Origin of the sequence: Streptomyces sp. NPDC001027, from assembly GCF_040299045.1 — a bacterium.
In the GTDB taxonomy this organism is placed as follows: domain Bacteria; phylum Actinomycetota; class Actinomycetes; order Streptomycetales; family Streptomycetaceae; genus Streptomyces.
This window is the reverse complement of sequence record NZ_JBEPBI010000026.1, coordinates 1-56,437: the sequence shown is the minus strand read 5'-3', so window position 1 is coordinate 56,437 and position 56,437 is coordinate 1. Positions and strand designations below refer to the sequence as shown.

48 protein-coding genes and 5 pseudogenes (1 of these 53 cut by a window edge) are annotated in these 56,437 nt (G+C 71.9%); 26 read left to right on the top strand and 27 right to left on the bottom strand.

Going from position 1 to position 56,437, the window contains the following annotated elements:
* Both ABT300_RS11020 and ABT300_RS11015 read right to left on the bottom strand, forming a co-directional pair.
* Positions 1–1,336: the 5' portion of a hypothetical protein gene (locus tag ABT300_RS11020; protein ID WP_351673979.1), read on the bottom strand. It extends 266 nt beyond the left edge of the window; the window shows 1,336 of its 1,602 coding nt (coding positions 1–1,336); it begins with the start codon at positions 1,334–1,336; the stop codon falls past the left edge of the window.
* A 166-nt stretch (positions 1,337–1,502) separates the two neighbouring features.
* Positions 1,503–1,754 carry a helix-turn-helix domain-containing protein gene (locus ABT300_RS11015; protein ID WP_351673978.1) on the bottom strand — a complete coding sequence of 84 codons (252 nt, stop codon included), beginning with the start codon at positions 1,752–1,754 and terminating at the stop codon, positions 1,503–1,505.
* A 32-nt stretch (positions 1,755–1,786) separates the two neighbouring features.
* On the opposite strand from ABT300_RS11015, the gene map reads away from it, so the two are divergent.
* Positions 1,787–2,557 (top strand): type I methionyl aminopeptidase, encoded by a 771-nt coding sequence (gene map, locus ABT300_RS11010; RefSeq protein WP_351673976.1) that lies wholly within the window; start codon positions 1,787–1,789, stop codon positions 2,555–2,557.
* A gap of 757 nt (positions 2,558–3,314) precedes the next feature.
* Complete coding sequence (locus ABT300_RS11005) at positions 3,315–5,864, top strand: ATP-dependent Clp protease ATP-binding subunit (protein WP_351673974.1); 2,550 nt, start codon at positions 3,315–3,317, stop codon at positions 5,862–5,864.
* A gap of 3 nt (positions 5,865–5,867) precedes the next feature.
* Here the strand turns inward: ABT300_RS11005 and ggt are convergent, their stop codons facing one another.
* The gene (ggt, locus tag ABT300_RS11000; protein WP_351673972.1) at positions 5,868–7,679 is read right to left on the bottom strand and encodes a gamma-glutamyltransferase; all 1,812 of its coding nucleotides are present in this window, start codon (positions 7,677–7,679) and stop codon (positions 5,868–5,870) included.
* Positions 7,680–7,822: 143 nt separating this feature from the next.
* Here ggt and ABT300_RS10995 point away from each other — a divergent pair, with 143 nt between their 5' ends.
* Positions 7,823–8,569: a hypothetical protein gene (locus tag ABT300_RS10995; protein WP_351673971.1), complete on the top strand. Its 747-nt coding sequence runs from the start codon at positions 7,823–7,825 to the stop codon at positions 8,567–8,569.
* A 79-nt stretch (positions 8,570–8,648) separates the two neighbouring features.
* Entirely contained in the window at positions 8,649–10,217 is a 1,569-nt protein-coding gene (locus ABT300_RS10990; RefSeq protein WP_351673970.1) for an alpha/beta fold hydrolase, read from the top strand.
* 51 nt (positions 10,218–10,268) lie between these two features.
* Here ABT300_RS10990 and ABT300_RS10985 read toward each other — a convergent pair whose 3' ends face one another.
* From ABT300_RS10985 to ABT300_RS10960, 6 genes are all read right to left on the bottom strand, one after another.
* On the bottom strand, positions 10,269–11,012 hold the full coding sequence (locus ABT300_RS10985) for an amino acid ABC transporter ATP-binding protein (protein ID WP_351673968.1): 744 nt from the start codon (positions 11,010–11,012) through the stop codon (positions 10,269–10,271).
* Positions 11,013–11,240: 228 nt separating this feature from the next.
* Complete coding sequence (locus tag ABT300_RS10980) at positions 11,241–11,660, bottom strand: DUF6278 family protein (protein WP_351673966.1); 420 nt, start codon at positions 11,658–11,660, stop codon at positions 11,241–11,243.
* 75 nt (positions 11,661–11,735) lie between these two features.
* On the bottom strand, positions 11,736–12,515 hold the full coding sequence (locus ABT300_RS10975) for an exodeoxyribonuclease III (RefSeq protein WP_351673965.1): 780 nt from the start codon (positions 12,513–12,515) through the stop codon (positions 11,736–11,738).
* 30 nt (positions 12,516–12,545) lie between these two features.
* A complete protein-coding gene (locus tag ABT300_RS10970) occupies positions 12,546–13,181 on the bottom strand; it encodes an MBL fold metallo-hydrolase (RefSeq protein WP_351673994.1) in 636 nt (211 codons plus the stop codon).
* Between the two features lie 43 nt (positions 13,182–13,224).
* Entirely contained in the window at positions 13,225–14,544 is a 1,320-nt protein-coding gene (pcaDC, locus tag ABT300_RS10965) for a bifunctional 3-oxoadipate enol-lactonase/4-carboxymuconolactone decarboxylase PcaDC (RefSeq protein ID WP_351673964.1), read from the bottom strand.
* Positions 14,545–14,576: 32 nt separating this feature from the next.
* The gene (locus ABT300_RS10960; protein WP_351673963.1) at positions 14,577–15,683 is read right to left on the bottom strand and encodes an IS110 family RNA-guided transposase; all 1,107 of its coding nucleotides are present in this window, start codon (positions 15,681–15,683) and stop codon (positions 14,577–14,579) included.
* A 400-nt stretch (positions 15,684–16,083) separates the two neighbouring features.
* On the opposite strand from ABT300_RS10960, the pseudogene ABT300_RS10955 reads away from it, so the two are divergent.
* Positions 16,084–16,485: pseudogene (locus ABT300_RS10955) on the top strand (deferrochelatase/peroxidase EfeB); the annotation flags it as partial.
* A gap of 103 nt (positions 16,486–16,588) precedes the next feature.
* Here ABT300_RS10955 and ABT300_RS10950 read toward each other — a convergent pair.
* Entirely contained in the window at positions 16,589–17,857 is a 1,269-nt protein-coding gene (locus ABT300_RS10950) for an MFS transporter (protein WP_351673962.1), read from the bottom strand.
* Positions 17,858–18,057: 200 nt separating this feature from the next.
* A complete protein-coding gene (locus tag ABT300_RS10945) occupies positions 18,058–18,909 on the bottom strand; it encodes a COG4705 family protein (RefSeq protein WP_351673992.1) in 852 nt (283 codons plus the stop codon).
* A gap of 89 nt (positions 18,910–18,998) precedes the next feature.
* On the opposite strand from ABT300_RS10945, the gene ABT300_RS10940 reads away from it, so the two are divergent.
* Positions 18,999–19,815, top strand: a protein-coding gene (locus ABT300_RS10940) for an IS5 family transposase (protein WP_351673961.1) whose coding sequence is annotated in 2 segments (ribosomal slippage) — positions 18,999–19,342 and positions 19,341–19,815 — 819 coding nt in all. Because the reading frame shifts where the segments join, the coding sequence is not laid out codon by codon here.
* Between the two features lie 196 nt (positions 19,816–20,011).
* On the opposite strand, the gene ABT300_RS10935 is transcribed toward ABT300_RS10940, so the two are convergent.
* Positions 20,012–20,851 carry a COG4705 family protein gene (locus ABT300_RS10935; protein ID WP_351673960.1) on the bottom strand — a complete coding sequence of 280 codons (840 nt, stop codon included), beginning with the start codon at positions 20,849–20,851 and terminating at the stop codon, positions 20,012–20,014.
* Between the two features lie 127 nt (positions 20,852–20,978).
* Between ABT300_RS10935 and ABT300_RS10930 the strand changes: the two are divergent.
* The 3 genes and pseudogenes from ABT300_RS10930 to ABT300_RS10920 all read left to right on the top strand — a co-directional run.
* Positions 20,979–21,209 (top strand): annotated as a pseudogene (locus ABT300_RS10930) (bile acid:sodium symporter family protein); the annotation flags it as partial.
* A 36-nt stretch (positions 21,210–21,245) separates the two neighbouring features.
* Positions 21,246–21,466 (top strand): annotated as a pseudogene (locus tag ABT300_RS10925) (winged helix-turn-helix domain-containing protein); the annotation flags it as partial.
* 113 nt (positions 21,467–21,579) lie between these two features.
* Complete coding sequence (locus tag ABT300_RS10920) at positions 21,580–21,744, top strand: hypothetical protein (protein WP_351673959.1); 165 nt, start codon at positions 21,580–21,582, stop codon at positions 21,742–21,744.
* On the opposite strand, the gene ABT300_RS10915 is transcribed toward ABT300_RS10920, so the two are convergent.
* Genes ABT300_RS10915 through ABT300_RS10900 form a run of 4 tightly spaced genes read right to left on the bottom strand, consistent with a single transcriptional unit; the run spans position 21,708 to position 25,455 of the window.
* Positions 21,708–22,376, bottom strand: coding sequence for a response regulator (locus ABT300_RS10915; RefSeq protein WP_351673958.1), 669 nt, complete (start codon positions 22,374–22,376; stop codon positions 21,708–21,710). The two genes, ABT300_RS10920 and ABT300_RS10915, sit on opposite strands and share 37 nt — an antisense overlap.
* Positions 22,373–23,653 carry a sensor histidine kinase gene (locus ABT300_RS10910; protein ID WP_351673957.1) on the bottom strand — a complete coding sequence of 427 codons (1,281 nt, stop codon included), beginning with the start codon at positions 23,651–23,653 and terminating at the stop codon, positions 22,373–22,375. Before ABT300_RS10910 ends, ABT300_RS10915 begins: the two co-directional genes overlap by 4 nt.
* A gap of 27 nt (positions 23,654–23,680) precedes the next feature.
* The gene (locus tag ABT300_RS10905) at positions 23,681–24,520 is read right to left on the bottom strand and encodes an ABC transporter permease (protein ID WP_351673956.1); all 840 of its coding nucleotides are present in this window, start codon (positions 24,518–24,520) and stop codon (positions 23,681–23,683) included.
* Entirely contained in the window at positions 24,517–25,455 is a 939-nt protein-coding gene (locus tag ABT300_RS10900; protein WP_351673955.1) for an ABC transporter ATP-binding protein, read from the bottom strand. The genes ABT300_RS10905 and ABT300_RS10900 overlap by 4 nt, the downstream gene beginning before the upstream one ends.
* A 350-nt stretch (positions 25,456–25,805) precedes the next feature.
* Between ABT300_RS10900 and ABT300_RS10895 the strand changes: the two genes are divergently transcribed.
* Positions 25,806–26,120 carry a hypothetical protein gene (locus tag ABT300_RS10895; RefSeq protein WP_351673954.1) on the top strand — a complete coding sequence of 105 codons (315 nt, stop codon included), beginning with the start codon at positions 25,806–25,808 and terminating at the stop codon, positions 26,118–26,120.
* A 36-nt stretch (positions 26,121–26,156) separates the two neighbouring features.
* On the opposite strand, the gene ABT300_RS10890 is transcribed toward ABT300_RS10895, so the two are convergent.
* Genes ABT300_RS10890 through ABT300_RS10875 form a run of 4 tightly spaced genes read right to left on the bottom strand, consistent with a single transcriptional unit; the run spans position 26,157 to position 28,973 of the window.
* The gene (locus tag ABT300_RS10890) at positions 26,157–27,110 is read right to left on the bottom strand and encodes a lysylphosphatidylglycerol synthase transmembrane domain-containing protein (RefSeq protein ID WP_351673953.1); all 954 of its coding nucleotides are present in this window, start codon (positions 27,108–27,110) and stop codon (positions 26,157–26,159) included.
* Positions 27,107–27,625: a hypothetical protein gene (locus tag ABT300_RS10885; protein ID WP_351673952.1), complete on the bottom strand. Its 519-nt coding sequence runs from the start codon at positions 27,623–27,625 to the stop codon at positions 27,107–27,109. Before ABT300_RS10885 ends, ABT300_RS10890 begins: the two co-directional genes overlap by 4 nt.
* A 50-nt stretch (positions 27,626–27,675) precedes the next feature.
* Positions 27,676–28,605, bottom strand: a complete 930-nt coding sequence (locus ABT300_RS10880) for a M48 family metalloprotease (protein ID WP_351673951.1) — start codon at positions 28,603–28,605, stop codon at positions 27,676–27,678.
* On the bottom strand, positions 28,602–28,973 hold the full coding sequence (locus tag ABT300_RS10875; RefSeq protein WP_351673950.1) for a BlaI/MecI/CopY family transcriptional regulator: 372 nt from the start codon (positions 28,971–28,973) through the stop codon (positions 28,602–28,604). Before ABT300_RS10875 ends, ABT300_RS10880 begins: the two co-directional genes overlap by 4 nt.
* Positions 28,974–29,108: 135 nt before the next feature.
* Here ABT300_RS10875 and ABT300_RS10870 point away from each other — a divergent pair, with 135 nt between their 5' ends.
* From ABT300_RS10870 to ABT300_RS10850, 5 genes are read left to right on the top strand one after another with little or no spacing between them, the layout of a single operon-like run.
* Entirely contained in the window at positions 29,109–29,783 is a 675-nt protein-coding gene (locus ABT300_RS10870) for a DedA family protein (RefSeq protein WP_351673949.1), read from the top strand.
* Complete coding sequence (locus ABT300_RS10865; RefSeq protein ID WP_351673948.1) at positions 29,780–30,385, top strand: phosphatase PAP2 family protein; 606 nt, start codon at positions 29,780–29,782, stop codon at positions 30,383–30,385. Before ABT300_RS10870 ends, ABT300_RS10865 begins: the two co-directional genes overlap by 4 nt.
* Complete coding sequence (locus ABT300_RS10860) at positions 30,382–31,200, top strand: phosphatase PAP2 family protein (RefSeq protein ID WP_351673947.1); 819 nt, start codon at positions 30,382–30,384, stop codon at positions 31,198–31,200. Before ABT300_RS10865 ends, ABT300_RS10860 begins: the two co-directional genes overlap by 4 nt.
* Positions 31,154–31,816, top strand: coding sequence for a response regulator transcription factor (locus ABT300_RS10855; protein ID WP_351673946.1), 663 nt, complete (start codon positions 31,154–31,156; stop codon positions 31,814–31,816). The genes ABT300_RS10860 and ABT300_RS10855 overlap by 47 nt, the downstream gene beginning before the upstream one ends.
* Positions 31,813–33,192 carry a sensor histidine kinase gene (locus tag ABT300_RS10850; RefSeq protein ID WP_351673945.1) on the top strand — a complete coding sequence of 460 codons (1,380 nt, stop codon included), beginning with the start codon at positions 31,813–31,815 and terminating at the stop codon, positions 33,190–33,192. Before ABT300_RS10855 ends, ABT300_RS10850 begins: the two co-directional genes overlap by 4 nt.
* Positions 33,193–33,220: 28 nt before the next feature.
* Here ABT300_RS10850 and ABT300_RS10845 read toward each other — a convergent pair whose 3' ends face one another.
* The 3 genes from ABT300_RS10845 to ABT300_RS10835 form a co-directional block, all read right to left on the bottom strand.
* Entirely contained in the window at positions 33,221–34,012 is a 792-nt protein-coding gene (locus ABT300_RS10845; protein WP_351673944.1) for a COG4705 family protein, read from the bottom strand.
* 421 nt (positions 34,013–34,433) lie between these two features.
* The gene (locus tag ABT300_RS10840) at positions 34,434–35,777 is read right to left on the bottom strand and encodes an endonuclease domain-containing protein (RefSeq protein ID WP_351673943.1); all 1,344 of its coding nucleotides are present in this window, start codon (positions 35,775–35,777) and stop codon (positions 34,434–34,436) included.
* Positions 35,778–35,875: 98 nt separating this feature from the next.
* Positions 35,876–36,313 (bottom strand): cytidine/deoxycytidylate deaminase family protein, encoded by a 438-nt coding sequence (locus ABT300_RS10835; RefSeq protein ID WP_351673942.1) that lies wholly within the window; start codon positions 36,311–36,313, stop codon positions 35,876–35,878.
* Between the two features lie 55 nt (positions 36,314–36,368).
* On the opposite strand from ABT300_RS10835, the pseudogene ABT300_RS10830 reads away from it, so the two are divergent.
* From ABT300_RS10830 to ABT300_RS10815, 3 genes and pseudogenes are all read left to right on the top strand, one after another.
* Positions 36,369–36,672: pseudogene (locus ABT300_RS10830) on the top strand (IS5/IS1182 family transposase); the annotation flags it as partial.
* 33 nt (positions 36,673–36,705) lie between these two features.
* Positions 36,706–37,047 (top strand): hypothetical protein, encoded by a 342-nt coding sequence (locus ABT300_RS10825; RefSeq protein ID WP_351673941.1) that lies wholly within the window; start codon positions 36,706–36,708, stop codon positions 37,045–37,047.
* A gap of 762 nt (positions 37,048–37,809) precedes the next feature.
* Positions 37,810–38,892, top strand: a complete 1,083-nt coding sequence (locus tag ABT300_RS10815; protein ID WP_351673940.1) for a hypothetical protein — start codon at positions 37,810–37,812, stop codon at positions 38,890–38,892.
* A 3-nt stretch (positions 38,893–38,895) separates the two neighbouring features.
* Here the strand turns inward: ABT300_RS10815 and ABT300_RS10810 are convergent.
* A pseudogene (locus tag ABT300_RS10810) lies at positions 38,896–39,111 on the bottom strand (VapC toxin family PIN domain ribonuclease); the annotation flags it as partial.
* A 247-nt stretch (positions 39,112–39,358) separates the two neighbouring features.
* On the opposite strand from ABT300_RS10810, the gene ABT300_RS10805 reads away from it, so the two are divergent.
* The gene (locus ABT300_RS10805; protein ID WP_351673939.1) at positions 39,359–42,736 is read left to right on the top strand and encodes a type ISP restriction/modification enzyme; all 3,378 of its coding nucleotides are present in this window, start codon (positions 39,359–39,361) and stop codon (positions 42,734–42,736) included.
* 175 nt (positions 42,737–42,911) lie between these two features.
* On the opposite strand, the gene ABT300_RS10800 is transcribed toward ABT300_RS10805, so the two are convergent.
* Positions 42,912–43,397 carry a transposase gene (locus ABT300_RS10800; protein ID WP_351673938.1) on the bottom strand — a complete coding sequence of 162 codons (486 nt, stop codon included), beginning with the start codon at positions 43,395–43,397 and terminating at the stop codon, positions 42,912–42,914.
* 1,177 nt (positions 43,398–44,574) lie between these two features.
* On the opposite strand from ABT300_RS10800, the gene ABT300_RS10790 reads away from it, so the two are divergent.
* From ABT300_RS10790 to ABT300_RS10760, 7 genes are all read left to right on the top strand, one after another.
* Positions 44,575–44,757, top strand: coding sequence for a hypothetical protein (locus tag ABT300_RS10790; RefSeq protein WP_351673937.1), 183 nt, complete (start codon positions 44,575–44,577; stop codon positions 44,755–44,757).
* A gap of 31 nt (positions 44,758–44,788) precedes the next feature.
* Complete coding sequence (gene modA, locus ABT300_RS10785; protein WP_351673936.1) at positions 44,789–45,616, top strand: molybdate ABC transporter substrate-binding protein; 828 nt, start codon at positions 44,789–44,791, stop codon at positions 45,614–45,616.
* The gene (gene modB / locus ABT300_RS10780) at positions 45,613–46,509 is read left to right on the top strand and encodes a molybdate ABC transporter permease subunit (protein ID WP_351673935.1); all 897 of its coding nucleotides are present in this window, start codon (positions 45,613–45,615) and stop codon (positions 46,507–46,509) included. The genes modA and modB overlap by 4 nt, the downstream gene beginning before the upstream one ends.
* On the top strand, positions 46,506–47,600 hold the full coding sequence (locus ABT300_RS10775; protein WP_351673934.1) for an ABC transporter ATP-binding protein: 1,095 nt from the start codon (positions 46,506–46,508) through the stop codon (positions 47,598–47,600). The genes modB and ABT300_RS10775 overlap by 4 nt, the downstream gene beginning before the upstream one ends.
* A 250-nt stretch (positions 47,601–47,850) precedes the next feature.
* Positions 47,851–48,375 carry a PadR family transcriptional regulator gene (locus tag ABT300_RS10770; protein ID WP_351673933.1) on the top strand — a complete coding sequence of 175 codons (525 nt, stop codon included), beginning with the start codon at positions 47,851–47,853 and terminating at the stop codon, positions 48,373–48,375.
* A complete protein-coding gene (locus ABT300_RS10765) occupies positions 48,372–49,064 on the top strand; it encodes an ABC transporter ATP-binding protein (protein WP_351673932.1) in 693 nt (230 codons plus the stop codon). Before ABT300_RS10770 ends, ABT300_RS10765 begins: the two co-directional genes overlap by 4 nt.
* A 101-nt stretch (positions 49,065–49,165) precedes the next feature.
* A complete protein-coding gene (locus tag ABT300_RS10760; protein ID WP_351673991.1) occupies positions 49,166–51,478 on the top strand; it encodes an ABC transporter permease in 2,313 nt (770 codons plus the stop codon).
* 214 nt (positions 51,479–51,692) lie between these two features.
* Here ABT300_RS10760 and ABT300_RS10755 read toward each other — a convergent pair whose 3' ends face one another.
* Together ABT300_RS10755 and ABT300_RS10750 are read right to left on the bottom strand one after the other, a co-directional pair.
* Positions 51,693–53,642 (bottom strand): ABC transporter ATP-binding protein, encoded by a 1,950-nt coding sequence (locus tag ABT300_RS10755; protein WP_351673931.1) that lies wholly within the window; start codon positions 53,640–53,642, stop codon positions 51,693–51,695.
* Positions 53,643–53,884: 242 nt separating this feature from the next.
* Positions 53,885–56,353: an SWIM zinc finger family protein gene (locus ABT300_RS10750; protein WP_502977916.1), complete on the bottom strand. Its 2,469-nt coding sequence runs from the start codon at positions 56,351–56,353 to the stop codon at positions 53,885–53,887.
* Between the last annotated feature and the right edge of the window lie 84 nt (positions 56,354–56,437).

The following is a 56,437-nucleotide window of genomic DNA, read 5'->3' as shown; positions in this document are numbered from 1 at the left end:
CCCCGTCGGCCGTGCGCCCCACCGCGACCAGCGCGTCGGCCGCGGCGACCAGCCGGTCGGCGGGAAGGGAGGCGGCCTCCCAGAGCAGGGTCGTCCAGTCCGCGGTGAGCCCGGCGCTCCGGAGCTCGGCCGCGAGCAGCGGCATGCGGGCGGCGGGCAGCGCGGCGAGCTCGACGAGCAGGGCGTGCGCCTCGCCGCTGCGCCCTTCGGCGCGCAGTCGCACCAGCTGCCGGACCGCGTCGACGGTCTCCTTGCGGGCCGTCGCGTCCAGCGCCTCGCGCTGCGGTGCGCCCGACCGTCCGGACGGCCGGGCGGCCGACGCCTCGGCCGCGCCGGCGAAGCGGGCGCCGCGCAGCGTGCGACGGGCGGGGGCGGCGGGCGCGGGCGCGTCCGGACCGTCGGCGGAGACGGAAGCGGAGGCGGAAGAAGGGGAGGAGGCGGGGGGAACGGCGAGCGGGGCGTCGTCGGCCTCCTCGGCCATGCCCGCGAACCGCGCGCTGCCGCGGCGGCGTTTGCGCTGCTTGGGCACGGGGGCCGGATCGGAGGCGGGGGCGGAGTCCGGCGCGGGCTCCTGGGCGGGCGCGAGGCCGGCCGCCGGGTCTGCCGCCGGGTCGGGCGTGGCCCACTCCTCGGGCACTTGGGCAGCGCGCGCGTCGAACGCCGTCCCGGCGTCGTATGCGATCCGTGCGTCGTCGTCGGCGTGACCCGCCTCGTGGCCGCGGGCCGCCTCGTGGCCGCGGCCTGCGCGGTGCGCGTGCTGTGCGTGCTGTGCGTCGTGCGCGTCGGCCGTGGGCGGTCCGGCCCGGCGCGGGGGCGCGCCGGCTGCCGGGAGGCGGTCCGCCTCGGCCATCCGGCGACGGAGCTCGGCGCAGCGGGCGGTGGCCCGCTCATGGTCGTCGCGGGCCCAGGCGAGGTCCAGACGGAAGGCGTCGGCCTGCTCCCGGGTGGACGCCGAGGCGAGCCTGCGTCCCAGGTCGGCCTGGCGTTCGGCGGCATAGCGCTGTTCGCGGAGCATGACGTCGAGCCGGTCCCCGAGAGCGTCACGGCCACCGGGACGGGCGTCGTGCGCGGCGAGCGCGGCGGCGTGCAGGGACCGGGCCCGCGACGTCTCCTGCCCGGCGGCCACGGCGCCGTACGCGGCGGCCAGGTCCTGCAGCACCGCCTCCATGACGTCCCAGGGCGGCACCTCGTGTCCTTCGAGGCAGGCCCGCATACCGTCGGGATCGCGTTGCCAGAAGACCGCGCACCAGCCGGCGCCCTGGTCGAGGCGCGCCAGCAGCGCGTTCAGGTAGCTCGCGAACTCCCGCACCCTGCCCGGGAGTTGTTCCACAGCCATCGTTCGTCTCCCGCCCGACCGGAACACTCCGGTTCGTAGAAAACACCAGCCGTGTTACAGCGCGGCTACGACCAGTTTTCAAAGCGGACGCGGCGGCGACATGGCGCAATCCTGCACCAGGACCTCGGGATGGATCAGGCCCGCCCCCCGTCGACGACGCCGCCGCTCACACGACGGCCGGCGAGCACAGCCCGGCCAGCTCGTCCATCGACAGCCCGAGCACGCGGGCGAGCGCGGCGACGGTGAAGAAGGCCGGGGTGGGAGCGCGGCCGGTCTCGATCTTGCGCAGGGTCTCGGCGGAGATCCGGGCGCTCGCCGCGATCTCGGCCATGCTCCGCCCGCCGCGCGCCTCGCGCAGCAGCCGGCCGAGCCGCTCGCCGCGCTCGCGCTCTTCCGGGGTGAGGGGGGTACGCACCATGCCGCCATTCTAATACCGGTATAGTAATTGGCATGGTGGAACTGAAGACGGACACATCGATCGACGCCATGTACGAGGCGGGCCAGGTGGTGGCCCGGGCCCTGGCAGCCGTCCGGGAGGCGGCCGACGTGGGCGTCCGTCTGCTGGAGCTGGACGAGCTGGCCCACGACGTGCTGCGGGCCGAGGGCGCCACGTCGCCGTTCCTCGGCTACCGCCCGGAGTTCGCGCCCACGCCGTTCCCGGCGGTGCTCTGCGCGTCGGTGAACGAGGCGATCGTGCACGGCATCCCCACCCGCTACCGGCTGCGCGACGGCGACCTGGTCTCGCTCGACTTCGGCGCGCAGCTGGGCGGCTGGGCCGGCGACTCGGCCGTCAGCTTCACGGTGGGCACGGCGCGCCCGGCGGACGTACGGCTGATCGAGACGGCCGAACGGGCTCTGGCGGCCGGCATCGACGCGGCGGTCGTCGGCAACCGCATCGGCGACATCGCGCACGCCATCGGCACGGTGTGCCGGGCGGCGGGCTACGGCATCCCGGCCGGCTTCGGGGGCCACGGCATCGGCCGCCACATGCACGAGGACCCGGCGGTGCCCAACGAGGGCCGCCCGGGCCGGGGCCTGCCGCTCCGCCACGGCATGGTCATCGCCATCGAGCCGATGCTGATCGCGGGCGGCACGGACGGCTACCACGCGGCCCCCGACGGCTGGACCCTGCGCACGAACGACGGCTCGCGCGCGGCCCACGCCGAGCACACCGTGGCGATCACGACCAGCGGCCCAAGAATCCTGACCGAGCGAAAGTAGCCACACCGACGGCAATCGCTCCGCAGTCCCGCCCCCGCGGCCCGTCGGCCCGTCGACCCCCCACCCCACCCCCCAGCACGACGCGATCGGCGCCGACCCGGACGCGCGGGACACCGCACGGCCCGCCCCAGACCCGGGCACAGCCCGCCCACGACCAGGCCCCGACGGGGCAGCGCCGGGGGCCGTCGACCCGAGCCCACCAGTACGACACGGCCGACGCCGGCCCGGAGCGGGGCACAGCAAGGTTCGCCCCAGGCGCGGGAGCGCAGCACGGCACGTCCGGGGCAGGCCTGGCGCCGGCGACCCGGGCGGGCGTCGGCCCGGACGCCCGGGCAGGGCACGGTCGGTTCGTCGCCCGACCGCGGGGGCGCGGCGCGGGCTGCCCTCGGGCCGGTACCCGGGGCACGGCATCGTCGTCCCAGGCGCGGTCGCGGCCCGGCTCCGGGACACGGCCGCGGGCCCAGGAGCACGGCCGCGGGGGCCCGACAGCGGCCACGCCCCGGCGGCGTGGCACGGTCGGCGCCGGCCCGGGCGACGCCTGGGTGTGGTGCGGTTCGTCGCGGCCGGACGTCAGGGACGGCGTCTGTCCGTCCGCCGCCCGGGGTCCGGGTGCCGAGGGGTTTTCTGCGGGGTGGTGTCGGGCTCGGATCCGGGGGTTCGCTGGGCGTGCCCGCGGTCGGCGACCGTGCGAAGGTGGGGGTAGGGCCCCAGCCGAGGGCACCCGGCACCGCATCGCACGTCGATCGAACGGAACGCCATGACCAGCGGCTTCAACGGCCCGGAGGGCTACGGCGACCCCTTCGGCGAGTTCCTGGCCCGCTTCTTCGGCGGGCCCCGCCCGGGCCCCCGCCAGATCAACATCGGCCAGCTCCTCAGCAGGCCCGCGCGCGACCTGGTCCGCGGCGCCGCCCAGTACGCCGCCGAACACGGCAGCCGCGACCTCGACACCGAGCACCTGCTGCGGGCGGCCCTCTCCGCGGAGCCCACGCGCTCGCTGCTCAGCCGGGCGGGCGCCGACCCCGACTCCCTCGCGACGGAGATCGACGAGCGGTCGGGGCCGGCGCAGTATCCGCCGGGCGAGGCGCCGCCGCCCACCTCGCTGTCCCTGACGCCCGCCGCCAAGCGCGCCCTGCTGGACGCGCACGATCTGGCGCGCAGCCGCGGCGCGGGACACATCGGCCCGGAGCACGTGCTCGGCGCGCTCGCCTCCAACCCGGACTCCGCGGCCGGGCACATCCTGAACGCGGCCCGCTTCGCCGCCGCCGGCCTGCCCGCCGACGCCACGGACTCCGCCGGACCGGCCGGCGCCGCGGACGGGCCGCGGCCCACCGCCACGCCCACCCTGGACAAGTACGGCAGCGACCTCACCGAGCTGGCCCGGCAGGGGCGCATCGACCCGGTGATCGGCCGGGACGACGAGATCGAGCAGACCATCGAGGTCCTCTCCCGGCGCGGCAAGAACAACCCGGTGCTGATCGGCGACGCCGGCGTCGGCAAGACCGCCGTCGTGGAGGGACTCGCCCAGCGGATCGCCGAGGGGGACGTCCCGGACGTCCTCGCCTCCCGGCGCGTGGTCGCCCTCGACCTGACGGGCGTGGTCGCGGGCACCCGCTACCGCGGCGACTTCGAGGAGCGGCTGAACACCGTCGTCGACGAGATCCGCGCGCACTCCGACCGGCTGATCGTCTTCATCGACGAGCTGCACACCGTCGTCGGCGCGGGCGGCGGCGGCGAGAGCGGGGCGATGGACGCCGCCAACATCCTCAAGCCGCCCCTGGCCCGCGGCGAGCTGCACATCGTGGGCGCGACGACGCTGGAGGAGTTCCGGCGCGTCGAGAAGGACGCGGCGCTCGCCCGCCGTTTCCAGCCCATCCTCGTCCCGGAGCCGTCCGTCGCGGACGCGCTGGAGATCCTGCGCGGGCTGCGCGACCGCTACGAGGCCCACCACCAGGTCCGTTACGCCGACGAGGCGCTGGTCGCGGCCGTGGAGCTGTCCGACCGCCACCTCACCGACCGCCGGCTCCCCGACAAGGCCATCGATCTCATCGACCAGGCCGGCGCCCGGGTGCGGCTCGGCGCCCGCACCAAGGGCAGCGACGTGCGGGCGATGGAGCGCGAGATCGAGGACCTAGCCCGCGACAAGGACCGGGCTGTCGCTGACGAGCAGTACGAGGAGGCGACCCGCCTGCGGGACCGCATCGTCGAGCTGAGGCAGCGCGTCGCGAACACCGGCGGCGAGGACGCCTCCGACGACGGCCGGCATCTGGAGGTCACCGCGGAGGCCGTCGCCGAGGTCGTGTCCCGGCAGACCGGCATCCCCGTCGCCCGTCTCACCCAGGAGGAGAAGGACCGGCTGCTCGCGCTCGAAGAGCATCTGCACGAACGGGTGGTCGGCCAGGAGGAGGCCGTACGGGTCGTCTCCGACGCGGTGCTGCGCTCGCGCGCCGGCCTCGCGAGCCCCGCCCGGCCGATCGGCAGCTTCCTGTTCCTCGGCCCGACCGGCGTCGGCAAGACGGAGCTGGCCCGGGCGCTCGCCGAGGCGCTGTTCGGCAGCGAGGAGCGGATGGTCCGGCTCGACATGAGCGAGTACCAGGAACGGCACACCGTCAGCCGGCTGGTGGGCGCCCCGCCCGGCTACGTCGGCCACGAGGAGGCCGGGCAGCTCACCGAGGTCGTGCGCCGGCACCCGTACTCGCTGCTGCTGCTCGACGAGGTGGAGAAGGCGCACCCGGACGTCTTCAACGTCCTGCTGCAGGTCCTCGACGACGGCCGCCTCACCGACTCCCAGGGCCGCAGGGTCGACTTCACCCACACGGTCGTCGTGATGACCAGCAACCTGGGCTCGGAGGAGATCACCCGCCGCGGCGCCGGCATCGGCTTCGGGCCGGGCGGCGGCGAGGCCGACGAGGAGGCGCGGCGGGAGCGGATCCTGCGGCCGCTGCGCGAGCACTTCCGACCGGAGTTCCTGAACCGGATCGACGAGGTGGTGGTGTTCCGGCAGCTCACCGACGGTCAACTGCGGCAGATCACCGACCTGTTGCTGGAGGGCACCCGCCGGCTGGCGCGGGCGCAGGGCGTCACGGTGGAGTTCGCCGCGGGGGCCGTCGACTGGCTCGCCGAGCGCGGCTATCAGCCCGAGTACGGGGCACGTCCGCTGCGGCGCACCATCCAGCGCGAGGTCGACAACCAGCTCTCGCGGCTGCTGCTCGACGGCCGGGTCGGCCAGGGCGACCGGGTGCGGGTGGAGATCGAGGACGGGCGGCTCGCGTTCCGCACCCCGCCGCCCGTCCCGGCCGCCGAGCTGTGACCCCTACCGCGTGGGGCGCACCACCTGCGCCGATCCGCCGCCGCGCCGCACGGTCTCGGCGGCGGCCAGCCATCTGCCGTCGGGCAGCCGCTGCACGGCCGTCGCCGCGCCGATCTCGGGGTTGAGCTTGAAGGAGTGGCCGATGGCCTCGAGCCGGGCCCGCACCCCGCCCGGGGAGGTGTCGTCGAAGAGGGCCGGCTCCAGCTCCGTCTGGGCGGCGTTGCGCTGGCTGGCGCGCGGCGCCGCGATCGCGTCGACGAGCGGCAGCCGCCGGTCGAGGAACTCGGTGAGGGTCTGCAGCACGGTGGTGATGATGGTCGCGCCGCCGGGCGACCCCAGTGCCACGACGGGCCGGGAGTGCTTGTCCAGGACGATCGTCGGCGAGATCGACGAACGCGGCCGCTTGCCGGGGCCGGGCAGGTTCGGGTCGTGCACGGCCGGGTTGGCCGGGGCGAAGGAGAAGTCGGTCAGCTCGTTGTTGAGGAGGAAGCCGCGGCCGGGGACGGTGATGCCGCTGCCGCCGGTCTGCTCGATGGTGAGCGTGTAGGAGACGACGTTGCCCCACCTGTCGGCGACGGTGAGGTGGGTGGTGTTCTCGCCCTCGTACGTCGTCAGGGCGGCCGTGCCGCCGGTGGGGCAGGCGGCCGGACGGCGCGGGTCCCCGGGCGCGAGGGGGCTGGTGAGGACGGCGTCGTCCTTGATGAGGCAGCCGCGCGAGTCGGCGTACCGCTGCGACAGCAGCTGTTTCGTCGGGACGTCCTCGAAGGCGGGGTCGCCGACCCAGCGCCCGCGGTCCGCGAAGGCGATCCTGCTGGCCTCGATGTAGCGGTGCAGGTACTGCGCCTCGCTCGCCTTCGACAGGTTGGTCCGCTCGAGGATGTTGAGGGCCTCGCCGACGGTCGTGCCGCCCGAGGAGGAGGGGGCGATGGAGTAGACGCCGAGGCCGCGGTACGACGTCCTGGTGGGCGCCTGCAGCTTGGCCCGGTAGGCCGTGAGGTCCTTGACGGACAGGTCGCCCGGCCGTGCGTTCCAGCCGGAGGCCGGGTCCACGGGCGGGTGGTTCACCGTGGCGACGATGTCCTTTCCGAGGTCGCCGCGGTAGATCGCGTCGACGCCCTTCCTGCCCAACTCCTGGTAGGTGCGCGCGAGATCGGGGTTCTTGAACGTGGAGCCGACGACCGGCAGCCGTCCGCCGGGCAGGAACAGCTCCGCGGTGTCCGGGAAGTAGCGAAAGCGCGTCTCGTTGGCCGCGGTCTGGGAGCGGAAGGTGTCGTCGACGGTGAAGCCGTCGCGGGCCAGTCGCTCGGCGGGCTCGAGGACCGTGCCGAGCCGTTCGCTGCCCCAGCGGGACAGGGCCGTCGCCCAGGTGGCGGGCGTGCCCGGCGTGCCGACGCCGAGGCCGCTGGTGACGGCGTCGGCGAAGGCGAGCGGCTTGCCGTTCTCCAGGAAGAGGCCGGAGTCCGCGGTCAGCGGAGCCGTCTCGCGGCCGTCGATGGTGTGCACGGCACGGGACTTGGCGTCGTAGTAGACGAAGTAGCCGCCTCCGCCGACACCGGAGGAGTAGGGCTCGGTGACGCCGAGGGCGGCGGCGGTGGCGACGGCCGCGTCGACGGCGTTGCCGCCCTTGCGCAGCACCTCGATGCCGGCCGCCGAGGCGTCCGCGTCGACGCTGGCGACGGCTCCGCCGTAGCCGACGGCGACCGGGACCTTGGCGACAGGGGCTCTTTGGGGGGCGGGTGGCGCGGCGGCCCCCACCGTGACCACGGCGGCCGAGACCGCCAGGACCGACAGTTTCCGCGCGACAGGGCGACGCATCCGTACCTCCAGTGCGGGACCGTCCGCGCAGCGTAACCACAATTCGCGGGGCTCGACAGACGCCTTCCGGGCACTGTCATACGACTGCCGCACCTCGAACACGGGTACGTCTCAAGCGTGCTCGACCGCTAGCATGCGCGCCCATGAACGACGACGTGCGCAATATCGTCCTCGGCGTCATCGCGGCCGGCGTCAGCGCCGCGCTCGGCTGGGTCGCCCGGACCTTTCTGTGGCGCCGCAGACTGCGGCGCAAGCAGGCGTTCTTCGGGCTGCCGGAGAACTCGGAGTGCCTGCTCGTCGTCAACCGCGACGCGGGCAGCGCCGACCTCGCGGTGCACCGGTACGACGTGTTCGCGCTCCTGGAGCTCGCCGCGCTGATCAAGGACTGCGGCGCGGGCGCCGAGGTGGTCACACAGGACGCGGCGCGGCAGGGTTTCGGGGAGCGAACGGAGTTCTGCGTCGGCGGTCCGGGCTCGAACCGGCGCATGGCGGCCCATGTCCAGGCCCTGCTGCCGGGGGTGCGGGTCAACACCGACCGGGAACCGGGGCCGGACCGGCTGGCGTTCCGGATCGGCGGCGAGGAGTACCGGATGGAGTCGGGGGTCGTCGAGTACGTCCTGCTGGCGCGGCTGACCGCGGGCCGGCGGCGCGGGGCCCGGCCGGTGTTCCTGTTCTGCGGCCAACGGGCCATCAACAACCAGGCCGCCACCCGCTATCTCGTCCGCCATCACGAGCGGCTGGCGCGCAAGTACGGGGACGGCTCCTTCGTCCTGCTGCTGAAGGTCGTCAACTCCCATGCGTACGGGCCGGACGTGGTCGAGCTGGTGGCGGACGTGACGCGGCAGGCGCAGGCTCCCCTGCCGGAGCCGACAATCGTTACTGGCACGTAACTTACCGGCGGGTTACCTCCGGTACGAGATGCGGTTACCGTCGGGTCACTTTGCAGTGCGGCATGTTGAGGAGTGAGCCGTGGGACAGCACCGCAGGGCTCTGCGCACGACCGCCGTGGGCGCCGTCTCCCTGTCGCTGACGGCCGGCGCCGTCCTCGCCCTCGCCCCCGCGGCGCAGGCCGCCGGCAGCACCGTGCGCTACGTCGACATCGGCGGGGACGGCGCGACCGTGCTCAAGGCGAACGTCGTCACCCCCGCCGGCGCGGACGGCACGCGCCGCTACCCGCTGATCGTGCTCCCGACGAGCTGGGGCTTCCCGCAGGTCGAGTACCTGGCCCAGGCGCACAGACTCGCCGACTCCGGTTACGTCGTGCTCGGTTACAACGTGCGGGGCTTCTGGCAGTCCGGCGGGGAGATCGACGTGGCGGGCCCGCGCGACGTCGCCGACGCCCGCGACGTCATCGACTGGGCACTCGCCAACACCCCGGCCGACCCTGCGCACATCGGCATGGCGGGCGTCTCCTACGGCGCCGGGATCAGCGTCCTGGCCGCCGCCCACGACCCCCGCGTCAGGGCCGTCGCCTCGCTCAGCGGCTGGGGCGACCTGATCGACTCGATCTACTCCGGCCGCACCCAGCACCTCCAGGCCGCCGCCGTGCTGGACACCGTGGGCACGGTCACCGGCCGGCAGAGCGCCGAGTCGCGGGAGGTCTTCTCGGCCTTCTACGCCGGCGACCTGTCGAAGGAGAAGGACCTGGTCGCCTGGGGGAAGAAACGTTCCCCCTCGACCTACGTCGACCAGCTCAACCGCAACGGCGCCGCGGTGATGCTCGCCGGCTCCTGGGGCGACACCGTCTTCCCTCCCAACCAGTCCGCCGCCCTGTACGAGCGGCTGACCGGCCCCAAGCGGATGGAGTTGCGCCCCGGCGACCACGCCACCGCCGAACTGACCGGCCTGTTCGGACTGCCCAACGACGTGTGGACGGACACCCGGCGCTGGTTCGACCACTACCTCCGGGACACGGACAACGGCATCGACCGGGAACAGCCCGTGCGCCTCAAGTCCCGTACCGGGGGCGGCTACGAGGGCTATCCGGACTGGAAGTCGGTGAACGCGACGCGCAGGAAGATCGCCCTGGCCGGCTCCACCACGATCCACGCCAACGTGGACTCCGGCGCGGACGGCGGGATCGTCTTCCTCTCCAGCATCCTCGACCAGGTCGCGCAACTGCCCCCGGTCGCCCCGATCCCCCTGCTCCCCCGCCGCTGGGCCGCCGTGTGGCAGTCGGAGAAGTACGCCACGGCCCAGCGGGTGCGCGGCACGGCCCTGCTGCACACCACGGTGACCCCGACCGCGCAGAGCGGCACCCTCGTCGCCTACCTGTACGACGTGGGACCGCTCGGCCTCGGCAAGCTGGTCGGCAACGCGCCGTACACCTTCCACGGGCGCACGCCCGGCGAGCCGTTCGGCCTCGACCTGGAGCTGGGCTCCACGGCCTACGACGTCCCGGCAGGACACCGGCTCGCCCTGGTCGTCGACACCGTCGACCCGCTCTACATGGAGCACAACCCGTCCGGCGCGCGGCTGACCTTCTCCTCGCCGGCGAACGACCCGTCGTACGTGTCGGTCCCGCTGCGCGAGCAGTGATCTCCGGCCGCTGCCGGGGCGGGTGCGGTCGGTGGCCGCCGCCGCACGGACTCAGTGCTTGAGGATCTTGGAGAGGAAGTCCTTGGCGCGGTCGCTGCGCGGGGCGGTGAAGAACTCCTCCGGAGTGCGGTCCTCCACGATGCGGCCGTCCGCCATGAAGACCACGCGGTTGGCGGCCGAGCGCGCGAAGCCCATCTCGTGGGTGACGACGATCATGGTCATGCCCTCGCGCGCCAGCTGCTGCATCACCTCGAGGACCTCGTTGATCATCTCGGGGTCGAGGGCGGAGGTCGGCTCGTCGAACAGAAGCGCCTTGGGGTCCATGGCGAGGGCGCGGGCGATGGCCACGCGCTGCTGCTGGCCGCCGGAGAGCTGCGCCGGGAACTTGTCGGCCTGGTCGGCGAGGCCCACGCGTTCCAGCAGTTCGCGCGAGCGCCGGTCGGCGTCGTCCTTCTTGCGCCGGCGGACCTTCACCTGCCCCAGCGAGATGTTCTGCAGGACCGTCTTGTGGGCGAAGAGGTTGAACGACTGGAAGACCATGCCGACCTCGGAACGCAGGCGGGCCAGCCCCTTGCCCTCCTCCGGCAGCGGCTGACCGTCCAGTGTGATCGAGCCCGACCGGATGGGCTCCAGCCGGTTGATCGCGCGGCACAGCGTCGACTTCCCCGACCCCGAAGGGCCGATCACCACGACCACCTCCCCCCTGCCGACCGTGAGGTTGACGTCCTGCAGGACATGCAGCTCCCCGAAGTACTTGTTGACGTCACGCAGCTCGATCAACGGATCGACGGCCATGCGCAGCCCTACTCACTCTCAGCTGTGTCGTGGTCGCCGCAAACTATCCACGAAAGAGCGGGGGGAAGAAGCGACACGCACCCCGCGGCCATTAGCCGTATTTACATCGCCCGCCGCCCCCTGCGCCACTCGCCGCGGCGCTCTGCCTCCTCGGCCCGCGCACCGGCCGCCGGCGCCCGGGCCCACTGCGGCGGCGCCGGCTCGGGCGGCCCGCCCCGCGGTGCGCGGTCAGTTCTCGGCCACCTCGCCGTACAGCTGGGACAGCTCGGGCGTCCCGCTCACGGCCCAGTCGCGCCCGGCCGCGACCACGTCGACCTCCCGGCCCGACGACAGCCGCACGACCACCTCGCCGCCGGGCCGGATCGCCCAGGCCGCGCCGGGCACGGACCGCACGACGACCGTCCCCAGGTAGAGCCCCGCGTCATGCCCGAACCAGGGCAGGTTCTCCTCGTCGTCGCGCCAGCGGGGCGCCAGCTGGTCGAGCGCCTCCAGCGAGCCCGCCGTGTCGTCCAGCCCGATCCCCTGACGGGCCGCGTGCGAGCGCAGCAGCTCGCACTCGGCGAGGAGTTCGGCGATCCCTTCGGGGTCCTCGGCCAGGACCGCCGCACGGTACTTCTTGCTCCTGTTGCCCAGGAAAGGGATGTTCATAGACCCAGCGTGACATTCGCACCGGCATGCACACCACAGGGCGCGCTGGCCCGCGCGCGCCGGCGGCGGACGGGCCTACACCTCGAGGTCGACCACGACCGGCGCGTGGTCCGAGGCGCCCTTGCCCTTGCGCTCCTCGCGGTCGACGTAGGAGTCCTGGACCGCCTTGGCGAACGGCTCGTTGCCGTACACCAGGTCGATGCGCATGCCGCGGTTCTTGGGGAAGGCGAGCTGACGGTAGTCCCAGTACGTGAACGGGTGGTCGTACTTCAGGGGGCGCGGGACGACGTCCGACAGACCCGCCTCGCGCAGGGACGCCAGGGCGGCCCGCTCGGCCGGGGTGACATGGGTGAGGCCCTCGAAGGCGGCCCGGTCGTACACGTCGTCGTCGGTCGGCGCCACGTTGTAGTCGCCCATCACCGCGAAGGGCCTGCCGCCCGCCGCGTCCCCGGCTACGGCCGCCTTGAGGGCTTCGAACCACTGGAGCTTGTAGGCGTAGTGCGGGTGGTCGACCTCGCGGCCGTTGGGCACGTAGACCGACCACACGCGGACCGGACCGCAGGTCGCCGAGATCGCGCGCGGCTCCGGCGCGCCGTCGTAGCCGGGATCGCCGGGCAGGCCCTTGACGACGTCCGCCAGGCCGACGCGGGAGAGCACCGCCACGCCGTTCCACCGGCCGGTGGCGTGGACCGCCGCCTCGTAGCCCAGTTCGCGCAGCTGCTCGAACGGGAACTGCTCCTCGGCGACCTTGGCCTCCTGGAGGCACAGCACGTCGGCGCCGCTGCTCTCCAGCCAGGCCAGGAGCCTCGGCAGGCGGGCGGTGATCGAGTTCACGTTCCAGGTCGCGATACGCATGTCCCACAACCTACCGGGCGCCACTGACACTCACAGTGCCGTGCTCTCCCCGGGCGCCAGCCTCAGGTGTTCCGCGCCCGCGAGGCTGCCGATCTGCCGGTCGTAGATCGGCCGGGCCAGGTCGGTCAGGAGCGCGTCGTGGACGTCGTAGGCGCGCTGCGGGCGCACCTCGCGGACGTAGTCGATGACCTCGGAGATCTTGCTCCAGGGAGCCATCACGGGAAGCATCAGCGTCTGCACGGGGCAGTCGGGGACGGTCAGGGCGTCGCCGGGGTGGAAGACGCGACCGGCGTCGATCAGATAGCCGACGTTGGTGATGCGCGGGATGTCCGGGTGGATGACGGCGTGCAGTTCGCCGTGCACCTGGACGTCGAAGCCCGCCGCGGTGAACGCGTCGCCGTGGCCGACGGTGTGGACGCGGCCCGGGAAGGCCGCGGAGATCCTCTCGGCCACCGACCTCAGGGTCCAGATCTCGGCCGCCGGGTCGGCCTCCAGCGCGGTGCGCAGCCGTCCCTCGTCGAAGTGGTCGGGGTGCTCGTGCGTGACGAGGATCGCGTCCGCGCCGAGTGCGGCGTCCGCCTCGCTGAACCCGCCCGGGTCGACGACGAGCGTGCGCCCGTCCTTCTCCAGGCGCACGCACGCGTGCGACATCTTCGTGAGCTTCAGTGCCGTCATGCGTCCCATCCTGCCCCCACGCCGTCCGCCCGGCTCACTCGCCGGGGGTGGTCTCCTCGCGGACGACCTGCTGCGCGACCCTGAACGCGCCGCTCGCCGCCGGCAGACCGCAGTAGACGGCCGCCTGCAGCAGCACCTCGCCGATCTCGTCCGGGGTGAGGCCGTTGCGCAGCGCGGCCCGGGTGTGCACGGCGAGCTCCTCGAGGTGACCGCCGGCGACCAGCGCGGTGAGCGTGACGCAGGAGCGGGTGCGCCGGTCGAGGCCGGGACGGTCCCAGACCTCGCCCCAGGCGTAGCGGGTGACGAACTCCTGGAAGTCCGCAGCGAATTCGTCGGCCTGCGCCAGCGTGCGGTCCACATGGGCGTCGCCGAGGACCTCGCGGCGCGCCTTGAGTCCGGCGTCGTACGGGTCGGGCCGGCCCATGACCTGCGGCGGCTGCGGCACCGGGGCGGCCGCGATCTCCGCGACGGCCACCGGCTGCTGCGACTGCAGGGGCTGCGGCGGCATGGTCGGCATCGCCCGGACCGGGATGCCCGGGACCGCCGTCTGCCCGGTGACCGAGTCGTAGGCGGGCTGCCAGGCGGTGGCGAAGTGGTGGACCAGCAGGTCGGTGACGGCGGCCGGCTGCTCCACCGGGACGAGGTGGGAGGCGCCCGGTACGACCGCGAGCCGGGCGTCCGGGATGCCGGCGACCAGGGTGCGGGCCTCGGCGGGGCCGCTGACCTGGTCGTCCGAGCCGGCGAGGACCAGCGTCGGGACGCCGACGAGGCCGATCTCGGCCCGCACGTCGAACGCGGCGAGCGCTTCGCAGGCGGCTATGTAGCAACCGGGGTCGGTGGTGCGCACCATCTGCACGGCCCACTCGGTGATGGCCGGCTGCGAGGCCGCGAATCCGCCGGTGAACCAGCGGTCGGGCGAGGTGCGGGCGATGGGGTCGAGGCCGTTGGTGCGCACGATCACGCCGCGCTGGCGGAATTCGTCGGCCGTGCCGAACCGGGGCGACGCCGCGATCAGCGCGAGCGAGGCGACGCGCTCGGGGTGGCGCAGCGCCAGCTCCAGGCCCACCGCGCCGCCGAAGGCGCAGCCCGCGTAGCCGAAGCGCTGCACGCCGAGCCCGTCCAGTGTGGCGAGCAGCCGTTCGGCGAGGTCCGAGACCGAGCCCGCCGGGTGGGCGGGGGCGCCGCCGTGGCCCGGCAGATCGAAGCGGAACACCCGCCACTGCTGGGCCAGCTCGGGAACCTGGCGGTCCCACATGTGCCAGGTGGTGCCCAGTGAGGGTCCCAAGATCAGGACGGGAGCCTCTTCTGGCCCGTCAAAGCGGTATTGCAGGGTGTTCGACGGTGTCTCACTCACGCCTCAGACCCTCTCACGTATCACGGACGCCCCTATAACGCGGGGGTGTGGGCAGCCAGTCTGACCAGGTTGAATACCTCGCGCGCTGCGTATCGCTTGAGGCATCGGATGATCTCACGTCGAGTTTTGCCCTCCTGGGTGCGGCGTTCGTAGTACGCCTGGGTGCGCGGGTCGTGGCGCAGGCGGGTGAAGACGATGCGGTGCAGGGCCGCGTTCGCCTGCCGGTCGCCGCCGTGGTTGAGCCGGCGCGTGCGCCGACGGCCAGAGGAGTACTCGATGGGGCTGACTCCGCAAAGGGCAGCAAAGGACGCCTCGGTGTTCAGCCGCTCGGGATTGTCCCCCATGGTGATCAGCAAGGTGACGGCGCTGTCCGGGCCGATGCCCACCGGTGTGAGCAGCTGCGGGGCGTGGCGTTCGACGAGCCGGGTCAGGCGCCGATTCAGCTCATCGATCTGCCCGGTGAGTTGCTCAATGCGCTGGGCCAGCAGGCTCAGGGTGATGCGGGTGGCCTGCGTCACGGCATCCTCGCCCTCGCCGTCTTCGCCGTCGAGCGGGCTGAGGCACGCGCAGGTGCGGAACAGTTCGCGGTTGCCCAGGGCGGACAGCCGCTCCCGAAAAGCGGGTTCCGCTACGACCAGGACGGCCTTGAGCTGGTTGATCGCCTGGGTGCGGGCCTTGACCGCGGAGTCCTTGGCGATTTTGAACATCCGGGCGCTCTGCACCGGACCGTCGCCGGTTTTGGCCCGCGCTCGGGCGCGACCACTGAGCACGGCCCGCGCAGCAGCCTGCGCATCGAGCGGGTCCGACTTCCCGAGCAGACGGCGGGCCGAGCGGTCGGGCCGGTTCACCTCGAACACCTGAACTTGCTGCGCCAGCAGGTAGCGGGACAGGCCCGCGCCGAAGGTGCCGGTGCCCTCCACACCGGCCCGGCGCACCGTACCCCGCTTGCGTGCCCACACGAGCAGCTGCCGGTAGCCGACCGCCGTCGCCGGAAAGGACTCGGTCCCCAAGATCTTCCCGAGCGGGGAGACCACGGCGGCGACATGCACCTCGCCGTGCGTGTCCACGCCCAGAACGACCTCCCGACGAACGGGAGGATCCGTGCTGGAGGAGGAGGTGCTGCGCTCTCTGGCCGTCATGGGTGGTTCGCCTCCCGCGTGGTGACGTGCTGGGTGGATGGCACCGGCCTGGTCGGGCGGTCTGAACCGTGATGACGCCTGATTGTCGGCAAGGCCCCTATTGGGACACGCCCTGTGGCTCGGTACCAGCAGGTGCCATCCCGCAACGACAGTCGACAAGCCCGTGACAGGACACTTCGGCCATAGATCTCATGGGTCAGACACCCGTCCGGGACGGCACTGCGCAACCGTCCCACTGGTCCCGGCACAACGCCCTGACCCGATCACAGCCGCATGGCTTCGTCCGAATCGGTGCGCACCTGGCCTGGGCATGTGGACAATGAGTTGACTCTTCGTCCACTCGTGACCGGAATTGACGGGCAGCCATGTGGGCCAAGCGGGGGTCTCCCGCACCGGGTAGGAGAAGATGTTCGGCCGCAGCAAGGACACCGGAGCCCCGCTCGACGGTGCCGAGGAGGCCGGCATCCCCAACTACGCCAAGGATCCGCACGGCCACGCGATCCCCCTCGACGCCCACATCCGCCTCGCCAACCCACGGACCGCCGCCACGGACGACTCCCGCATCCTGCGCCGCGGCTACAACTACGACCGCGGAATCGACGACGTCGACAACCTCGACATGGGCCTGGTCTTCTGCTCCTACCAGCAGGACGTCAAGCGCCAGTTCGAGGCGACCCAGACCCGCCTGATCGACGAGCCCCTCGTCGACTGCATCTCACCCACCTGCGGCGGCTACTTCTTCGCCCTGCCCGGAGTCCGCGACGCCGAGGGCTGGTACGGCCGCGGGTTGTTCGCGACCTGACGCAGTCTCGTCGAGCCCGTCCCCTTTGCCGTGCTGCCCCGGCTTTCGAAGGTGTCCGCCGCTCCGCGCCCCGCCGCACAGCGTGGTGACGAGAACGCGCCACTCAGTGGGCGGATGTGGACCGCGCAAACCGGGTGACCCACAGCAGAACCAGCGCGGCGGCCTGGATGCCGGCGACGACGCCGATCAGAAGGGGGACGGAGACGTCGTACAGCACCCCGGCCAAGGCACCGCCCGCCAGCGCGGCCACTCCCATGATCCCGGCGAAGACGCCGTACGCGGTGGCCCGGCGGCCAGGGGGTACGAGGTCGGCGACGGTGGCACGCAGCGTGGACTCCTGAACCCCGACTGCGGCGCCCCACACCAGTGCACCCGCCACGGCGACCCACACCGTGTCGGTGAAGGCCAGGGCCGGAACGGCGGCGGACAGCAGCGGCAGGACGACCAGGACCTGGGCGCCGATCCGGTCGTACAGCCAGCCCGTGGCCAGTGCCGCCATCGCGTCCGCCGCCATGGCCGCCGCGTACAGCACCGGCACCATCGCGGTCGGCATCAAGTGGCGGACGACCAGGTGGTAGGAGAGCACGCCGAAGGTGGCGAAACCGGTCAGGGTCGCTGCGGTGAAGACCGCGTAGGCCCAGAAGGCCCGCGGCAGCCTCCTCCCTCGGGATCCGACAGGGGCCGGCTTCTCGGTAGAGTCCGGCTGCTCGGGCGTCGCCGCGCCGACGGTCGTCTCGTAGCCCACCGGATCGGGAACCCTGGCACGCAACCAGAGAAGCAGCGCGACGGCGGCCACCCCGGGCAGCGCGAGCACCCCGAGCGCCAGGGCGTAGTCGCCGCCGGTGAGGGCGAGGACCCCGGCCACCGTGAGCGGGCCGATGAGCGCACCGACCTGGTCCATCGCCTCGTGCACCGCGAAGCCGCGGCCCCGTCCGGTGGCGGCGGTGGCGTACGAGAGCAGCGTGTCCTTGGCCGGGGAGCGCACCGCCTTGCCGACGCGTTCCGCGATCACCAGGGTGCAGGCCACCCACAGCACGCCGGTCAGACCGAGCACCGGGACGGTGACCGCAGTCAGCACGTATCCAGCGATGGTCCAGGCCCAGAAGCGGCGACTGCGGTCGGCCAGCGGACCCGACGCCAGACGCAGTCCGAGCGCGGCGGCCTCGCCCGCTCCGGTGACCACGCCGACCATGGCCGCGGAGGCGCCCAGGTGGGCGAGCAGCGGACCGGTGACGGAGCGAGCGCCCTCGTAGACGAAGTCCATCAGCAGGCTTACGCCCCCGAACACGACCACGAACCGCCACGCCGAGGGCCCCCGGGCAGGCCCGTCCGGTGTTTCGGGCGTGACGGACGTGGCGCGGGCGGGCTTCACGAATTCCTCCTCAGGGCGTCGCGTGCCCGGCAGGCTGAACATCGCCTTCTGAACACCGGACCACCTCCAGGGGGCGCTCTCCTCTTCACCGGACGCATCCGGCAGGCACATCCTCTCTCGACACGCTGGAGCAGTCAGGTGCGGAGACGGGCGCAAGGCGCTCTCTCGCACCCGCCGTACGAGCGTGGCGCCGTTCGCGCTCAGTCGGCCCGTTCGGTGGCCCGGTCGTACTCGCCCGTCTCCGGAGGCAGGGCCGCGGACGGAGCGAGACCGCTGCGCTCCTGAGCGTGGGCGTAACCCGTCAGACCAACCAGTACGGCCAACAGCACGGCCGACGAACCCGCCGTACCGAGGTCCAGACCGCCCTTCGGGACCGGCTTGGTCAGGAAGTCGCCGGCCGTCGCGCCGAGCGGGCGGGTCAGCACGAAGGCGATCCAGAACAGCAGCACGTTCGGCACGACGGGCGCCCTCACCAGGGCCGCCAGCACCAGCAGGACCCCGGTCACCAGCGCCGCCCCGCCGGCGTAGCCGAGGTCCGAGCTGTCGGACAGGAAGTCGCCCATCGAGGTGCCGAGGATGTTGGAGACGAGGATCGCCGACCAGAACAGCGCCTCTCCGCGGAAGCTGACGATGTCACGGATGACGAACGTCATCCCGGTCAGTTTCCAGACGGCGAAGACGACGACCAGGACCGAGATCAGGATCGCCGCGCCCGCCGGGTATCCGAGACCGAGGCCCTGCGGTCCCCGGCCCAACGAAGCGGCGCCGCTCGCGAGGTACTTGGCGCTGGCGTCGCGGTTCATGAAATCGGACATCGTGGTACCGGCCATGCTGGTCGACAGGATGACCGTCCAGTAGAAGAACGGGTTGTAGCGGCGGGAGCGCAACTGGACGACCAGGGTCACCACGAAGAGCAGGAACAGGGCGATCGTGGTGAGGAAGTAGCCGAGCTTCAGGGTCTGGGCGAAGAGGTCGCCGGCCGTCTCGCCCAGGGTCGTCGCCGCGATCTTCATGATCCAGAAGGCGAGGGTGACCTCGGGCAGTTTCTTCATCACCGACCCGGCCGTGGTCGCGGCCCGTTGCTGCCCGGCGGCAACGTCTAAGACGGTGTCCTACGTGGTGATCGCTCGTTGGTCTGTTCATGGGGCGGGGTACGTGGAGTTGGATTGTTCCGGACGGCTTGTGGGAGCTCGCCAGGCCGTTGATTCCGGAGGACCGGGTGCGGCCGCAGGGCGGTGGAACGCCGAACACGCCTGATGAGACGCTGTTCGCGGCGATCGTCTATGTGCTGGTCAGCGGGTGCGCCTGGCGGGCCCTGCCGCCGTGCTTCGGGATATCGAAGTCGACGGCCCATCGCCGATCCCTGATCTGGTCGCGGGCCGGGGTATGGGGCCGGCTGCACGAGGCGGTCCTGCATCGGCTCGACGACGCGGGCCTCGTCGACGTCTCCCGCGTGTCGCTCGATTCCGCCCACGTGCGGGCAAAAAGGGGGCGGACACACAGGTCCGAGCCCCGTGGACCGGGGCAAGCCGGGTTCCAAGATGCACGTCCTGTCGGACGCGAACGGACTGCCCTTGGTCGTCGGCGTCTCCGCCGCCAACGTCCACGACAGCGAAGGGCTGAAGCCCATGGTGGCCGGTCACCAAACGAGACACGACCCCCACAACGGCCGCTGCTTCAAGCCTCAGCGCCTGCATGCGGACAAGGCCTACGACATTTCCCACCTGCGGAAATGGTTACGGGGCAAGCGCATCGGCGTGCGTATCGCCCGCAAGGGCATCGAGTCCAGCGAACGCTTGGGCCGACGAAGGTGGGTGATCGAGCGCACGATCTCGTGGCTGTCCGGCTACCGCAGACTCAGCCCTCGCTATGAACGCGATCCACGCAACTACCTGGCCTTTCTCGGCCTCGCCGCAGCAATGTGCTGCTACAAGCGATTCGTCCGCCTCACCACGTAGGACACCGTCTAAGTCGGTGAGGACTTCGGGATTCTCCATCATCGGACACTCCTGTTCGTGGGGGGGTGTGTGAGGGCACCCGTCTCCGCGAGGGGGACGGGCGCCCTGCGACACACGGTCCGACCGCGCGGGCCGGCCGTGGTGTCCGACCTTGCCGATGATCACCTGAACGCTTCCTGAACGCCTTCCCAGCCGTTCAGGCCGCCTGCCGCGTCACGCGCGCGGGGTCCGCGACGTCCTTGCGGGTCACCGCCAGATGGACGACCAGGCCGAGGATGACGGCCAGGAAGAGCCCGCTTGTGACGACGGTGCCGAACCCGAGGCCGCCGTCGCCGGTCGGCTGGGACAGGTAGTCGCCGATGGAGGCGCCGAGCGGGCGGGTGAGGATGTAGGCGATCCAGAAGCTCCACACCGCGTCCAGACCCAGCGCGAAGTGCGCGATCGCCACGGCGGCGATGGCCAGGGCGAACAGGACAGCCGAGAGCCAGTAGCCGAGGTCCATGCGCTCGGAGACGAGGTCGCCGGCGGCCGTGCCGAGGGCGAAGGTGAACAGCACGGCCAGCCAGTAGTACGCCTCACGGCTGGTGGTGTCGATGCTGTGGATGGAAAGGGTCCGTTCCCGCCGGTACCAGACGGCGAAGACAACCGCGAGGAGGAGGGCGAACGCCGCGGTGCTCGCCTCCAGCGGGACGCCCATGTTGTCAGTGAGGTTGTCGCTGATCAGCGTGCCGACGACGCTGATGAGGGCGACGGCGAGCCAGTACACGCCCGCTCGGTAGGCGGTCGTACGGAACTGGACGACCAGGACGACCGCGAGCAGCGCGCTCATCAGGACCGACACGCCCGTCAGGCCCAGACCGGCCTTGTCGTTGAGCAGGTCGGCAGCGGTCTCGCCGACCGTGGTGCACAGCACCTTGATGATCCAGAAGTAGGCGGTGACCTCGGGGACCTTGTTCCAGCGCAGACGGCGGGAGGGGCGAGCGGAGGCACTCGTGCCCGGTTCGGCCTCGGGAGTCTCGGAGAGTTCGTAGGTCATGGACAGGACGTTGCCAGCGGTTACCTGAACGCATCCTGACTGCCGCGCGGCTTTCCCGGCCCGCCGGGTCCGGCCTGATCACGATGGGGCCATGCACACCCGCGCCGCGTCCTGGCTGCGGCACCGGCTCGGCCGGGTCGCCGCCCGCGTCCTGCGGCTGGAGGCGGGCACCGCTTCGTCGCTGACGCTCGCCTGCGGCATGAACAACAGCAGCGCGAGCGCGGTGCTGATCACCGCGTCCCTGCCCGACAAACCGCACCTGCTGCTGCCGGTCCTCGCCTACGGGCTGCTGCAGAAGACCACCGCGAACCGGATCGTCACCCGGCTGCGACCGGCTCCCACCGCGGCCGGGGCCTGACCGTCCTCAGCCTCCGTCCTCGGAGTCGGGCTCCTCCTGCTCGCCGTCCTGGCCCTGCACGCAGGGGAGGCCGTCTCCCGGGAGACCCAGATGGCCGAGGTCTGGGACGAGAACTGGTTCGGCTCCACCAAGACCCTCGACGTCACCATGGCCGCCTGCGCCGACGCCTCGCGCGGACGGCCGACGCCTCGGTACACCCCGGCAGCCTGCTCCGCATCACCACCCTGCGCGGGCACGGCTACCGCCTGGAACCCTGACAGGCACCACCGCAACGGCCCAATGCCGTGCCTCCTCCCCGACGGCCTGATGCCGACCGGTGGCCCGAAGACCTCCCTGGCCACGGAGCAACTGCGGCAATGTGAAGTCGTCGGTGGACCTCAGCAAGACGTTCACCCATGGCTTCGCCATCCGGGCCAACAAGACCGAGGGCTTCAAGACCACCACGACCGTCGGCCTGCCCGGCCGTGAGCGCGTCCTTTCCGGCCGCCGCTCGCCGGTTCAGTCCACGCTGGGCCGGGCGAGGCCGTGGTCGTAGGCGAAGATCACCGCCTGGATGCGGTCGCGAGCGCCGATCTTGGCCAGGACGCGGCCTACGTGGGTCTTGACGGTGGACTCAGAGAGGACGAACCGGGCGGCGATCTCACCGTTGGTCCAGCCCTTGCCGACGGCGACGAGGATCTCCCGTTCGCGGTCGGTGAGGGAGCCGAGCCTCGGGTCCTCGGTCGCGTCGCCCCGGTGGGCCGGGACGTACTGGGCGAACTCGTCCAGGAGGCGGCGGGTGAGAGCCGGTGCGATCACGGCGTCGCCCGAGGCAACGGCGCGGATCCCGGCGAGAAGCTCCTCGGGACGCGCGTCCTTGAGGAGGAAGCCGCTGGCACCGGCCCGGATCGCGGCGTGGACGTACTCGTCGAGGTCGAACGTCGTGAGCACCAGGACACGTGAGCGGCCGCCAGCGGCGACGATCCGGCGGGTGGCCTCGATGCCGTCCATGCCGGGCATGCGGACGTCCATCAGGACGACATCCGGGCGCAGCTCGGCGGCCTTGCGGACCGCTTCGGCGCCGTGGGCGGCCTCCCCGACGACATCGGTCTCCGGGACCGAGTCCAGGAGCAGGTGAAAGCCGTAGCGCTGCAGCGGCTGGTCGTCCACGATGAGCACCGTGGTCACCGGTCACCGCCCCGGGGCGTGAGGTCAAGGACGGCTTCGACGGTCCATCCCCCGCCGCCGGTCGGCCCCGCGCTGATCGTTCCGCGGTACAGAGCCGCTCTCTCCCGCATGCCCACCAGGCCGTGTCCTTCCTCGTCCGGCGGTCCGGACGGTGTGACCGGGCCGCTGTCCTGGACCCGGATGCTCAGCCGGGAGCCCGTCACGACGACCGCCAAGTGCACCCGGGCGTCGTCGGCGGCGTGCTTCATGGTGTTGGTGAGGGCTTCCTGGACGATGCGGTACACCGTCAGCTGCACGCCGCTGTCCAGTGCCTCGACGTCGCCGGAGGTCCGGTAGAAAACCTCCAGTCCCGCGGCGCGCACCTTGCCGCACAAGGCTTCGATGTCCGCGATGCCGGGCTGCGGGCTGAGCTCGGGTCCGCCCGGTGGGCCGTCCCCGGCCTCGCGCAGGACGCCGAGCACGCGCCGCAGCTCGCCGAGGGCCTGCCGGCCGGTGTCGCCGATGAGCTGCAGGGCTTCCTTGCCCCGTTCGGGGGCGATGTCCGTGGCGTAGGCGCCGGCGTCGGCGAGCGTGATGATCACGGACAGGTTGTGGCCGACGATGTCGTGCATCTCCCGGGCGACCCGGGTGCGTTCGGTGGCTGTGGCCAGCCTGCTGCGCTGGTCGCGCTCTATTTCCAGCCGGGCCGCCCGCTCCCGCAGTCCGGCGAGCTGGGCCCGGCGGATCCGCACCATCATCCCGAGGGCGAGGGCCGCGGTCGCCGTGCTCAGCAGGAAGAACAGTGCGTCCCACACGGACACGGCCGGGGACACGCGGACCGCGACCAGCACCATCGCGCCCGCCATGGCCGCACAGGCCCACGGCAGCTGCCGCAGCCGCCCGTGCAGGGCCATGCTGTACAGGGCGACGAAGAGGGCGATGTCCGCACGCAGCGGCGCGCCCAGGGACCATTGGAGGACGAACACCGCCGTGATGGCAGCGAAGGCAGCCGCCGGTTTGCGTCGCCGCCACAACAGCGGCAGTACCAGGCCGGCTTGCAGTACCAGCATTCCCGCTACGGGCAGCTGGGTGAAGGCGAGCCGGAACCGGCGCGGACCGTCGCCGTCGTCGACACCGCCGTGGATCAGGTCGGGCAGGCAGAACATCAGGAAGACCAGGACGACGACCGCGGTGTCCAGCACCCAGGGATGTTTCCGGTCGGCATGCCGCAACCGCTGGCCGCCCCGGGACAGTCGGGCGACCAGCGGTCCCATCCCGCTGATGTCATCGGTGGTCACGGACGTCACCTGTCCATGGTGCGGGCGTCAGACGTCACTGCGTACGAGCCGGTACGCCGCGCCGCCCAGCGCCAGCGCCGTCCAGCACAGGAACACCAGCAGTCCGGCGCCCGGCGACAGGGTCGTGGAGTCGTGGGTCAGGGCGAACATCGCCTGGCCCGCGTGGGACGGCAGGTAGGGGCTGATGTCGTCCTGCCAGGCGCTCGGCAGCAGTGAGATCAGTCCGGGGATCAGCATCAGGGTCGCCACCAGGACCGAGATCCCGCCGGCCACCGACCGCAGCAGCGCGCCCAGCGCGGCCCCGATCACTCCGACCAGGCCCAGGTAGAGCCCGGCGCCCAGCAGGCTCCGCAGGACGCCGGCCTGCGAGAGGCCCATGGCCGCAGGCGTGCTCGAGACGATGCCGCTGCCGACGAGGAAGGCGACGAACGCGCCGAGCGTCCCCACGGCCAGCGCGACCAGACCGAACACGGCCGCCTTGGACCACAGCACCGGCAGACGGCGCGGTACGGCCGCCAGCGTCGAGCGGATCATCCCGGTGGAATACTCGCCCGCCGTGACCAGCACGCCGAGGACGCCCAGGGCCAGTTGGGCGAAGTTCGTGCCGAAGAGGGACAGGCTGACGGCCGTCGAGGCGGCGAAGTCCGGGTCCATGTGGCTGGAGCCGATCTCGGACTTGTAGCGGCTCGCGGCGATCAGCCCGAAGGCCACCAGGAACAGCAGGCCGAGGCCCAGGGTGATCCAGGTCGAGCGCAGGGACCACAGCTTGGCCCACTCGGAGGCCAGCACGCGCCGTCCGGTCACCCGGCAGGCGGGACGGGCGGGTGCAGTCCTGGGTTCCTCCGCCGTCGCGGTAAGGGTGCTCATGCGGGCCTCCCGAGGGTGTCGATGCCGGTAGTGGAGCCGTGGTACTCCACGGCGTCCCTGGTCAGGTCCATGAAGGCCTCTTCCAGTGACACGGTTCGCGCGCTCAGCTCGAACAGCGCGATGCCGTGTTCGGCGGCCCTGAGTCCGATCTCGCGGGCGGTCAGCCCGGTCACCTGGAGTTCCTCGGAGCCGATCCGGCCGGTGACGTCGACGCCCGGCCCGGCCAGCACATCCCGCAGCCGCGCCGGGTCCTGCGTCACCACCTTGACCGTGTCGCCGCCCGCCTCGCGGATCAGGTCCGCCACGGTCGTGTCGGCCAGCAGCCGCCCTCGCCCCACGACGATCAGGTGGTCCGCGACCAGAGCCATCTCGCTCATCAGGTGCGACGACACGAAGACCGTCCGGCCCTCGTCGGCGAGCCCCTTCAGCAGGTTGCGGATCCAGAGCACGCCCTCCGGGTCCAGCCCGTTGACCGGCTCGTCCAGCATCACCGTCTGCGGGTCGCCCAGCAGCGCCGCCGCGATGCCCAGCCGCTGGCCCATGCCGAGGGAGAAGGCGCCGGCCCGCTTCTTCGCCACACTGCCCAGGCCGGCGAGGTCGATGACCTCGCCGACCCGGCTGCCGGGAATGCCGTGGGTCAGCGCGAGGGCCCGCAGGTGCTGGTAGGCCGAGCGGCCCGGGTGGATCGACTTCGCCTCCAGGAGGGCGCCGACCTCCTGCAGCGGCGCCCGGTGGCGGGCGTAGGGGCGGCCGTTCACGGTGACGGAGCCGCTGGTGGGGGCGTCCAGGCCGACGATCATGCGCATGGTCGTGGACTTGCCCGCGCCGTTGGGCCCCAGGAAGCCCGTCACCGTGCCGGGCTTCACGACGAAGTCCAGCCCGTCGACGGCCGTCTTCTCGCCGTACCTCTTGGTCAACCGCCGTGCGTCGATCATTCGCGTTCTCCCTGTCGGGCTCCGGCGTCCACACCTCCGACGCCACACCCGCAACGCTAAGTGCCAAATCACCCCAATCCGGTGGTACCAGAGGGCTGAACTGCGGCGGGTGCGTAGTACCGCGGTACTACGCTCCTACCTGCGGCGCTTGCCGTGCACGTCGGCGCCGCTGTGGTGGCAGCGGACGTCCGGCCGCTGCGACGGGCACCCGCCCGCGGCGCCCGCCGCCCCGGCATGCGCCCTGCACTGGCCCGTTCCGTGCTCTCGACCAGGCTCCAGCTGTCCGACGCGGCGTTGGCTCTTTCGGATCTTCCCCCGGAGGGTTCTCGGCGCCCGATAGAGTGCGCGCCGTGGGCATACCCGGTTGGTTCCACTGGATCTTTCTCGTTGTGTTCTTCTGGCAGGTCATCGCGCTCTTCCCCGTCATCCATCGACTGCGGGAAGCCAATTCCGCGCTGCGTTGCAAGGCGCGTCTTGACCTGCTGGAGACCGTCGGCTCCCTGCTGCTCTTCGGCGGCATGCTGCTGAGTTTCCTGGTAGGGGAATCCTGGATCTGGCTCGGCCTCGCAGGCTTCCCGCTCCTGACCGCTGTCTACGCCGTGAAGGGTGTCCACTGGCTCCGCGCCCGCCGCCACCCACGGTCTGATCCAAACGGCGGGGTCTAGATCACGCCGCGGATCCTTTTCGGCGCCCGACCCGGATCACAGGACGGAGCGGCGGACCAGCAGCGCCAGTACCAACAGGCCGGGGAACAGCGGCAGCCAGGCCGTCAGCAGCCGGTAGCCGAAGACCGCCGACAGGGCCGCGGCTCCCGGCACCCCGGTCGCGGTGAGCGTCAGCACGAGCGCGGCGTCCAGCGAGCCCAGACCGCCCGGAGTGGGCAGCAGTACGGCGGCGCCGCCGGCAACGACGTACGCCAGCAGGACGTGAGCGGCGGGCACGGGCACGTCCAGTGCCCGGACCACGGCGATCAGGACGGCGGCGTGCAGCAGGGTGAAGCCCAGCGAGCCGCCCCACAACGCGCATGCCCTGGCCCGCCGGGCGTGCACCGCCCGCACGTCGGACAGGACCCGGCCGACCGCGCGCCCCACACCGCGACGCGCCGTCCGGCTCAGTGCCACGGCTGCGGTGACCACGGCGACGCAGCCGACCACCGAGAGCGTGACGCAGGCGCGCGGGATGGTCGGCGCAAGCCGCGGGGTGCGGGGCGAGGCGAGGAGCAGTACGACGGCCAGCGCGAAGCGGACCAGCCCGCCGACGGCTGCCTTGACCGCGAGCGCGGTCGCCGAGCGGGCGGTGGGCAGGCCGCAGCGGGTGAGGAACCGCAGGTTGACCGCGGTCGCGCCGACCCCGGCAGGCAGCACGTGGTTGGCCGCGCACGCCGCGAACTGTGCCGCCAACAGCCGCCCGGCGGGCAGCCGTTCGGCCACCGCTCCCTGCTGGGCGACGGCCGCGCACACCCAGGTCGCCAGAGCGGCCGCACAGGCCGCCAGCAGCCAGCCTCGATCGGCGACGGCAAGGCGGTCGGCACCAGCGTCCACCGTCTGCCGGTGCGCGGCGAGCACCCAGCCGGCCGCCACCGCCACGGCTGCGGTGACGGCGAGCTGCCACGGCCGGCCGAGGCCGCGGGACAGCGGAACGCCGGTGGCGCTCACGGCCGCCCGCCCGCCGTCACCGCGGGCGAGACGTACACGCGCACGCCGGCCACCTGGTGCGGGGTCCAGGACCGGGCGCAGCCAGGCAGACGGCGGGCGGTCCGGATGCCGGCCGAGGTGCTGTCGGCGTCGTGGCCGATGGTCGCGGCGGAGGAACAGCCCCCGCAGTAGGCGATCGGGACGTCGTTCGCTCCCGTGACCCGACAGGGCGGGACGACGCCCAGCCGGTGCAGCCCGGCGAAGACGGAGGCCCACTCGCGGCGGGCCGCCTTGGTACGGCGCACGGTGTCCTCCAGCACCACGAGCTGCGCAGCCAGACGCCCGGCCAGAGCGAGCGCCGGCCGCGTCACGGCAAGCGGCCGGCGGATCCGTCCGGGCGCCCGCACGAAGCGCACCAGGAGATCGGCGACGGGAACGGTCGGCAATGCATAGGCGGGCAGCAGGAAGGGCGGCGGCGCACAGCCACCGGCGGCCTGCTCCGGTTGTGGGAGCCGGTCCCCGACTGAGGCTGACACGCAGCGGGCAGGTTGAGCTTCAGCGCAGTGGGCCGACGAGGCCGAACCGGTCAAGGAGCCTCCTCGCCCTGGGCGACCTCGACCTCGTGGTGGAAGTCGACGACGCCTGCCGCTCCTGCGGCGACGGACAGGACCGTGCAGGCCACCAGGAGGAACGCGGTACGGCGGGTGGTGCGCGGGTGCGTCCGGGCGGGTGCGAGAAGCGCGGCGACGCGTTGCGGCACCGGTCCGGTCGTCGCCGCCGGTGCGAAGTCCGGGCGGGTGGAGGGGGAGGCGTTTCCGGCGAGGGCGGCGCGGGCGATGGCCGTGGCGATCAGGCGCCGGTCCCCGGTGACCTCGGCGGCGGCCTCGTCGGCAGCCCGCTCGGCGGCGAACCGGATGGTGGCGCGGGTGGCGCGCAGGGCGGGGTGGCAGTGGGCGGCGAGTTCGGCGGCGGCCAGGAAGTAGTGGTGGCCGGCCCGGTTGTGGGCGCGCTCGTGGGCGAAGAGGGCCTCACGCTCGGCAGGTCCCAGACTGCGCAGCATGGCGGTGGTGACGACGATGCGGTGGGGCCGCCCGGGCAGAGCGTACGCGTCCGGATCGGGCGATTCGATCACGCACAGGTCACCTGCGGCGGGGCGGCGGCCGGCCTGTGTGCGGGCGGTGCGGAAGGCGCGGGTCTGCCGGAGGGCCGAGCGCGCGAGGGTCCAGACGCTGAGGGTGAGCACCCCGGTGGCCGCCATGGCGGCGGGGACGACGAGGTAGTCCGAGGAGGTCCGCAGGGGGTGGACGAGCTCGCCGAGGGCGGCGAAGGCGGGGAGTGTGAGCAGTCCGGTCAGGACGAGGGCCCCCAGGGCGGCGACGCAGGTTCCCGCCAGCGCCAGGGCCGAGGCGGTGAGGACCCACAGCGCGGTGGCGGGGGCCAGGCGGTCGAGGGTTCGGCGGGCCAGCGTCGGCGCGAGGAAGGGCAGGATCAGCGGGAGGAGCAGCAGGGCGGTCATCGCTCGTCACCCTCCAGGAGCCGGCGCAGGTGCTCCTCGTCGCCGGGACTGAGCTGGGCCACGAAGCGGGCCAGGACCGTCTCCCGGTCGGTGTCCCGGTCGAGTTCGGTGTGCATGCGCCGGGCGGTCAGGCCGGGCGCGTCCTGGACGGGGAAGTAGGCGTAGCCGCGGCCCTCCCGCTCCCGGTCGACGACGCCCTTCTCGTGCAGACGGGTGAGTATCGTCGTCACCGTCGTCCGGGCCAGGCCGGAGCCGAGCTCGGCCTGCACCCGCCCTGGCGTGAGCGGGGCCCCGGCGGCCCAGAGCGCGGCCATGACGGCGGCTTCGAGCTCGCCGGCCGGCCGCCTCTCGTCCCTCGCGTCCTTCATGGGAACGTTCCTCACTCCACCATCGTCTACAGTTCAGTAGACCGTCTACAGGATTGTAGTCAGTAACCGGATGCCACCGCGCCACCGTTCCGCCGCATCCGGCAGTCCGGAAGAACGATGAAGGAGCTCCCGACGATGACCACAGCCATGCATCTATCGTCGCAGCTCGCCGTCAATGTGCTGGACGCGCGGTCGCTGCTGTCCGCGTTCGGCGTGCTGGGCGTGGGCGTGGTGCTGTTCGCCGAGACCGGGCTGCTGATCGGTTTCTTCCTCCCGGGCGACTCGCTGCTGTTCACAGCCGGTCTGCTGTGCACCGGCACCGCCGAGAGCGGCCTGAAGCTCTCACTCGCCCCACTCCTGGTCGCCGCGGCGGTCGGAGCGCTGGCCGGCTCACAGTGCGGATACCTCCTGGGCCGTCGAGCGGGCGGCACCCTGCTCTCCCGCAGCCGCTCGGCCCGCCTGCACGAGGGCGCGAAACGCGCGAAGGAGCTGCTGGAACGCTATGGATACGCGAAGGCGATCGTCCTGGCCCGCTTCGTTCCGGTGGTGCGCACGGTCCTGAACCCGATGGCCGGCGCCCTGCGGGTGCCGGTGCGCACGTTCACGGTGTGGCAGGTGTCGGGCGGACTGGTGTGGAGCCTCGGCCTCACACTGGCGGGATACGCGCTGGGCTCCTCCGTGCCGAACGTGGACCGCTATCTGCTGCCGATCGTCGCGGTGATCGTGGCCCTGTCGCTGATTCCGGTCGCCTCCGAGGTGCACCGCTCACGCCGGGACGCGAAGGCGAAGGCGCAGGGGGCACGCGGATGATTCTCACCCTCGACGGCTCATCGGTCGACGGCTCCGCCTACACCGACGTGGTGAACATCGCTCAGCGTGCTCCGGTGTGGCTGGACGACGCGGTGTCGGCGTGGTCGACGTACGGGCTCGCCCTGTTCGCGGTGCTCATGGCGGTCGGCTGGTGGCGCGCCCGGCGTGTGGACGCCGCCGCGTCGGTGACGGCGCTCGCCGTGCCGTTCGTCGTGGTCGCGGCCTTCGGGATGGACGCGGCACTGAAGCTGCTGGTGCGGGAGGACCGTCCTTGCCAGAGTCTGCGGGTGACCACGCTGGAGGCGTGTCCGGCGCCCGGCGACTGGTCCTTTCCCAGCAACCATGCGGCCATCGCCGCCGCGGCCGCCGTCGCCCTGCTGTTCGTCTCCCGCAGACTCGGCGCCCTCGCCTCTGTAGCTGCCTGTGCGATGGCCGTCTCGCGTGTCTGGGTGGGGGCGCATTACCCGCACGACGTGCTGGCAGGGATCGTGGTGGGCGCTCTCGTCTCCCTGCTCGTCATGTCGGCACTGCGCAGCCGTGCGGAGATCGCAGCCCTGCGGCTCGCGGCCGGCCGTCTGCGTCCGCTGCTGGTGGTGTCGTGAAGCGCGGCGAGGTGGCCGAACTGGCCGGCAGCTGCGGCCTCGGCGCGTGGACGGCGTTCGGCGTGCTCACCATGGTCGTGGTGGGTCACGACGGCCTGCCGCTGTTCGCGGACGCCGACCTCGTCTCCTGGTCCGTCGCCCACCGGCCCGACGTGGCGGTGGCGCTCGCCCGCGGGCTGACCGCCACCGGGACCGGTGTCGTCCCGTACGCGCTGGCGGCGCTGGCCGGCATCCTCGCGGGGCGCACCCGCCGGCAGCGCGCGCTTGCCGTCGCGCTGTGTCTGCTCTGCCTCGGGGCGGGTCAGGCACTGCGGTACGCGGTGATGACGCTCGTCGCCCGGCCTCGACCGCCCCTGGCGGACTGGGCGACGCACGCCTCGGGATGGGCGTTCCCGTCCGGTCACACCACCACGTCGGCCCTCGCCGCAGGACTGCTGATCGTCGTCGTCCGCGTGCGCCGCCCGCGCGGCACGACCCTGCTCACCCTGGTCATCTGCGCCTGGGGCGCGTCGGTCGGTCTGACCCGCGTCTACCTGGGAGTGCACTGGTTCACCGATGTCCTCGGCGGCTGGCTGTTCGCCCTCGGCTGGCTGGGCCTGTGCCTGAGCGCTGTGGCCCGCCGGCTTCCCGAGCGATTGACCCCCGGCACGACGGACATGGACACGGACTCGGCGCGACGGACGGCAGAACCGACGGGCAGCGCGGCTGGGGGCCGAACGGACACCGCAGCGGAACAGACGGACGTGGCACGAGACCAGAGGGAGGACCATGCGCCAGACGATCCTGGTCGTCGAGGACGATCACGCCCTGCGTGACGTGCTGATGCGCGGACTGCGCGACGAGGACTTCGACACCGTGCCCGCATCGGACGGCGCCACCGCCCTACGACTGGCCACCGCCGACGTCTGTGCCGCCGTGCTCGACATCGGGCTGCCCGACGGCGACGGACGGGACGTGTGCCAGGCCATGCGCGCGAACGGATTCCTCTCCCCCGTCATCTTCCTGACCGCTCACCACCGGCTCAGCGACCGGCTGTCCGGGTTCTCGGCCGGAGGCGACGACTACCTGCCCAAGCCCTTCCACCTCACCGAACTCGCGGCCCGCCTGCGGGCAGCCCTCAAACGGGCCGCACCGCCGCCTGCCGCCACAGCAGGCGACCTGGCACTGGACGCCATCCGGCACACAGTCAGCGTCCGAGGCACCCAAGTCGACCTGACACCGACCGAGTTCCGCCTCCTGGCCACGCTCATGGCGGCTTCCGGCGGCATCGTGAGCCGCCGCGAGCTGGTCCGGGCCGCCTGGCCCGAAGGCGCCCAGGTCCACGACAACACCCTCGACCAGTACCTGACCCGACTGCGCCGCAAGCTGCGCGAGGCGGGCAGCGACCGGACGATCGGCACAGCCCGCGGGATCGGCCACCGCCTGTCATGAGCGACACCCGCCACCGGCTGCGGCCCGCCGTGACCACCTTCCTCCACCGTCTGGCGCCCCGCACTCTGCGCGGCCGGCTCTCCCTCGTGGCCCTCACCACGGCCGCACTGCTGATGCTGGTCCTCACCGTCGCCTTCAACGTGGTCGCCCAGCACCGACTCCAGCACCAGGCGGACGACGAACTGCGCACCCGCGCCGCCGCCGTCGCGACGACCATCGACACCACCGGCACGACCGTACGCGTCCTGGAAACCTCCAACGACGCCCTCCTCGACGCCAACGTATGGATCTACGCCAGCGGACGCCTGCTGGAGGAGCCGCCGAACGCCGCCCCTCTCACCCGCGTCGCCAACGCCCTCGCCGGGCGCGGCGGGCTGCGGTGCGTCACCGCCGACGTCGACGGCCCCCTCCGGCTGTGCTCGCAGCCGGTGTCCGAGGCCGACAGCGAGGCCACGGTGGTCACCGCGCTCGACCTCTCGCCGTACCGGAGTTCGGCCGACACCCTGCTCCTGGGATCGCTCGCCCTGGACGCCGTGATGCTCGCCTGCACCTACGCTCTCACCCGGCTGGCGGTGGGCCGCGCGCTGCGCCCGGTCCGCACGATGACCGACCAGGCCACCCAGTGGAGCGCCGTCACCTCCGAAGAACGCTTCGGCCATATGCGGCACCCGGTCGAACTCGCGCGCCTCGGTACATCGCTGGACGCCATACTGGACCGCATCCGCACCCTCCTGCGCCACGAGCGGCAGCTCACCGGGGAACTCTCGCACGAGCTGCGCACACCCCTGAGCCGGATCATCGCCGAACTCGACTGGTGGCAGACCCGCCCCCGCACCACCGACCAGACCCACGCCACCCACAAGGTCATCGCGGAAGCCGCCCAGTCCATGCGCACCATCTGCGACACCCTTCTCGACGACGCCCGCGGTGGCGCACTCACCGCTCCCGGCACCGCCGAGATCCTCCCCACGCTGCGACGCCTCACCGAAGTCCTCGACGCGCCCGGTCACTTGACGGTCGCCGCTGACGGTCCACCGCTGGAGGCCGGAGTCCCGCCCGCCCTCCTCGAACGCATCGTCAGCCCGCTCCTGACCAACGCCTGCCGCTACGCCCGCTCCAAGGTCGCCGTCCGCGCCTACCGCACACCGGACGGCGTACGCGTCGACGTCATCGACGACGGGCCCGGCGTACCGCTCCCGTTCGCCGAGCAGCTCTTCGAGCCCGGTCAGCGAGCGGATCCCGGCGACGGACACAGCGGAGCCGGCCTGGGACTGCCGCTGGCGCGACGCCTGGCCCGCTCCGCCGGCGGCGAGGTGACGTACGACCCCGGACACACGCCCGGGGCACGATTCGTGGTCAGCCTGCCTGCCGGGTGACCGCCCCGCACTCGACGTCACCGGCATGTCACGGCGTGATGTCGCGCTGGACGTCCTTGCGGGAGACGGCCAGGTAGCCGACGAAGCCGAGGATGGCCACCGTCCAGGACAGCGTGACCGGCCCCAGCCCCACGTCGAGTCCGCCCCGGCTGTGGCCGACGGCCATCCAGTCGGCGACCGAGGCGCCGAGCGGGCGGGTGATGACGTACGCGGCCCAGAACGCGGCCACCGCGTTCAGGCTCCCCCACCGGTGAGCGACGGCCGGAACGGCGATCGCGGCCGCGTACAGGAGGGCGGAGCCCAGGTAGCCGAGGCCGATCGTGGCGGTGAGGTCGCCTGCGGCGGTGCCGAGGGCGAAGGTGGCCAGGACAGTCGCCCAGTAGAAGACCTCACGACGGCGGGTGTGGATGCCGTGGATGGACAGGGTGCGCTCGCTGCGATACCAGAGGGCGAAGACGGCGGCCAGCGCGGCCATGAAGAACGGTGTCGAGAGCGTGTACGGCACCCCGAGGCCGACGTGCAGGACGTCTGCGGCCATCGTGCCGAACACGCTGACCATGACGATCGCCGTCCAGTAGATCCACGCCACGTACCGGCGGACGGCGAACTGCACCGCCAGAGCAGCCACCAGGGCGATGCCGCCGAGGCCGACAGCAGGGATCGGGCCGAACAGGTGGGCCAGAAAGTCGGACGCCGTCTCACCCATCCCGGTGGTCAGCACCTTGATGATCCAGAAGTAGACGGTCACCTCCGGCACCTTGCTCGCCGCGTGACGGATGTGGCCCACAGGCCGGTCGTGAGTAAGGTGATCAGTCGACATGGCAGGCACGATGACATGGTGCCCGACCGTCACCACAGACCCCTTTGCCAGAGTTTTGGCGCTTCCGGTACGGGAGTTGCCCGAGGTGCCGCCGAACCTGAAAGCGACCTGAACACGGAGGCCGATGCGCTGGTCAGCAGGGTGCGGCCGGTGGTACCGGCGGTCTCCGGGCATCGACCTGGCGACTGTAAAGCAGGCCACATTGCCCGGTTCGCCCGCTTCAGCAACGAGAGCGCAAGCCCCTGATGATCAAGGTTCTCGAAGCCTTTGATCACGCACGCTGTCCAGGCCATGGAGACCAGGCGTCGCTGTACCCACCGCAAGGACTCTGCTGCACATTTCGCTGGGGCGTGCGGGGTGACCGCGTCGGGGGCCGGCAGCTGCGATGTGACGGTGGGGTGTCAGTTGTCCCGGTGCCCGCTCAAAACAGTTCCAGGTCCTCGCCGCTGGTGTCCGCGATGACTGGTCGGAACTGGGCAGGGAGACCGTCCAGGCGGTCAGGACCGGCCGCGGCGGCCACGGCAGGGGCCACCTCGGCCAACCAGGCACGAAACCGCTCGGCGGCTTCGCGGTAGGGGACTCGCGCCAGGATCCGGTGCTCGCCGGAGGGGCAGAAGTCGACGGCGACAGTGAGCAGGCAGGAACGGGGCGCGTTCTGACTGCCCGTCCAGGACACGCGCAGGACACCGCAGGGCTTGCGACCGCGCGCGGCGCGGTGGGTCGGGCGCAGCGATCGGCAGGCTATGTGGGCGGTCCATGCGGCGAGGTGCGGCAGGGACAGGGTGGTGCGTGCGCGGCACCCTGGGCAGCGGTGCCAGTGGCGGAGCCAGTCGTCGGTATCGGTGTGGAAGAGGCGTGTGTAGCGGTTCGCCACGCGGATGTCGTTGCTGTACAGATGGTCGGGGCGTTCCAGTGTGTTGCAGGACTGGCAGACGGGGGCGCGGACGTAGCCGTGTTCGTGGCAGTGGTCGAGCACGGTGGCGGGCGCGGTGCGGCAGACGGCGCACGCCCACCCGGCCACCCGGCGGGAGGTACCGGGCTTCCTGCTGAGCACCGAGTACAGCTGACCTTCCAGCTCTCTGTTGTACGGGCGCAGTGAGGCGACGGGGCCCTCGAGGCTCGTCGTCTGCCGACCGTCGGCGTCTCGGGCCTTCCGTGGATGGGAGGGTGGCTCGGTGACGGCTGCGCTTGCCTGGCGGGCCCGCGCGGCTTGCACCCACTGCGTTTCGGTGTGCTCGGCCGCGTCCAGCAGCCTGACCACAGAGCGCGGCAGCCACCACGTGCGCTGCGTCCCGTCGCGGGTCTGCTCCACGAGCATCTGTCGCCAGTCAATCCCTGCCAGATGGTACGGCCGGCCGAGTTCACGTCGTGCTGCCCGCTCGGGGCCGCCCGGCTCCAGCAGTTCCCCCGTGATGCGCCGGCGCCAACGCAGCGGCGTTTCCTCGTCGCACTCCTGCCTCGGTGCCCCACGAAACGGACCGACGCGGACCAGGTCCTGCCGATCCATCCCCACGGCGTTCAGCTCCGCGGCCGCCCGGCGCACCTCAGCCTCCGCAACACTCCACTGACCGCCGCTCGCCCTCACCGTCGCCACTGCATGGCTGCCGAGCAGGACGTATCCAATCCGGGCGCGGGCAGGAGAGCAGGTGAATGCCCCAGGAGCCGTCGGCACAGCGCTGTCGGCCGTCAAATCGACCCACAGGGTGTCCGCGGCAACCAGGGTGATCAGGCCGTTCGTGCGACCGGGCAGGACACGCTCTGACATAGCCACAGGCTAACGGCACCAACCCGGCAACGGGTCTCCACGCCTCGGTCAGCCGGGCCGCCGTCCGCAACTCCATGTTCCCCCCAGCATCTGGTTCGTCAGCGCCTCCCGTGCGCGTGGGAGTCCTCCCGCATGGGGCCTTCGTCGAGGCCGGTCAGGTCCTCGACCTCGGGTCCGTGGGCGGTCATGAACAGGCGGCGCACGCCTGACCACGTCGCGGCGCTGTAACGCATGACGCAGGTCCGCCGGTTGACGACGAGTTCCAGGGCGGGTCCTACGGGGGCGTCCAGGTCCCAGCTGCCGGGGCCGGCCTGGGCGAGCGACAGGGCGACGACCTCGGCATGGGCGGAGGAGAGGCCGAAGGCCAGGACCATGTCGACGCCCGCTGATCGGATGCGGCCGGTCTCGGCCTCGACGACGAGAGCGGCGAACGGGCCGCCGGTGCCTTCCTGGTGGTTGCGTGCGGCGAGGCGGTTGATGAGGAGAATACAGTCTTCGTCGATGGGAGGGTGTCGGAAACGTCGGCGAGTCCGCATGTCACGCAGGCGGGGAGCTGGACGCCGAAGGGTGGGCAGGGCAGAGGGCATGGCCGTCCGGGCAGCCCGCTCCCATGGTCTGCTCGACGCCGTCAACACCGGCGGCATCCGATGCCGGGCCGACAAGTCGTACCAGGGCTCCGGCCCCGCCGTCCGTATCCCCTTCCGCGGCCGCTGGAACAAGTCTCCGCCGGGAAGAAGGCCGTCAACCCTGCCCGCCGGAAGATCCGCGCACTCGGCGAACAGGCCATGCCACCCTCAAGTCCCGGCGCCTGCCGCGGAAGCTCCGCTGCGGCACCACCCGTATCACCGACCTCGTCAAGGCCGTCCCCACCCTGGAGCCGACCGCCTCAATCTGAGGAGGAAGCCTCACTGCCTCCTATACTTCTGACGTGTTTGATACGTCGAACCTCTTCGACGTTTCGTCCGTGCTCAATCGGCAGTCGATCGCACAGCATGGCCTGGATTGGACCCGGATGGGCGCCGCACGGGGCATCGCCGGCAGCCGCTGCCCTGAAGTGGAGGGGATCTTCGTCTGTCTGGGCGAGGAGACAGCAGAGTTCTTCCTCCAGATCAACAACACTGGCGGGCCGGTTGACATCTGGTCCGTGGACGGCATCGATGAGGGGCTGCTCCTCGACAACGGCAACGGATTCGTCTACCTGCCCGGCCGCATACCAGCCGCGCAAGTCCGCCCCGGGCGATCAGACGTTCCTCCGCAGCTTGGTTTTTGACTTCGCGCGGCGACACACGACTGGGGGCAGGCCCACGCGGAATCTGGCTGCGAGCTCGGCAAGGGTGTGGTTGCAGCGCAGGGGGGCCAGGGTCGTCAGCGCCTGGCGGCTGCAGGTCAGCCGCCGCCGGGTGCCGGTCTGTCGTCGGCGAGCGGCCAACCCGCGCCGCAGCAATAGCACGGAAGTGGACAGATGCAGCCCGGATGGGTGGGCAATGACTCGGGGCTCTAGGCGGAGAAGGTTGCTGTTAGCCCATCTACCTGTGGCTTCGTTGTCCCGTCACCGCAACCCCTTGATCTCACAGCCAGGTTGAAAGGAGCCCACGGCCCACGTCAGCCTTCGCTCGTTCGAGCGAATTTTTTCGAACCACCCGCCGCCGACGAACGGAACTGACACCATGCCGCCGTCGTACGTCAACCTCGAGTCGAAGGCGGGCCATTGGAACGGCATGTCAATGAGCGGCAACTCTCGGTGCTGAAGTGGGTGGAAGACGGGTGCCCTGTCGGCGTTTGGGAGACCAGCTCCTACAAGACCACCTGTCAGGCACTGCACAACCGGGGCCTGGTAACGGTCTCCCGGAAGGCCGGGCAGTGGAGCGTCGCCGTGACGAGCGCCGGCCAGCACTACCTTGCACACGGCACGTACCCTCCCCACAACTCACGCGCGCGGAAGACCCAGGTCGCCGCTCCACGTCCCCAGTCCCCCCGAGCGCAGGTAACTCAGGCCGCTCTGCGGAAGCCAAGCCCTCCCTCACAGCCTCGTGTGACGCTCACGGAGCAGCTGTTACAGGATCTCGCGGAGGCCGACGGCAGGATCGTCAAGAGCGGCAGGGGTCCCGACTTGGAGAAGTGGCCGTCCCGCGTCGCCGCCGCACGCAGATCCGGAAGGATTCCGGAGACGAAGGAGCTGTACGGAAACTGGTGCCGCGACGGGTACGAGATCAAGCTCGTCGACATCCCCGCCTGGCGTCTTGCTGTCCTCGACCCCGTCCCCGTGCCCGCCCGACTCACTCGGCCGCACGCCTTGGTCCGGGCCATGCAGAACGAACGCCAGCCCCTGGGCCTGACCAAGCCCGTCCAAGGACGCGCTCTCCGGCTCATCCAGGCAGTGATCACCGCCGCCGAGGCCGAAGGACACACCTGCTCGGCCGGGCAGACCGGCTACGCACCGCCGTCTCATCGCCGCCGCAGGGCACATCCTCACTTCACCATCACCGCACAGGGCCAGCCCGTGGGGTTTCTCGTCCTCCAGGAACAGGACCGGACCGAGCACGTCGCCACCGAGAAGGAACTCGCCGAGGCCAAGAAGCACTCCTGGGTCAGAATCCCCCGCTTCGACTACACCCCATCCGAACGCCTCCGCTTCATCCTCAGCGGCGGCCAGCCACACCGAGCGAGCGAATGGGCCGACACTCCCGGCCGTCCCCTCGAAGAGCAGCTCGCCGAGATCGCACAGGAAGTCACGCTTCGCGGCGAAGCCGCCGAACGCGGACGCCGGGACGAGGCCGAAGCGGCACGCCAGAAGCGGATCCGCTGGGAAGCCGCCATGGAACAAGCCCGCATCCGGTACGCCGAGGCGTACCGCGTCAGGCACCTGGAATCCCAGGAAGCGGCATGGCGCCACGCCACCCGACTGATCGAGTACGTGAGCGCGGTACGCACACGCGTCGAGGCCATGCCACCGGGGCAGACCAGAATCGAAGCCGAAGCATGGATCAGCTGGGCAGCATCCACCGTCGAGCGCCTCGACCCATTGCACACACCGACCCGACTCCCCGACATCCCCGAACCACGAGCCGACGACCTGAAACCCTTCCTCGGGCACTGGAGCCCCTACGGCCCCTGAGCCGCGATAGCGGGCGCGCACCGACTGGGTGGCACTCAGATGATCATCCGTGATCTCAGACAGAACGGCACGGCCTCGTCGCACCCAATGCCGGATGTCGTCGACCGCGCTGAGCGCCGCCGCACGGCCGAGCTTGCGCGTGGCGACGTGGTCGATCTCCGAGAGCAGCAGCGGGGACATCACCAGGAGCCCCGCAGCCATGATGGCTGCGTTTGACGCACGCACGCTGCCCCCGCGATCGCCCCAGCGCGCCTGCAAGTTCGCCGTACCGTCCACCGATTGCGCGCTCCGCACGCTGACGCACGCCCGGGACGCACGCCCGGCTCACGCCCCAAACCACCTCCATACGCGGGCCTTTGGCGGCATGTCACCAATCAACCCACATCCACCGGTGTTTGCTGCTTGAGATGTCATGGGCATTCTGTATGGGTCTGATCGTCGGCGTGGGTGCAACCTTGGGGGGCCGATGGCAAGAGGGGACGTCTGGGCGGGAAAGGGCACGACCGGATCGGTCGCGGACCTCGTCGCCCAGTTCGGCGAGGAGGTCAGGGCCAAGCTGCAAGGTCCCGCAGGGGCGGTCAGCAGTAAGGAGGACAGCCTGACCGCGCCGGTGGAGCATCTGCTGCGCGGCATGGCCTCGCGGCAACGCCTCAAGCTCATCGTCCACGGTCAGAGTCGCATCAAGGAACTCGGGATCCGGCCCGACTTCGCCATCGCCTGCGGCGGCAGGACCATAGGGCATGTTGAGCTGAAGCAGCCGGGATCGGGGGCCGATCCGGACAAGTGGTCGGTGAAGAGCCACTACCGCAAGCAGTGGGAGAAGATCAAGGCACTCCACAATGTGCTGTACACCGACGGATACCAGTGGGCGGTCTACCGTTTCGGCGTACAGGTCGGACCGACCGGGACCCTGGTCGGAGATCTTGATTCCGGTAGTCGGCAACTCGTCGTCGCGGACACCGGGTTCGAGCGTGCCCTCACGCACTTCTTCCTGCCGGCGCCCATCGTCCACGACAGCATCAACGACCTGGTCAAGCGCATCGCGGGAATCTGCGCCCTGCTGCGTGACGAGGTCACCGAACGCCTCACCCGCGAGGAGCACGGGGAGGCTGACGCTGCGTTCTCGATCCTGGCCGACAACTGGAAGGACCTGCTCTTCCCCGACGCTCGCCCGGAGGAGTTCGCGGACCAATACAGTCAGACGCTGACGTTTGCCATGCTGCTGGCTCGCCTTGAGCACATTGATCTGGGCAGGCTCACGCTCCCCGAGGTCGCGATCCGACTGGGCAAGCGGCATTCCTTGATGGGCAAGGCACTCGCAGTGCTGACGGACGACGCCCTCGACGATCTGCGGGGCATCATCGACCCGCTGATCGACGTCTTGTCGGCCGTCGACCCCGAGATGTTCAAGGACGAGACCGGAGACGCCTACCTCCACCTGTACGAGGGCTTTCTGAGCGCCTACGACCCGGAACTGCGACGGCGGACGGGTACGTACTACACGGCCGGCGAGGTCGTCCGCTTCATGGTCGGCTTCACCGACGAGGTGCTGCGTGACCGGCTCGGCCAGGAGGACGGGTACGGAAGCGAGGACGTCACCGTCGTCGATCCGGCCATGGGCACCGGGACCTTCCTCATCAACATCATCGACCACGTCGCCAAGTCCCTGTCACTGAAGTACGGCAGGGCGCTCAAGTCCGGGCTTCTCCGGGAACTCTCGGGCCGACTGGTCGGGCTGGAGAAACAGACCGGGCCGTACGCCGTCGCCGAACTCCGCGTGCACCACGCCTTCCGGTCCCACGACGCCGACATCACGCGCCGCCCGCCGAGGCTTCTGGTGGCCGACACCCTCGACGATCCCGCCGTCGAGCACCACCTGGGCTTCATGTACGAGGCGATCGCCCGCCACCGCCGAATGGCGAACAAGATCAAGGCGGACGAGAAGGTCATGGTGGTCATCGGCAATCCGCCCTACCTGCGGGGAGCGAGACAGTCGGGCGTCGGACGCTGGGTCACCGAGGGCAACCCGAACGGCCAGGGCCCGATCCTCGCCCGCTTCCACCCAGAGGACAACGGACGCGTCGGATACGCCCTCGACAACCTCTACGTCTACTTCTGGGCGTGGTCCACCTGGAAGGTCTTCGACCAGTTGACCGCCTCGGGAGCGCCGAAGGCCCCCAGCGGGATCGTCGCCCTCATCACCAACTCCGGATACCTGGACAGCGAGGGCTCGGCCGGCATGCGCCACTACCTGCGCGAGGTCGCCGACGAGGGCTGGATCATCGGGCTCTCCCCCGAGGGCGCCTACTCCGACACGCGCACCCGTGTCTTCCAGGATGTCAAGCGGGAGATCTGCATCGCCGTCTTCGTCCGCCATGGCGCCCCGGACACGGGTACACCGGCGCGGGTCTGGCGACTCGACGTCCCCGCGGGCACACGCGAGGAGAAGTTCGACTGGCTGGAAGGGCTTGGCCTCGACGGCCATCGTGGAGGGACCTCCTGGCAACCATGCCCCACACAGTGGACCGCGCCTTTTCACGCCCTGTCCGACTCTGAGTGGTCGACAATGCCACCGGTGGACGCCCTGCTGCCCTGGACGAGCTCCGGCAACAAGAACAACCGCAGCTGGCCCGTCTCACCCAGCCCGGACGTCCTGGAGAGCCGGTGGCGCAGGCTCGTCCAAGCCCCGGCGCTGGACAAGGCTGCACTGCTGAAAACCACCAGAGACCGCCGTCCGGACAAGCCGGAACCGCCACTGCCCGGGCAGCAGGAAAGGGACAGCCTTGCCGCGGAGAAGGAGACGTTGCCGATCATTGTTCCCTACGGCCGGATGACCTTCGACAGGCAGTACATCATCGCGGACAGGCGAGTGATCGACTTTCCGCGACCGGCCTTGTGGTTCGCCCACAACGACCAGCGTCAGATCTACCTGTCCGAACTTCACACGGAATCAGGCCGTCCAGGGCCGGCGGTGAGTTTCACCGCCCTTCTGCCCGACATGCACCACTTCAAAGGCACCGAAGGCGGCCGCGTCGCCCCTCTCTACCGCCACCCCCACCAGGCTGAACCGAACGTCACCCCTGGCCTGCTGCGGCTGCTCACCAAGACGCACGGCGTGACGGTCACCGCCGAGGACCTCTTCGCGTACATCGCGGGAACAGCCGGCCACAGCGGCTACACCCGCCGCTTCGCCGCGAACCTCGCCGAGCGTGGTGCCCGTATCCCTCTGACACGCGATCCGGCTCTATGGGCGGAGCTGGTGGAAGTGGGCAGGCGCACGGTGTGGATCCACACGTACGGCCAGCGCTTCGCCTCCCACCACGACAGTTCATCTGGCTCGCCCCCGAGGCTTCCCCCGGAGGAACGACCGGAATGCGTCGTCGTGATCGGAGAGGACGACGGGTTACCTGCGGACATCTCTTACGACGCGTCCACGCGAACCCTCACGGTGGGCACGGGCTGCATACGTCCGGTGGCGCCGGAAGTCTGGGACTATCGGATCGGCGGGGTGCAGGTGATCCGAAAGTGGTTCAGCTTCCGCAAGCGCAAGCCAGACGTGGAACGACAGACCCCGTTGAACGACATCCTGCCCCTGACCTGGCCTGCCCGGTGGACTGTCGACCTGCTTGACCTCATCAACGCGCTCGGGCTTCTCGTGGCCCTCGAACCCCGACAGGCCCGGCTGCTGAACGCCGTGAGCAGCGGCCCGCTCATCACCACCGACGACCTACGAGGCGAGGGCATCCTGCCCGTACCTGCCTACGCAACCAAGGAACCGAAACCGCCGCGGAAGTCTCGACACACCCCCGGCCCTGGTCAGGAGAGCCTCGACTTCTCGGACTGACACCCACCCGGCCTGAGTGCCTGACGCCCGCAACATCAACGGAATATCTGCACGACGACGCCCGGCCGCAGCAAGCCAGCGGGGCGTCGTCGTATCAGGTCCCCGTCTACGCGGGACCCCCGCCGGAGCGATCCCCCGGGAATCCTCACCTGTCACGAGCGATCACAGACGCCCCCTATAACGCGGGGGCGCGGGAAACCCGTCTGCCCAGGTTGAACACCTCGTGGGCGGCATATCGCTTAAGGCATCGGATGATTTCGCGTCGGGTCTTGCCTTCCTGGGTGCGGCGTTCGTAGTACGCCTGGGTGCGCAGGTCGTGGCGCAGGCGGGTGAAGACGATGCGGTGCACGGCGGCGTTCGCCTGGCGGTCGCCGCCGTGGCTGAGTCGGTGCGTGCTCCGCCGGCCGGATGAGTACTCGATGGGGCTGACTCCGCAAAGGGCAGCAAAGGACGCCTCGGTATTCAGCCGGTCGGGGTTGTCTCCCATGGTGATCAGAAGCGTGACGGCGCTGTCCGGACCGATGCCCACCCGCTCGAGCAGCTGCGGTGCGTGGCGTACGACGAGCCGGGTCAGGCGCTGGTTCAGCTCATCGGTCTGCCCGGTGAGCTGCTCGACGCGCTCGGCCAGCATGCGCAACGTCAGGTGGGTGGCCTGGGCCACCGAGTCCTCGTCTCCGGGCGCGGCCACCGAGCACGGCCCGCGCGTCTATCGGTCCGACTTGCAGGGCAACCGGCGGCTCGAGCGATCGGGCCGGTTCACCTCATACACCTGGACGTACTGGGCGAGGAGGTAGTGGGACAGGCTCGCTCCGAAGGTGCCGGCGCCCTCCACCCCCGCACGGCGCAACCGTATCCAGTTTGGCGGGCGCAGACGTCAGCTGCCAGCAGCTGGCGGCCGTCGCCGGAGAGGATTCGGTGCCCATGACCTTCCCCACCCGGGGAACCGGGGCGGCGACGTGAACCTCGCCGTGCGTGTCCACAGCCAGGTCGACCTCACCCCGATTGGGCAGAGCCGTGCTCGAGGAGGTGCTGCGCTCTCTGACGGAACCGGCTCCTCAGACGCATGTGCGAGTGCAATCGCAAAGTAGGCGCACCCCGAAAACGTCACAGGGACACGGGCCGCATGAGGCGCCGACCGCATCGTGACCCGACAGCGCAGCCGATCTCATGACGAAGCCGCGCCGGAGCTCTCCGGTGCGGCTTCGTCATCTCACGGCTCCACGCAAAGCCCCCAGGCGGGGCCCTCGCCGTATCACTCGCCTATCACACAGCCATCACCAACTGGGCGGCCCCTCCCAGACCAGCAGGCCCTGACCTGCGATTTCATGCCCGCGCTGGACTGGCGTAGACGCCCCTGGACGGTCTCTACAACCTGTGCCAGGTGGTGCCCAGTGAGGGACCGAGGATCAGGACCGGAGCGTCTTCGGGTCCGTCGAAGCGGTATTGCAGGGTGTTCATCGGTGTCTCACTCACCCGCCTGAGCCTCTCATCTGTCACGGCAGCCCCTGTGAGCGGGGTGCGAACCGTAGCTGTTGTACCAGCTGGAAGACCTCGCGGGCCGCGTGGCGTTCGAGGCAGCGGACGACTTCGCGCCGGGTCCTGGCCCCTGCGCGGACGCCGTCAGGTCCACACGGGGTGTCCGCCGTCCACTCGGATCGCTTCGATGCCGCTGATGTACCGGGCGCCGCAGCGGTCCTGAGGCAGGACGAGCTGAGAGCCGGCACGGTCGACCGGTGGCACCCCGAACAAACGCAAATGCCAACTCCATCGCCTGACAGCCCGACTGCTGCAATGAGATCGGTACCTTTGGCCTCGCATCTGCGGCATATCATCGACGCATGCACACCTATCGGATCGGGGACGCGGCAGCCTTACCCGGCGTCGGCCGCAGGTGCAGATCCGGGCCGTTCCGGGTGGTGTCCCTGGTCAGCCGGGAGTCGGCCGAGGAGCTGGAACCGGAGCCCGGGGTTCCGGCGGTTGCAGTGATCAAGTCGACCGACGTGGCCGTCGAGAGCCCCTGAGCAGTGATTCGTGAGAAGGAGTAGATCCGTGATGACCCGTTCCGCGCGCCGGACCCGCCGGACCCTGCAGGCAGCCGGCGTGGGCGCCGTCGCGTTGCTGACCCTGAGCGCGTGCTCCTCCTCCGACGACTCCTCGTCGTCCGGTTCGGACAGCTCCGCTTCGGCGTCCTCGTCGCCGAAGCTGTCCGGCACGGTCACCGTCTTCGCGGCCGCCTCCCTCAAGGAGAGCTTCACGGCCCTGGGCAAGGCGTTCGAGGAGGCCCACCCGGGCGCGAAGGTCACCTTCAACTTCGGCGGCAGCGACACCCTCGCCGCGAGCATCACCGGCGGCGCCCCGGCCGACGTGTTCGCCTCCGCCAGCCCCAAGACGATGAAGATCGTCACGGATGCGGGGGGCGCCTCCGGCACGCCCGCCACCTTCGTCCGCAACCAACTGGAGATCGCCACCCTGCCCGGTAACCCGGACAAGGTCGCCTCCCTCAGGGACCTCACCAAGTCCGGCCTGAAGGTCGTGCTGTGCGACAAGACCGTGCCGTGCGGCGCCGCCGCCCAGAAGGCCCTGGACGCCAGCGGGCTGAAGCTCACCCCCGTCTCCTACGAGGAGGACGTCAAGGCCGCCCTGAACAAGGTGGTCCTGAAGGAGGCCGACGCCGCCGTCGTCTACAAGACCGATGTGAAGGCCGCGGGTGACAAGGTGGAGGGCGTGGACTTCCCCGAATCGGCCGGCGCCGTCAACGACTACCCGATCACCCTGCTCAAGGACTCCGAGAACGCCGACACCGCCAAGGCGTTCATCGCCCTCGTGCAGTCCGCCGAGGGCCAGAAGGTCCTGACCGAAGCCGGGTTCCTGAAGCCGTGACCTCCCCGTCCCTGGACAAGGCCGACGCCGCGGACACCCTGACCGGGGGCCCGCGGCGCAGCCGCGTCCGCGGGGGCCGTCGGGGCCACGGAGGCCGTCGGGGCCGGGCAGGCCGCGGGGGCGTGCCGCTGCCTCTCCTCCTGTCGGCGCTGGTCGGTGCGGCGTTCCTGGCCCTCCCGCTCCTCGCCCTGCTGATCCGGGCTCCCTGGCGCAGCATGCCCGACCTGCTGACCAGCGCCGAGGTGTGGCAGGCGCTCCAGCTGTCCCTGGTCTGCGCGACGGCGGCGACCGCGGTGAGCCTGGTGATCGGTGTGCCCCTGGCATGGCTGCTGGCCCGGGTCGAGTTCCCGGGGCGCGGTCTCGTACGGGCGCTCGTCACCCTCCCTCTCGTCCTGCCGCCGGTGGTGGGCGGCGTGGCCCTGCTGATGGCGCTCGGCCGCAACGGCGTCGTGGGGCGGTGGCTGGACGACTGGTTCGGTCTCACGTTGCCGTTCACCACCGCGGGAGTCGTGGTCGCCGAGGCGTTCGTCGCCATGCCGTTCCTCGTCATCAGCGTGGAGGGCGCCCTGCGGGCCGCCGACCCGCGCTACGAGGAGGCCGCCAGCACTCTGGGCGCTTCCCGCTTCACCGCGTTCCGCCGGGTCACGCTGCCGCTCATCGCCCCCGGCATCGCGGCCGGGGCGGTACTGGCGTGGGCGCGGGCGCTCGGCGAGTTCGGCGCGACCATCACCTTCGCCGGCAACTTCCCCGGCCGCACCCAGACCATGCCGCTGGCGGTCTACCTCGCGTTGCAGAGCGACCCGGAGGCCGCGATCGCCCTCAGCCTGGTCCTGCTCGCCGTGTCGGTCGCGGTCCTCGCGGGACTGCGCGATCGCTGGATGACCGCCTCATGACCGGCGCCGAGAAGACCCGTCAGGACGCCGTCGGCGCGCTCGGCCCGGCCGGTGCGGGGCTCGACGCCCGGCTGGTGGTCGAGCGCGGCTCCTTCCGTCTCGACCTCGAGCTGACCGCTGCGCCCGGTGACGTCGTCGCACTGCTCGGCCCCAACGGCGCCGGCAAGAGCACCGCCCTGCGCGCGCTCGCCGGTCTCCTCCCGCTCACCGACGGCCACCTCCGGCTGGACGGCGCGGAGCTCGACCGTACGCCGCCGGAGTCCCGCCCGGTCGGCGTCGTCTTCCAGGACTACCTGCTGTTTCCGCACCTCACCGCACTGGACAACGTGGCCTTCGGCCCGCGCTGCCACGGCGCGACCAAGGCGGAGGCCCGCGCCCAGGCCGCCGAGTGGCTGGAGCGCATGGGCCTCGCCGCCCATGCGGGAGCCAAGCCGCGGAAGCTCTCCGGCGGTCAGGCGCAGCGCGTCGCCCTCGCCCGCGCCCTGGCCACCCGCCCCCGCCTGCTCCTCCTCGACGAGCCGCTCGCCGCCCTCGACGCCCGCACCCGCCTCGACGTCCGCGCCCAACTGCGCCGCCATCTCGCCGACTTCGAGGCCGTCGCCGTACTCGTCACCCACGACCCGCTGGACGCCATGGTCCTGGCCGACCACCTCGTCGTCGTCGAGGAGGGCCGCATCGTCCAGCAGGGCACGCCCTCCGACATCGCCCGCCACCCGCGCACCGACTACATCGCCCATCTGGTCGGCCTCAACCTCTACCGGGGACGGGCCGAGGGACACACGGTCCGCATCGACGACGGCCCGGGCATCACGACCACCGAGGACCTCACCGGCCCCGTCTTCGTCGCCTTCCCGCCCAGCGCGGTCACCCTCCACCGCGACCGCCCCACCGGCTCCAGCGCCCGCAACCTCTGGCGCTGCGAGGTCGCCGGCCTGGAAATCCACGGCGACCAGATCCGCGCCGACCTCACCGGCGAACTCCCCCTGGCCGCCGACCTCACCACGGTCGCCGCCGCCGAACTCGACCTCCGCCCCGGGGCCACGGTGTGGGCGACCGTCAAGGCTGCCCAGACACACGCGTACCCCGCCTGAGGGACCCACGAAGCCGCGGGCCCGGACACCCGGCCCCGACCCCGGGCCCGCGAGGCGTGGCACGGCCCTTCCCTCGCGGCTGCGACGGGTCGGCACGGAGCCCAGGGGCGCGGAGTCCGTTTCCGGATCGTGACGAGGTGCGGCTCGCGCCTCTCACCTGCGGGGTCGCACACCGCGTCATGGGCGGCGCACCCCGTGTATACATGCTGTGTATACACACGACGTATACACCGCGTGTAGAGTGATCCTCATGTCCATCGGTCACACCCTTTTGGGGCTCCTGGAGTCCGGCCCGCGCCACGGTTACGACCTGAAGCGGGCCTTCGACGAGACGTTCGGTCACGACCGGCCGCTGCACTACGGCCAGGTCTACTCGACGATGTCCCGGCTGCTGAAGAACGGCCTCGTCGAGGTCGACGGCGTGGAGGCAGGGTCCGGCCCGGAGCGCAAGCGCTACGCCATCACCGACGCCGGCGTCACCGACGTGACGAAGTGGCTCGCGACCCCGCAGAAGCCGGAGGAGTACCTCCAGTCGGAGCTCTACACCAAGGTCGTCCTCGCGCTGCTCACCCACCGGGACGCCGCCGACATCCTGGACGTCCAGCGCTCCGAGCACCTGCGCAGCATGCGCATCCTGACCGACCGCAAGCGCAACGGCGATCTGGCGGACCAACTGATCTGCGACCACGCCCTCTTCCACCTCGAGGCGGACCTGCGCTGGCTGGAGCTGACCGCCGCCCGACTCGACAGACTCCGTGAGGCTCTGGCCCGATGACGACTTCTCCCCCCGGCGCCCTGCTCGTCGCACAGGACCTGCGCAAGACCTACGGGCCCACCGCCGCCCTCGACGGCGCCGCGTTCTCCATCCACCCCGGCGAGGTCGTCGCCGTCATGGGCCCTTCCGGCTCCGGCAAGTCGACGCTGCTGCACTGCCTCGCGGGCATCCTGCCGCCCGACTCCGGGTCGATCCTCTACAACGGCCGCGAGGTGACGACGATGAGCGACGGGGGGCGCAGCGCGCTGCGTCGCTCCGAGTTCGGCTTCGTGTTCCAGTTCGGGCAGCTCGTCCCGGAACTGACCTGCGTGGAGAACGTCGCCCTGCCGCTCAGGCTGAACGGCGCGTCCCGCAAGGAGGCCGAGCGGGCGGCGCTCGGCTGGATGGAACGCCTGGAGGTCGACGACCTGAAGGACCAGCGGCCCGGCGAGGTCTCCGGCGGCCAGGGCCAGCGCGTCGCCGTGGCCCGCTCCCTGGTCACCGGCCCCCGGGTGCTGTTCGCCGACGAACCGACCGGCGCGCTCGACTCCTCCAACGGCGAACGGGTGATGAGCCTGCTCACGGAGGCGGCCCGGTCCGCCGACGCCGCCGTCGTCCTCGTCACCCACGAGGCACGGGTGGCCGCCTACTCGGACCGCGAGGTCGTCGTACGCGACGGCAAGTCCCGGGACATGGAGCGCGCCGTATGAGTCCGCGCGAGGAGCGCCCGGTACGCACGGAGGTCCCCCTGCTCGGGCGGAGCCGGAAGCCGGGGACGGGCCGGGCGTGGGGAAGGACCGCGGACCTGGCCATGGGAGCCCGGTTCGCGGTCACCGGCGGCCGCGAGGGCTGGGTCCGCACGACGCTGACAGCGGTCGGCGTCGGCCTCGGCGTGTTCCTGCTCCTGCTGTGCGCCGCCACGCCCAACGTGCTGGCCTCCCGCAGCAGGGTGGAGGACGCCCGCTACGCCGACCTGTTCTCCCGCGATGTTCCCGCCAAGGCCGACGACACCCTGCTGATCGCCGACGCCGACACCGCCTGGCACGACGACGACGTCCGGGGCCGGTTCATCGAACCCGAGGGCGCGCGGGCGCCGCTGCCCCCGGGGGTCGACCGCTTCCCTGGCAAGGGCGAGATGGTGGTCTCCCCCGCGCTCGGGAAACTGCTCGACTCGGGCGACGCGCGACTGCTGCGCGAGCGTCTGCCGTACCGGATCATCGGCACGATCGGCGAGCGCGGGCTGGTCGGCTCGCACGAATTGGCCTACTACGCGGGGGCCTCGGGGCTGACGCTGTCGGACGGCGCCCTGGCGACGCGGCTGACCGAGTTCGGCCGACCGGACGTGACGCCGGAGGAGACCGACCCGGTGCTGCTGCTCATGGTCGCGGTCGTGTTCGTCGTGCTGCTGACGCCGGTCGCCGTGTTCATCGCGGCCGCCGTCCGCTTCGGCGGCGAACGCCGCGACCGCCGCCTCGCCGCGCTGCGCCTGGTCGGCTCCGACCAGGGCATGACCCGGCGGATCGCGGCGGGAGAGGCGCTGGCCGGATCCGTGCTGGGCCTGGCCGTGGGCGCCGGCCTCTTCCTGCTCGGCCGGCAGAGACTGGGCGCCGGCGAGCTGCTGGGCGTGAGCGTGTGGCCCAGCTACCTCGACCCCGCTCCCGCGCTCGCCGCGCTGGTCGCGGTGGCGGTGCCGGTCGCCGCGGTGCTGGTCACGCTGCTCGCGATGCGCGGCGTCGTCGTCGAGCCCCTCGGCGTGGTGCGCGCGGCCGAGCAGCGCCGCCGTCGGCTGTGGTGGCGGCTGCTGCCGCCGCTGGCCGGCCTCGCGATGCTCTACCCGATGATCGGCCAGGGCCACAAGAACGGGGACTTCAACCAGTACCTCGTCATCGGCGGCGTCCTGATGCTGCTGATCGGCATCACCGCCCTGCTGCCCTGGGTGGTGGAGGCGGTCGTCGTCCGGCTCGGCAGGGGCCCGCTGTCCTGGCAGCTGGCCGTGCGCCGGCTGCAGCTGAGCAGCGGCGTCGCCGCCCGCATGGTCAACGGCATCGCCGTGGCGGTGGCCGGGGCCATCGCGCTGCAGATGCTCTTCACGGGCACGCAGGACCAGTACACCGAGAACACCGGCCAGGACCCCGCCCGGGTCCAGATGCAGGTCGACTTCAGCGGCCCCAGACAGCTGTCCGGCGTCGAGCGCGAGTTCGCCGGCGCCAAGGGCGTCCGGGCCGCGGTGGCCCTGGCCCGCTCCCAGTACGGGGACGCCCGTCGCAACCCGGAGAACAGCGAAGGCCTGACCGTGGGCGACTGCGCCGCCCTGCGCGAACTCGCCGCGCTGCCCTCCTGCAAGGACGGCGACGTGTTCGTCACGAGAACGCGCACCGGCTACGCGGACTCCGGCAACGCCTCCGAGATCGCCCTGATCAAGCCCGGCCGGCAGCTCTACATCGACCCGTCGTACGACGGCGCGGACCGCGGCCTCGAAGTGCCCTGGACCGTGCCGGCGAGCGTGCGGGTGGTGGACGCGCGCAAGGACTCGCTGCTGGACTACACCAGCCTGCTGGTCACCACCGCCGCCCTGCCCCCCGCGGCCGCGCCCGCGGTGTTCTCGGACGGCGTCTACCTGCGCCTGGATCCCGCGGTGCCGGACTCACGGGAGTACGTGCGCAACGTCGCCGCCCGCGTCGACCCCCTGGCACAGACCTTCGGGTGGACGGCGGCCCAGGAGAACCATCGGTACACCTCCATCCGCACCGGCCTGTTCGTCGGCTCCGCCTTCGTGCTGGCGCTGATCGGCGCCAGTCTGCTGGTCTCCCAGCTGGAGCAGCTGCGCGAGCGCCGCAAGCTGCTCTCCGCGCTGGTCGCCTTCGGCACCCGGCGCCGCACGCTGAGCATGTCGGTGCTGTGGCAGACGGCCCTCCCGGTCGGGCTCGGCCTCGTCCTGGCCACGGCGGTGGGGGTGGCCCTCGGCGTCGTCCTGCTGAAGATGACCCGGACGCCGGTGACGATGGACTGGACGAGCGTGCTCGCCATGACCGGTGTGGGCGCGGGCGTGGTCGGGGCGGTCACGCTGCTGAGCCTGCCGCCGCTGCTGCGCATGATGCGCCCTGCGGGCCTGCGCACGGAGTAGTCCGCACCCCGGCGACGCAGTGGGCCTCTCCCGCCGGGAGGGACCCACTGCCGCACGCGGGCAGGCCCGGTCGGAGTCGGCCCGGGCCCGCGTCGCTGCCCGGACCGGACCGGGGGCGCCCCGCCCGGCCCGGGCCCGTGAGGACGACAGCGCGCCCGGGGGCACGGGCGTCAGACGCCGGACGCCTCCTCGGGACGGCGCCCGCCGGACCCGGTCACGCGGACCCGGCGCCCGTCCGAAGGGGCGACGAGGCCCTGGGGTCCTCGTCGGGCGTCGGATCGGCCGGTCCGGGCAGCCCGCCGGAACCGCCTCCCTGGGCCGGGGTTTCCGCGGCCGGGCTTTCCGGGGCCGTGCTTTCCGGGGCGGGCTCGGTGCTCTCGCCCAGGAAGCCGCCCGACTGGTGCTGCCACAGCTTGGCGTACGCGCCGTCCGCCGCGAGCAGCTCCTCGTGGGATCCCTCCTCGACGACGCTTCCGCGGTCGAGGACGACCAGCCGGTCCATGCCGGCGACGGTGCTCAGACGGTGGGCGACCACCAGGGCCGTGCGTCCGTCCATCAACCGCCACAGGGCGTCCTGGACGAGGAGCTCGCTCTCCGAGTCCAGTGCGCTGGTCGCCTCGTCGAGCAGCAGGATCGGGGCGTCGCGCAGGATGGCCCGGGCGAGGGCGACGCGCTGACGCTGGCCGCCCGAGAGCTTCACTCCCCGCTCCCCCACCAAGGTGCCGAATCCCTCCGGGAGTTGGTCGGCGAACTCCGTGACGTGCGCGGCCACGGCAGCGGCGCGGATCTCGTCGTCGGTGGCGCCGGGCCGGGCGAAGGCGATGTTGTCCCGCAGGCTGCGGTGGAACATGGCGGGTTCCTGCGGAACGTAGGCGATCAGGGAGCGCAGGTCGCTCTGGCGCAGCCGGCTGATGTCCTGACCGCCGATCAGGATGCGTCCGCCGTCGATGTCCGACATCCGCAGCAGGAGCCGGGTCAGTGTGGTCTTGCCGCCGCCGGACCTGCCGACCAGACCGATCCTCGCCCCCGCGGGCACGTCCAGTTCGAGATTTTGGAAGATCGGCTTCGCGCCCGCGTGGGCGAACGTCACCGCCTCGAAGCGGACGCCGGTGTCCCGCGTCGCGAGCGGTTCGGGTTCCGTCGGATCGAGCACGGTGGGCGGATCCAGCAGCAGCTCCGTGAACTGCGCGGCCTCGGTCATCGAGCTTTCCAGCCGCCGGTAGATCTGGTTGAACTCGAACATGATCTGGGTCGCGTTGGAGTAGTAGGTGAAGGCGATGACGACCTCCTCCACTCCTCGACCCGGGCCGCCGAAGGCGATGGCGACCACCAGGCCCAGCACGTTGGTCAGCACGGACAGAGGGGCGATCAGGGTGTCGACGCGCAGATTGCCGTAGTCCCATGACCTCAGCGTCAGACGCCGGGACTCCGCGACACGGCTGCGGTGCTCGTCGGCCTCCCGCCGCTCGGCCGCGAACGCCCGGATGGTCTCCATGTTGGCGAGACTGTCCGCGACGTGTCCGGAGACCCGGGCGATCGCCGCCTCACGGTCGTGGACGAGCCGCTGCCGACGACGGATCAGCGGGGTCGCGGCCAGCGCGGTGAGCGCGATCATCACGAGAAGGCCGGCGACGAGCATCGGCTCGTAGCTCCACAGCACCACGGCGCCGAACACCAGCGGGACGAGACTGCCCACGATCCGGTACGTCATCGTGTCGACGAAGTCCTCGAAGCGCTTGCCGAAGCTCAACACCCGTTTGGTCAGGGAGCCGGCGAAGTTGTCGTGGAAGAACGCCGCGTCCTTGGCGAGGAGTTCGTCCATGCCGCTCACGTACAGGTGCTCCATGCCGAGGGCGTCCACCCGGTTCAGGCAGTGCTGCCCGACCCGCCACACGGCCTCGGCGAGCAGCAGCGTCGCGCCGAAGCCCAGCACGTACGGCAGCGCCGAGGCGAGGTCGAGACCGCTGTCGTCGGCGGCCTTTCCGGCCAGTTCGGCGATCAGCAGGGGGGCGACGTAGCGGGTCCCGATGTTGCCCACGGCCGGCAACAGCAGCGCGGGCAGGGCCAGTCGTCGTAGTCGCAGCAGTTCCAGGCCGTAGCGGCGCAGCGCCAGGACGACGGCGCTCCTGCCCGGCGTCGACCCTGGCGTATCTGTCGTTCCCATCACGCTCCCGGTGGTTTCGGAAGTCGGAAGTGTCCCGTCCGGGAAGGTCCACAGTCCAGGCATTTACCGCTGAACGGCGAGAATCGGACACCAGCGCACTTCCCCCTACGCACCGGACCTGTTCGACGGCGGTCGAAGGCAGCCGACGGCGGTCGGCGGCGGTCGGCGGCGGTCGGCGCCGACCTCGCTCCCGCGGGGCAGGGCCTAGCCGGTTCAGCGGATCGGGGCGCGCCGGCCCGCGATCAGAGCTCGCCCGTGCCGCCCAGTCCGGTGAGCGCGCCCACCGGGTCCGGGTCGGGGGTGCCGCGCGGCCACCAGTCGTCACGGCCCGGTTCGGACTCGTACGCGTACCACAACCCGTCCTGGCCGAAGCGGAGTTGGACATGGCCGCGGGGGTGGGTGAGGTGGTTGCGGCGCGGGCGGAAGGCGGGCAGGTCGGCGGCCAGAAGGAGGGGCCGGGCGCGGTCGAAGCGGCCTGCGGGCGGGTCCCAGGACTCCTCCAGGACGGCGAGCCCGTCCGGTCCGCCCTGTCGCCACGCGGCCACCGCGCGCGCCAGTTCGGACGGGGTGCGGCCGGCGGCGGCGGCCAGCGAGGCGTACAGGGCCCGGGTGGCGACGGTGAGCCCGGAGCCGGGCCGGGACGCGGCGAGCCGTACGGCGTCCTGCCAGAGGGTCAGCGCGCCGATCCCGTCGTGGCCGGTGGTCAGCAGGGCGTGGGCGCGGGCGGCCGCGTCGGTCGCGAGATGGTCCAGCGCGAAGGAGTCCGGACCGTTCGGCGCGGACGGGTACACCGGGGGCTGCTCGGGGTGCGCGGGCGCCGGCAGCGGGGCCGGCAGGGGCGGCAGCCGCCGCTCGGCGAGGACTTCCGCGGCCCGCACGCCCGGCAGCAGTAGCGGCCGCCGCTCCTGTGCGGCGCGGGCCGCCCGGGCGGCGTTGCGCCGGGACAGCGCGTCCAGCAGCTCGCGCTCGCCCCGGCCGCGCAGCAGGAGCAGCACGAACGGGTCGGCGTCGAGCAGCCGCGCGGTCTGGTAGCAGAGCGCGGCCGCGTGCTTGCACGGGTGGCCGCGGTCGGGGCAGCTGCAGTGCGGTTCCAGGTCGCCGGGGCCGGGCAGCAGCGGCACCCCGCAGGCGGCGAGCGACTCCGGCATCTCCTTGTCGAGCAGGGCGGCGATGTGCCCCGGGTGCTCGACGGCGGCGGCCAGGAAGCGCTCCCAGTCCTCCTCGCCGAGAGTGCGCAGCCGGACCTGGACGCGGTACGGGCGGGGGCGGCTGCCCTGCACGTAGGCGAGGACGTGTCCCGGCGTGACCGTGATCGCGTCCACGTTTCCCTGCTCCGCGTAACCGCGCCCGCGGACCACGCGCCGGGAGTCGAGGGCGCCCTCCTCCAGCGCGGTGACCCAGGCGTTCCCCCACCATGTCCCGGCGAAGGAGCCGCCGGTGCGTGGAGGGAAGGCCGGGAAGGTGCGGCGGTGATCGCCGTCCCGGGAGGGTGCGGCCATCGAACGGGGGGCGGGGGGCGGGACGTCGTCGAGCGCCGGCGAGAAGGCGCGGTCCCCCCGGCCGTCGCGACCGTCGGCACTGTCGAGGCCGTCGTGGCCGCTCTCCGCGCGGTCCCGGCGGTTCCCTCGCGCGCGCTCCGGTCCGGGGCCGGGCTCGGAGAGGCGCTCGGGTGCGGAATCGAGCGCGGGTGCGGGATCTGGATCGAGTGCGGGACCGGGGTCGACCGTGTCGTCGTCCGACGGCATGCGGAAGGAGTCGGCCAGCGACTCCCTCACCGCGCGGGCGCGTTCGTCGGCGATCCGGTCGGGTGCGCGGTCCGCTCGCCGGACGTCGGCGGAGCGTCCGGCGGACAGCGCGGCGGAGCGCACCCCGGGGCTCCGGTCGGGACGGTGCCGACGTAGGCGGGGGGCCGTCCCAGGGGCCGGGTGTGCGGCCGGCGCCGTCGTCGCCTCGGCAGGTGTCGGCGGCTCGCCTGCGAAGGGGCCGCGGCGCGCCTGGGCCCGGGCCGCGCGCAGGGCTTCACGGGCGACGTCCCCGGGACGCGGGCCCGCGCTCACGGGCGGAGCGGTCGCGGCGTCCGGGACGGGTCCGCTCTGTGGGGGCGCGGTGTTCCGGACGGGCGTCAGGCGCGGGGAGGACGGGGTCGGCGGCGTGTCGGTCGCCGAGGCGCCGGTGCCCGCCGGATCCTCGGCCGCCGGTCCTGCGGCGGGCGGCGCGGCGGGCGCCGCGGTCCGGAGCCGGTTCACGGCGGCGGTCTCCGCGCCGGCGGAGGCCGACGCCGCGGCATCGGCGGCTGCGTCGCCCACCGGCGCGGAGTCGCCCGCACGACCGTCGCCGGTCGAGAGAACCGCGGCGGGCACCGCGCCGGCATCGGCCGTCGGACCGCTGTCGGTCGCCGGGCCCCCGGCTTCAGCGGTGGCGGAGTAGGCCGCGGAACCAGGCGCGTCGACGGGACCGGAGTCCGCCGCGGAGCCCGGGTCGGCCATGGGGGGAGCGGGCTGCGAGGGCCTGCGCAGCGCGGCGCGGGCGGCGTCGCCGGGCCGGGGCGCCGCGGGGGTCGTGGGACGGTCGGACCGGTCCGTTCGCCGCTCGGCGCGCTGCTCCGGCGCGGTCTGCTGCGCGGTCTGTTCCTGCTGCCGCTCCCGGGCCGCCCGCAGCGCCCGGCGCGCCTCGTCGGCCGGGCCGGGGTCAGGGCCTGTCGTTCGGATCACGCCGCAGACGCCGGGTGCGGCGTGCGCATCTGCCGCGTCGTCGTCGGTTGCCGATGCTCCGCATCGACGCCCTCCTCCGCCTTG

What these genes read in the sequence shown, in the direction of transcription:
- ABT300_RS10880 (WP_351673951.1), bottom strand. Translation starts at nt 28,605, where the DNA reads ATGACCGCCCTGCTGCTCCTCCCGCTGATCCTGCCCTTCCTCGCGCCG.
- ABT300_RS10985 (WP_351673968.1), bottom strand. Translation starts at nt 11,012, where the DNA reads ATGGCCGTCGATCCGTTGATCGAGCTGCGTGACGTCAACAAGTACTTC.
- ABT300_RS10755 (WP_351673931.1), bottom strand. Translation starts at nt 53,642, where the DNA reads ATGGGAACGACAGATACGCCAGGGTCGACGCCGGGCAGGAGCGCCGTC.
- ABT300_RS10760 (WP_351673991.1), top strand. Translation starts at nt 49,166, where the DNA reads ATGGGAGCCCGGTTCGCGGTCACCGGCGGCCGCGAGGGCTGGGTCCGC.
- ABT300_RS10855 (WP_351673946.1), top strand. Translation starts at nt 31,154, where the DNA reads ATGCGCCAGACGATCCTGGTCGTCGAGGACGATCACGCCCTGCGTGAC.
- ABT300_RS10805 (WP_351673939.1), top strand. Translation starts at nt 39,359, where the DNA reads ATGGCAAGAGGGGACGTCTGGGCGGGAAAGGGCACGACCGGATCGGTC.
- ABT300_RS10770 (WP_351673933.1), top strand. Translation starts at nt 47,851, where the DNA reads ATGTCCATCGGTCACACCCTTTTGGGGCTCCTGGAGTCCGGCCCGCGC.
- ABT300_RS10835 (WP_351673942.1), bottom strand. Translation starts at nt 36,313, where the DNA reads ATGCGGACTCGCCGACGTTTCCGACACCCTCCCATCGACGAAGACTGT.
- modA (WP_351673936.1), top strand. Translation starts at nt 44,789, where the DNA reads ATGACCCGTTCCGCGCGCCGGACCCGCCGGACCCTGCAGGCAGCCGGC.
- ABT300_RS10775 (WP_351673934.1), top strand. Translation starts at nt 46,506, where the DNA reads ATGACCGGCGCCGAGAAGACCCGTCAGGACGCCGTCGGCGCGCTCGGC.
- map (WP_351673976.1), top strand. Translation starts at nt 1,787, where the DNA reads ATGGTGGAACTGAAGACGGACACATCGATCGACGCCATGTACGAGGCG.
- ABT300_RS10875 (WP_351673950.1), bottom strand. Translation starts at nt 28,973, where the DNA reads ATGAAGGACGCGAGGGACGAGAGGCGGCCGGCCGGCGAGCTCGAAGCC.
- ABT300_RS11015 (WP_351673978.1), bottom strand. Translation starts at nt 1,754, where the DNA reads ATGGTGCGTACCCCCCTCACCCCGGAAGAGCGCGAGCGCGGCGAGCGG.
- ABT300_RS10765 (WP_351673932.1), top strand. Translation starts at nt 48,372, where the DNA reads ATGACGACTTCTCCCCCCGGCGCCCTGCTCGTCGCACAGGACCTGCGC.
- ABT300_RS10790 (WP_351673937.1), top strand. Translation starts at nt 44,575, where the DNA reads ATGCACACCTATCGGATCGGGGACGCGGCAGCCTTACCCGGCGTCGGC.
- ABT300_RS11005 (WP_351673974.1), top strand. Translation starts at nt 3,315, where the DNA reads ATGACCAGCGGCTTCAACGGCCCGGAGGGCTACGGCGACCCCTTCGGC.
- ABT300_RS10840 (WP_351673943.1), bottom strand. Translation starts at nt 35,777, where the DNA reads ATGTCAGAGCGTGTCCTGCCCGGTCGCACGAACGGCCTGATCACCCTG.
- ABT300_RS10980 (WP_351673966.1), bottom strand. Translation starts at nt 11,660, where the DNA reads ATGAACATCCCTTTCCTGGGCAACAGGAGCAAGAAGTACCGTGCGGCG.
- ABT300_RS10975 (WP_351673965.1), bottom strand. Translation starts at nt 12,515, where the DNA reads ATGCGTATCGCGACCTGGAACGTGAACTCGATCACCGCCCGCCTGCCG.
- ggt (WP_351673972.1), bottom strand. Translation starts at nt 7,679, where the DNA reads ATGCGTCGCCCTGTCGCGCGGAAACTGTCGGTCCTGGCGGTCTCGGCC.
- ABT300_RS10945 (WP_351673992.1), bottom strand. Translation starts at nt 18,909, where the DNA reads ATGAAGAAACTGCCCGAGGTCACCCTCGCCTTCTGGATCATGAAGATC.
- ABT300_RS10870 (WP_351673949.1), top strand. Translation starts at nt 29,109, where the DNA reads ATGACCACAGCCATGCATCTATCGTCGCAGCTCGCCGTCAATGTGCTG.
- ABT300_RS10995 (WP_351673971.1), top strand. Translation starts at nt 7,823, where the DNA reads ATGAACGACGACGTGCGCAATATCGTCCTCGGCGTCATCGCGGCCGGC.
- ABT300_RS10935 (WP_351673960.1), bottom strand. Translation starts at nt 20,851, where the DNA reads ATGACCTACGAACTCTCCGAGACTCCCGAGGCCGAACCGGGCACGAGT.
- ABT300_RS10905 (WP_351673956.1), bottom strand. Translation starts at nt 24,520, where the DNA reads ATGAGCACCCTTACCGCGACGGCGGAGGAACCCAGGACTGCACCCGCC.
- ABT300_RS10960 (WP_351673963.1), bottom strand. Translation starts at nt 15,683, where the DNA reads ATGACGGCCAGAGAGCGCAGCACCTCCTCCTCCAGCACGGATCCTCCC.
- ABT300_RS10845 (WP_351673944.1), bottom strand. Translation starts at nt 34,012, where the DNA reads ATGTCGACTGATCACCTTACTCACGACCGGCCTGTGGGCCACATCCGT.
- ABT300_RS10850 (WP_351673945.1), top strand. Translation starts at nt 31,813, where the DNA reads ATGAGCGACACCCGCCACCGGCTGCGGCCCGCCGTGACCACCTTCCTC.
- ABT300_RS10865 (WP_351673948.1), top strand. Translation starts at nt 29,780, where the DNA reads ATGATTCTCACCCTCGACGGCTCATCGGTCGACGGCTCCGCCTACACC.
- ABT300_RS10900 (WP_351673955.1), bottom strand. Translation starts at nt 25,455, where the DNA reads ATGATCGACGCACGGCGGTTGACCAAGAGGTACGGCGAGAAGACGGCC.